A 57,671-nucleotide genomic window follows, 5' to 3' on the forward strand; every position below is an offset into this window, starting at 1 on the left:
TATGTAGGGAACCTTAACACGTGTGCAAAGATACATAATCTGCGGGCTAGTAACTATTCACAAACCGGTAGAGGTTGAATGCACCGGCAGTCATTTGCTGAAGTATCTGTTGCTGCAGTGCACGGCGGTTAACATCTTTCATACGCCGGTGTTGTAATAACTGATAGGCCTTTTCAGCCAGCAATAAGGCATGATGCTGATGGTTGCCCTGCACCTGTTGCTGATGACTGGTAATTGCCTTTACCAGTGCAGCCAATCCTTCTTCTTTTGTAGCGATGGTTTTCAGTACAGGGATCTCCCAGTTTGCCTTATGCCGGCTATGTGCCAGCAATCTGAGATTCTTCACAAATTCATCTGCATTAGCCCGGTCTGCTTTATTGACCACGAAGATGTCGGCAATTTCCATAAGTCCGGCCTTCATGGTTTGTATCTCATCTCCTGCTTCAGGTACTACAACTACAACTGTTGTGTCGGCAATACCGGCAATTTCCACTTCACTCTGTCCCACACCTACTGTCTCGATAAACAGATAATCGAAACCGGCTGCCTTTATCAGGTCACTTACTTCTATGATCTTGGGGCTAAGACCTCCCAATGCTCCCCTGCTGGCCATAGAGCGGATAAATACCTGCTGGTTGTTAAAGTGTTGCCCCATGCGGATACGATCGCCCAGTAAGGCGCCATAGTTGAATGGCGAAGAGGGATCAATGGCAATGATCGCAATCCGTTTGTCCTGACCCAGGAGGAACGTAATCAGGGCATTCACGAGTGTGCTTTTCCCCGCTCCCGGAGGGCCGGTAATACCTATTACCCTGGTATTACTGTTTGCCGGAAGTGCTTCAAGTAATTGCTGGTAGCCGGTAGCCTCGTTTTCAACAAGTGAAATACTTCTTGCAAGGGCCTTGACTTCCTGGTTCAGTAATGAAGATAAGAGGGGCTGATGCATGCATCTAAATTACGTAATTCATTATTGATTATATATCTTCGCAAACATTATATCTCTCATATGAAAGTATCGGGGTTCACTTTTGTTCGAAATGCGGTAAAGTATGATTATCCGGTGATTGCAGCTATCAGCTCTATCCTGCCTTTGTGCGATGAAGTGATTGTCAGCGTGGGTAATTGTGACGATGGTACCCTGGAACTGATTCAATCTATCGGCTCTCCTAAAATAAAGATTACACATTCCGTATGGGATGATTCCCTGAAAGAAGGGGGGCGTATTCTTGCAGTAGAGACAGATAAAGCATTTGCACACGTAAGCCCTGATGCTGATTGGGCGTTCTATATACAGGCAGATGAAGTGGTGCATGAACAGGATTATCCCGCTATTCGCGCAGCCATGCAGGAATATCTGGATGACAAACGGGTAGAAGGATTGTTGTTTAAGTACAAACACTTCTTTGGCAGCTATGATTATATCGGCGATTCACGTACCTGGTATCAGCATGAGATCAGAGTGATCCGTAACGATAAGCGTATCTCCTCCTACCGCGATGCACAGGGGTTTAGAAAGGAAGGAGAAAAACTACATGTAAAGCGTGTGAATGCAAGCATGTATCATTACGGATGGGTAAAAGATCCGGAGACGCAGGCCCAAAAACTGAACAACTCTTTTCAGCTATACCACGGCGCTAATGAAGAACAGGTTAGTAATCGCGTACCTATCGCTGAATTTGATTACGGGGAGGTTGATTCACTGGCGCCTTTTAAAGGCACACATCCGGAAGTGATGAAAGAGCGGATCAAAAGGAAAAACTGGCAGTTCTCACATGATATCAGCCGGAAGAAATTCTCTTTTAAAGACAGTATCCTGTATTGGATAGAGAAGAGGACAGGTAAACGTTTATTCGACTACAGGAATTATAAAGTTATTTAAACCAGGAATCAGTAATTGGCAGATGATATGATGCCATTTCCTGATTCCCGGCAGCATATTATTCATACAGGCTTCTGTATAATTTCATATACGCTCTCGCGTTAGTATCCCAACTGAATTTTTTGGCATGTTGCTGTATGGCGCTGGCTGGATTGTTTGCTGCATAATGTGTCAATCCCTGCTCTAACACCTGTTGCATATATTCTTTATCGAACTGTTTAAAATAATAGGCAGCATCTCCTCCTATTTCAGGTAAACTGGTTTTGTCTGAGAGGAAAACAGGTTTGCCAAAATGCATCGCTTCCACAACAGGCGCTCCGAAACCTTCTGCTACAGAGGGAAACATAAAGGCTGTACTATTTTTATAGTACCAGTATTTTTCTTCATCAGTAATACTGCCGAGTAATTTAACCCGTGAGCTTACCCCATATTTTGCAGCCTCCTCTTCTATCTTCTTAAAATAATCTCCCTGTGTTTTTCCCGCTATCAGCAATTCATAATCATTATGCTCCAGCAGCCTTGGTAATACATGGAAATTCTTTTTCGGCAGGATCATACCGATGGCGAACAGGAATGGAACAGCGGGTCTGTATTGTGGTGCATCAAAGCCTGGAAATTCTTTTATTTCAGAGCCCTGGTAAATAATACTGCATTTGCTTTTAGGCACCTTGATATATTCCTGTATGGTATTCAGCGTAAACTGAGAGATCGCTACGATACGGTCTGTTTCATCTGTCTGTCGTTGGATTGCTTCCAGTGACCTGCTTTTTTCTGCCTTGCTTTTATTGGGTTCAAAAAGAAAGTTAAGGTCATGAATAGTGAGAATGGTCTTCCTGGCTTTTTTTCTTGGCCATACATTACCTGTCTGATGCACAGCGTGCCATATATCCATTTCAGATGGATTAAAGGCATAGCGGTGATACCATTTGTAAGGGATCTTTTTGAAATCGCCTTTAAAGTTATTGAAGCCTGCGGGCAGATAATAGCTCAGTTGTTCGTCGTCTGCCTTCAATTCCAGCAGGCGTTGCCCCAGCTGTATACAGAAGGTGTACAGACCGTTATGAGGATATTTTAACTTCTCGAAGTCTAAACCGATACGATGCATAATGAAATATGTTAGTATAGACCACGGTAGATCTGTAAATAATGTTTTGCTGTATGATCGATAGTCAGCGAAGCGGCCCGTTCCTTCATTGCACTGATCGGCCGTGTGTTATTGAAATGCTGCATGCCTTCATTAAAGACCTGCTGCATATGATCGGCAGAGAAGTCGCGGAAATAGTAACAAAGTGTTCCGCCTACTTCCGGCAAACTTGTCTTATCAGAAAGAAAACACGGTTTGCCTTCACTCAGGGCTTCTACCACCGGCAGACCGAATCCTTCTGCGAGTGAGGGAAAACCAAATGCCATGCAGCGATGATAATACCAATATCTTTCCTGGTTAGAAATGATCCCTAACACTTTCACACGGTCTTCTACGTGGTATTGTCTGGCGGTGGCCAGTATTTTCTCTTTATATGCTTCGTCAAAAACGGGACCGGCAATGACCAGTTCATAGTCGTTATGCTGCAGCAGCGGCGGCAGCACGGCAAAATTCTTTTTGGTATCTACACTGCCGATGGCGAATATGAAAGGACGTTGAGGCCGGTATACGGGATTATCGAAGTCCGGAAAGGTTTCCAGCGTACCGCCGTTATATATTACATTGGCAGGTTTGTTGCGCAGATCAAGGTGTTGTTTTACATCTTCGAGAACGAACCGGGAGATGGTGACGATATGATCTGCACGGTCTATATTCCGTTGTATCTTTTTCAATACGGAGTCTCTCTTCGCAGGAGAGATAGACTGCTGGTGAATAACGTTGAGATCGTGTATAGTCAGCACATGCCTGGTGTTCTTATTGGACGGGCGGAAATGGGATGACTGGAAGGAGGTATGCCATATATTCAACTGCGGAAAAGAGGGCATTAGCCAGCGATGCAGTTTCCTGTTGATAATATACTGTTCCTGCGGACCAAAAAATCCTTTTCGGTTGGCTGGCACATAAAACACTACTTTCTCATCTTCTGCTTTGTTGCGAAGCAGCGCATTACCGAACTGTTTACAGTACTCAAAGAGTCCGGTATTGGCATGTTTCATTTTCTCGCAATCAAACAATATTTGCCGCATGGATAACATTTAGATTTGAAGCTGAGGGCTTGTATCGCCCTGCCAGGTTCTTTTCAGCGTATCGGCAAATATAGAGAACATCCTTATATATTTCATTGGTAACGACTAATTCTATAATTTAGGCTATATGACGAATTTTATTCCAATATTTCCCCTTGGCGTTGTAGTATACCCGGACGAGCAATTGAACCTGCATATTTTTGAGCCGAGATATAAACAGCTTATCAGAGACTGTATTGCTGAAAATAAACCGTTTGGTATTCCTGCAGTGATCGATAAAAAAGTAGTGGAGTACGGTACATTGGTGGAGATCGTAAGGATAGAAAAAACATATGATAATGGAGAAATGGATGTCGTAACCCGTGGCATCAAGGTATTCAGGATACTGGAAATAATCAGGAGTATTCCGGACAAAATGTTCACCGGGGCGATCGTTTCTTACCCTGAAAATCATTTTAACAGTAATAACCGGCTGCATACCCAGGTATTGCAGGCCTTGAGAGAGCTGCATCACATTCTGCAGATAAGCAAGACATTTAAAAAAGCTGACGAAGAGCTGCTCGCTTATGATATTGCCCATCATGCCGGGCTGTCCCTGCATGAGGAGTATGAGATGCTTCACCTCTTCCAGGAACTGCAACGCCTCGAATACCTGAAACGTCACCTCCTGAAAGTCATCCCTCTAATGGCGGAGATGGAACGGCTAAAGGACCGGGTGAAGCTGAACGGACATTTCCGAAATCTGACTGCCGGCGATATCTAAAGGGTCCCAGCCTTTCCGGGTTCCTGGTTTGCCGGGGATTGTCTACATTTGGGGCCGAAATGCCCATTAGGGCCTCTATCAATCACTAATATGAACAGAATTATAGCGCGTGTAGCGTTTGTTTTTTCTCTTCTGGCGATGGTATCCTGCGAAAACGATATAAATGCCATTATGAACCTCGATAAGAGTCAAACAGCCGTTGAAGAGGGAAAAGATATAGAATCCATGTACAGCCAGACGGGACGTGTAAAAGCGAAACTAACGGCGCCACTGATGCTCAGGCACCTGAAACCTCCCGTATATGTTGAGTTTAGTAAGGGACTCAAAGTGCTGTTCTATAATGACAGCCTTAATGTGGAAAGCACCCTCACCGCCAGATATGGAAAGTATTTTGAGAATGATGCCAACATCTTCCTGAGGGACCATGTGGTGGTGATCAACAAAAAGGGGGAAAGACTGGATTGTGAGGAGTTGAACTGGGATTCTAAACTACAGAAGTTCCTGTCCAACAAGCCGGTACGTATCAGCACGGTTACTGACACGCTTTATGGTACCGGATTGGAGTCTAACCAGGATTTCAGTGATTATACCGTTCTGCATCCGAGCGGTCCGTTCACTATACAGGACAGCACTATGATGAACTAACGATATTACCGGTTAATCCGGCTGCAACGAGAACGGCCCGACATCGCATCTGCAATGTCGGGCCGTTTCGCTTTAACCTATTTTTAACCTAAAATTTTGTCTCTATAAAAACGCAAGAACCATGCCATTAAGTATGTGCAGATAGCAGCTTTTTTCTTGATATAAGCGTTAAAGATTATCTGATAAGGCACCGTTTATTGCGGGTGTATCCGCCCTTAAAACCAGGAGAATTTATTAAGCCCTGGTTTAATGATAGTTATCAAGGGAATGTATTATAAAGGTTATAGGAGGAATACGGGTTAAAAAATTATTGTATTAGTTTGATTACTACTATTTTTTTATTATTTTCCGCTTATAGATTGCTGATATGGAGACAATTAACTGGGCAGATTTTGAGAAAATAGAGATCAGGGTTGGTACAATCATGGAGGCAGCTGATTTCCCCAGGGCAAAGAATCCTGCTTATCAGCTGACCATTGATTTCGGGCCGGAGTTAGGCGTTAAGCGATCTTCTGCCCAGATCACGAAGTTATATCAGCGGGAGGAGTTAATCGGTAAACAGGTGGTGGCGGTCGTGAATTTCCCGGTAAAACAGATAGCCAATTTTTTCTCGGAGTGTCTGGTATTGGGAGTCGTTGGAAGTGACAAGGAGATCGTTCTGCTCCAGCCGGATAAAACTGTTGCAAATGGGCTTAAAATAGGCTAAAATGCTAACGTGTTGATAGTATATTCACTATTGAATAAGGAAATTAAACAATTGATTTTTAATTTAATATGATAATATTTAGTATATGATAGCTGACCTATCCAAACATGCTGTTTTACGAACTATTTTATAACGTTCACGGAAATAGGGCGTCAACACATGGAAGCCTGCTATATCTTTGGCTCAGGTTTTTCATAGGATATGGTTAAAATTATTACAAGGGCGGTATTCTTACCGCCCTTCTATTTTAGAGCAAGTTACTAGTTTATAGCCCCTTTTTACCTCAAGTGATTGATCTTCAATTATACTTATCAAGAAAGCCCCGGGGAATGGGTATATTTTCCCCTACTTATCCTTATACGTTCACCTTCTGTTTCGATACGTTCCCCAACTAAAATATAGCATTCACTAGAATAGCCTTTGAGCGTATACAAAATACGCGCACCTTTGGTACAGGTTTTTCAATAAAGATATGGTTAAAATTTTTCGGGGCTGTAGTCTTGCAGCCCCGTTTCTTTTTCCTGAAATTCCCATCTCTTCCCTACAATCCTTCCCCAGCTGCGGTTTCCCTCTTTGTAAATACTGAATTAGCACTTTACGTATGAACTATTGACGAGGCTCATAGTATACCTTTCCTTTTCTCGTTTACCAGGGAAATTGATACGTTCACTGGAAATAAAGGGTTATTTCGCTGGTATCGTCTAATACGTTAACCCGGGAAATCTATACGTTCACGGATGTAACGGTCTCTTTAGCTTTCTTTCCCGCCTTTTTTAGCTGTTTTTGGCTTTTCAGCTTGTCTGGAATGGCAGCGCTTTCCTACCTGAAGCCGATTAGTTATTGTTTGTCCTTTAACAGGGAGGTTACCAGCCTCATTTATCCTGCTGGTTTAAGGCGCCGGGGCAAGATGTTAATTGTCCTGCCTGGATTGCCTGGCGTCCATATCAAAAGCGTATTGGTTGGGTTGGTGGTTGTGCTTACCGGAAAGGCTCGCAGGTGGGATCCCTGGCTGAGTTTTTTGAAGCAGTCTTAATATTGAGCTATTGAAGGTCGTATTGGGCATTGGGATCCCTATTTAACCCCTATTGGGGCGTATCAGCATGCTTCAAATAACTTAGGCCAGGGGTTCCCACCTGCACCCTTTCCTGGCTGCTGATTGGGTTATTGTGTGTCCGTTTTACCAGGGCTGTTGCCAGTATCATTTGTTCCGTTTGTATAGTGACCATGCAGAAGAGAAGTATAGCGGGATGTCATCATTAAACAGAAACAAAAAGCCGGTCAGCAGAAAGCTAACCGGCCCCGAAATATCAAAAAATAGAGATTACTGTTCAAACTCCTTTGGAAAAGGACGCTCCAGCAGATAGCTATAAATGAAGCGGTACATTTCATTATCGCTGTGTCTGTTCTTGACACTGGCACGCCAGCCATGCCTTTCTCCGGGATATACCATGAACTCAAAATGCTTTCCGAGATTCTCCAGCTTATCTACCAGCTGAATGCTGTTCTGCATATGCACATTGTCATCCATAGTACCATGCACGATACGGATAAGGCCTTTATAGCGCTCTGCATACGTGATCGGAGAAGTGATATGGTACCCTTCAGGATTCTCCTGGGGAGTATCCATATAACGCTCGGTATAATGGCTGTCATATAGCTGCCAGTCAGTTACGGCGTAGTTAGCCATACCATGCGTGAAGACATCCGCGCCATAGGTTAACGCCATACAGGTCATGTAACCTCCGAAACTGCCTCCTGTGATGCAGACCTTGGTGGTATCCGTCCATGGCTGCGCCCTTAACCATTTGGCGGCATCCATATAGTCCTCGATTTCATGCTTACCCAGCTGACGGTGAATGTAGTTCATCCCCATTTTACCCAGCTGGCCCGAACTGCGGTTGTCGATCGCTATCTGGATAACACCCTGTTCAGCCCACCATTGAGTGCTAAGCGGCATTTTCCAGTTGTCATATACCGTACCGGCATTAGGACCGCCATAAATGCTGATCAGGACGGGATATTTCTTGCCTGGCTGCAGGTGTAAAGGCATGGTAATGGTCATTGGGAGTTCCAGACCATCACGGGTCTTGTAGTATTGCAGTTTGGTTTCGGCGAGGTTATACTGGCTGAATTGTTCGCCTTTGGCATCGCCCAGTTCGCGTACTACTTTGCCTTTATTGTTCAGCAGCGCCATTTTGGGCGGAGTGGACAGATTGGAATAAGTGGTAACGAAATAACTGCCGTTAGGACTTACATCCACAGCGTGGAAGTAGTCTCCGAAAGTGAGGCGGGTGATAGCGCCTGTTTTCAGGTTCACCTGGTAGAGGTCCGTGCGGGGAGAAGCCTCCTTACGGGCGGTGAAGTAGATGATGCCTTGTTTATTATCGATGGCAGAGATTTCTTTTACTGTCCAGTTGCCGGAAGTTAGCTGCTTGTTCAGGGAACCGTCCATGTTGTGCCAGTAAAGATGCGCCCAGCCGGTTTTATCGCTTCTCAGGATGAAACCTTTGCCTCCTGGGAGGAAAGGAATATTGTCATACCAGTCAATCCAGGTGGATTGCTTTTCGCTATAGATCTCTTTCTTTTGACCGTTATCGGGATTGATCTCGTAGATCTTCAGGTTATCCTGTCCGCGGTTCATCCATTGTACCCACAGGCGTCCTTCGGGAGTGAAGAACGGTGCGCCGAAGTACTGGTCGTCTTTTTCATTGAAGTCGGCCCATAAGGTCTTACCACCTGTTACAGGTACGGTACCTATTTTCACGGCTGGATTGGTGTCACCTGCTTTGGGGTAGTGGGTGTTTTCCAGGTAGCCGTGCTGTCCTTTTTCGCTATAGATAGGGAATACAGGCACTTTGGAGTCATTGAAATGCATGTATGCCAGGTAACGGCTGTCCGGGCTCCACCAGAAAGCGCGGTATTTGGAGGCACGTCCCAGGATCTCCTCGTAATATACCCAGGAGGCCCAACCATTATAGACTACGTCTGAACCGTCTGTGGTGTAGCGGATTTCCTTTTTGGTAGCGATCTCAATGCTATAGAGGTCATTGGCGCGGGTAAAGGCGACATATTTTCCGTCGGGGGAAAGGGTTGGATTCCTTTCCTGGGCGGTATCGCTGGTGAGCTGTATTTCGGCACCCCCGGGCGAAGTGTAGATGATGTCATGATCACGTACCTGGACAGTGGCTCCTTCCGGAGGCGTAGCATAAGGTGCTGCCTTGCCGGTGGCTGCATCTACTCTCCAGGCTTTGGATGCGCCGCCCGTAGTGCGGTATTCGATGTAGTGTGAGTCGTCAGCCCATCCTCTGATGGCTGGTAGTGGTTGATAAAGGCCGGTGGCTTCTCCTCTGAAGATCTGGCGGAATGACAGGTCTTTTTTGTCCTGGGCCTGCAGGCTGAGACTGAGAACACTCAGCGCTATAAAACAGGCTGACCCGTAACGTGTTGTATGCATGTTTTAGCTCTTGTTGTAAAATTTCCTTGTAAAAAGAGCTAAAATAATTAAATAAAGAAATGATCAGCCTGAAATTACGGATGGGCGGAGCAAAGACCCTATTTTCCGGTATTGGCTATCATAATGGCCGCAGCCATCAGGGCCACATCTTTCAGGAGCATGGTGAGCGATGGGAGGTCTTCAGTGGCGTGGGGAATGTGCACCAATACTATGACTATAAGCAGGAAAAGCGCCAGCAGGTATCCCGCCAGTTTTACCGCTTTGTTAATAATGAAGGCAATCGCTGCCAGTATCAGCCCAATGCCGGTAATGTACACCCAGATAATGCCGCCGGGAATGGGAACAACAGCTGCCATAATTTTTGCGTGTACGAGGTGGGTGAGTCCAAAAATGCCTATGACAATGGCGTAAATGATGATGGCGACCCTGGTAGGAACGATAGTTTTCATGCGGTTTTGGTTTTTTAACAAACGTATGAGGAAATGGTTGGGGGATTGTCACCGAATTCGTGGACAAATGATTATTTATTAGGTGCTTATATAACGGAATGATTCGCGACGATCGGCTCCGTCAGGTGCCGTGTGTTTGTAGCCCGGGGTGCAACCCCGGGAAACGAAATGGTGCAACCCCGAAATGATACAACCCCGGAAATGCAAAACGGGCGTATCACAATTATGATACACCCGTTTAAATATTATTGCGAACCTGGATAATCCGGCTCAGATCTTCCCCGAAGGGAAAAAAGACTATGCCATCTTCTCCGGCTTCATCTGCGGGAAGAACAGCACATCCTGGATGGAAGGCTGATTAGTCATAATCATGGTAAGACGGTCAATTCCGATACCGATACCGGAGGTAGGCGGCATACCATATTCCAGGGCGCGGAGGAAGTCGTAGTCAATGTACATGGCTTCGTCATCACCACGTTCCATCAGTTGTACCTGCTCTTCAAAGCGTGCACGCTGGTCGATCGGGTCATTCAGCTCACTATAGGCGTTGGCCAGTTCCTTGCCGTTCACCATGAGTTCAAAACGTTCTACCAGTCCTGGTTTGCTGCGGTGTTTTTTGGTAAGCGGGCTCATTTCCACCGGATAATCGATGATAAAGGTCGGCTGCACGTAGTGGCCTTCACATTTCTCACCGAAGATCTCATCTATCAGTTTACCCTTACCCATGCTTGGTTTTACATGGATGCCCAGCTGGTTGCAGATAGTGCGCAGCTGTTCTTCGTCCATGTTAGACACGTCGACGCCGGTATGTTCGAGGATAGCATCGTACATGCTGATCCTGCGGAAAGGCGCTTTGAAGTTGATGATTTTCTCTCCCACCTGTACTTCGGTAGTACCGTGGAGGGCGATAGCGATCTTTTCCAGCAGGGTTTCTGTGGTGCGCATCATCCACTCATAGTCTTTATAGGCGGCGTACATTTCCATTACGGTGAATTCCGGGTTGTGGGTACGGTCCATACCCTCATTACGGAAGTCTTTCGCAAATTCGTATACACCTTCAAAACCACCTACGATGAGGCGTTTGAGATACAGTTCATTGGCAATACGCAGGTACAGCGGAATGTCCAGCGCATTGTGGTGGGTAGTGAACGGACGGGCCGCTGCACCACCGGGAATAGGCTGCAGAATAGGCGTTTCCACCTCCAGGTAGCCCATTTCATTGTAGAAGTCGCGGATCGTCTTCAGGATGAGGGTGCGTTTGATAAACACATCCTTTACCTGCGGGTTTACGATCAGATCTACATAACGCTGACGGTATTTGAATTCAGGATCAGTGACAGCATCAAAGGTCTCTCCTTCTTTTTCACGTACCACCGGCAATGGACGGATGGATTTTGCCAGGACGTCCAGTTTATTCACATGTATAGATAATTCCCCGGTTTTTGTAATAAAGGCGAAACCTTTCACACCTATGATATCACCCAGGTCGAGGAGTTTCTTGAAAACGGTATCGAACATGGTTTTGTCTTCACCGTTGCTGATATCGTCACGACGGACATATAACTGGATACGTGTAGTATGGTCCTGGATCACCACGAAGGCGGCCTTTCCCATATCGCGTACACTCATGATACGGCCAGCCAGACATACGTCCTGGAACTGGTCCTTGGTTTCTTCCGTATACAGGGCCTTAATGTTGGCAGCCGTATTATTTACCGGATATTCTTCCGCCGGATAAGGGTTGATGCCCAGTTTCTCCAGTTCCTGCAGTTTCTCCCTGCGTATGATCTCTTGCTCAGATAATGGTGTCATGTAGTACTGATTACAATAATGGAGTGCAAAAATAATCGATTTAAGGGGGAAATGAACGAAACGTGGAATTGGCACCAAATTTTCATTACACATAAGCCCCCTGTCGGGATTCATCAGCTTCTAAAACAACAAAGGATGAAAACCATTATTGTACCTACAGATTTCTCCGCCACTGCTTACAATGCCGCCCGTTATGCACTGGGCCTGGCGCAGCAGATGGGCACTACCCGCATCGTGCTCTATCATGCATATGAGCTGATAGTGCCTATTCCGGACGTTCCTACTTCCCTTCCCATGGTAGATCCCAATGAGCTAAAGGCTGCCAGCCTGGAAGGCCTGGAACATATGAAACAGGACCTCCTGGCCGAACTGCCGGAAGGGACAGTGCTGGACTACCGGGCGGACAATGCCCTCCTGGCGGCTAACATCGATAGCCTCAGCAAGGAGGAAAATGCAGACCTGATCGTCATGGGAACCACCGGCGGCAGCCAGCTGGAAGAGATCCTGATCGGTTCCAATACAATAGATGTAGTGAAACATACTACCTGTCCCGTGCTGGTAGTGCCTTCCATGGCCACCTTTAAGCCTGTCAGGAAGATCGTTTTTGCCTGCGACTTCAGGAAAGTGGGCACCCATACGCCTGTTTATCCGCTGAAACACCTGCTGGACGTCTTCGGGGCAGAGCTGCATGTGCTGAATATCGACAAGGAAGGTAAGGGGCTCGGTAAGGATACGCCGCAAGCCAGTCTGCTGCTGGATAGTTTGCTGGAAGGGTACCATCCAAAGTACCATTTTGTAGACGACAGCAATGTGGTACATGGTATTATGGAGTTTGCAGACAGGGAAAATGCGGATCTGATCCTGACCATTCCCCGTAAGCACGGATTGTTCGAAGGGATCTTTAAACGGAGCCGTACCGCTCAGCTGGCATTCCATACACATATTCCTTTGCTGGCTATCCACGAATAACCGGTCATATTGCCACTTGTCCCTACATTAAACTTCCGGGGTTCTTTTTGTTCTAACTTTATATCTACGGATCTTAAATATTGTTACTATTTTGCATATTAAACCACAACATCAGTCTATGTACAAGAAACTATGTCTATTGTTATTATCCAGTGTAGCCTTGTTGCCGGCATCCCAGGCCCAGTTACTGAAGAAATTGGGAGATGCTGCCAGTTCTGCTGTATCTAAAACATCCGGTTCCAATGTTACCCAATCAGAAGCAGGTAGTGCTATTAAAGAAGCCCTGTCAAAAGGTGTGGCTAACGGTATTGCTTCCCTGAACAAAAAAGATGGCTTTTTCGGAAGTGAAATATATAAACTCTTATTACCCCCTGATGCGGTGAAGATCGGTAATACCCTCCGCTCTGTGGGTTTGGGCAGCCAGGTGGATAAAGCGATCCTGTCTATCAACCGTGCTGCTGAATCAGCAGTTGGATCTGCTGCTCCTATCTTCGTAGATGCGATCAAGGAAATGAGCATTACTGATGCGCTGAAACTGATTTCCGGCGGTAACAACGCTGCAACCGAATACTTTAAAGGTAAAACCACTGACAAGCTGAAAGCTGCATTCTCTCCTGTTGTAAAAGGTTCCCTGGACAGCACCAGCGCTACCAAATATTACGGAGACATTGTGACTACATACAACAAGCTGCCTACTACCTTCAATAAGGTAAATCCTGATCTGCAGGACTATGTAACCGGTATGGCAGTGAATGCGCTGTTTGACCAGATTGCCAAGGAAGAAGCAAATATCCGTGCTAATCCTACTGCAAGAACTACTGACCTCTTAAAGAAAGTGTTCAGTAAATAATTACGCAATCATTCAGAGATAGATAGTAAAACGCCTCGTGTCTTGCGATACGAGGCGTTTTTTATTGTTACATCTTTATATAGTCCCTGCCAGTAATACCTGCCAGGCGTCCTGTACACGCCCCTGCTCCAGCAGGTGTTGTGCATGACGGTGCAGTTCTTTCTCCATCTCATCGGGTGTGATGCTGTAGTACTGGATGATATTCTTCAGATGATCATCGTCAAAAGCGGGATCTACAGTAGGCTGTTGCTGTACATTGGCTAACTGCCCGAGGTTATTACCCGTCAGGATGCTGCTTTGCCGGATGGCCGGCGGCAATGCATCTATTCCTATGCCCAGTTCAGTAAGTGGTTTGGCCACTTCGAATACGGCTGCGCCGGATGCTCTGCAGTAGTAATCCCCTCCCATCCTGGCTACCAGGTCTATCTTGTGGGGATCGATGGCGCCATTTTCATTTAAGATGGCATCGTTGATGTGGATCAGCACCGGTTCGCAGATCACCAGGTTGCCGGCGCCCCCTTCCTGCCCCTGCGGCAGTATTTCTCTTACAATACACTCAAACTGTACCGGGCTTTCCTTTACGCGGAAAGGTTTCACTTTTTCGGAAGGCTGCGGTGTGAAGCCCGCCTTCTCAAATTCGTTAACCCCTTTGGGATATTCGCAGCTGGCAAGGGAGGCTTGCTGTACCATTGCATAGGTGACCACGTTGATCACCACTTCCCTGGTTTCAAGGACATTCTCCAGGGTATGCTTGGTGGTATTGTCGCGTACCCTGCGGGAGGGTGAAAATATGAGCGTAGCAGGGTTGCTGCCGAACAGGTTAAAAAAGCTGAAGGGAGACAGGTTCGGGCGTCCATCCTTGTCGAGGGTACTGGCAAAACAAATAGGCCTGGGAGCGATAGCGCCCTGTAAATAGTTATGCAGTTGTGGTGTCTTGATCTGCCCTGGAATGATCTGCATGTAATGTGTTTATTTTTTCAATTGCAGAATGGAGAAAGTAGAATCTTCTTCCACAATCGTGTTTGTCAGTGTACCCAATCCGTCTATTGTCATTTCCACCACGTCGCCGGGTTTCAGCCATTGTTCCTGGTAGTTCGGATCATTGAGTTTGCCGGTGCCATTCAGTTCCAGGAAGCAGCCGGTCCCTACGGTGCCGCTGCCTATGACATCTCCCGGAAGGACATTGGCGCCGTATGCACAACGTTCGATGATCTCGGCGAAGGTCCAGTCCATGTCTCCCATGTTGCCGTCACTTACCTGCACTCCATTGACGCGGCAGGTCATTCTCAGGTTGTAGTTCTTACCGGTATGGCCTGGCCTGGGAGGAATGAGCAGGTGTTCCAGTTCATCCGGCGTAACCAGCATGGGACCTATTACGGTACTGAAATCCTTTCCTTTGGCAGGACCAAGGTTGAGTTTCATTTCTTCCATCTGGAGCGTACGTGCGCTCATGTCATTCATGATCATGAAACCAGCAATGTAGTCATCTGCTTCGGCAGCCGGTATATTACGGCCGGGTTTACAGATCACGATGGCGGCTTCCAGTTCAAAGTCCAGTTTATCGAAATGGTCCGGCATGCAGTAGATCTCGCCGGGGCCCTGTATGGCATTGTGATTAGTAAAATAGAAGATGGGGTACTGATCAAATTCAGGGATCATTTCTATTCGGCGGTTACGGCGTGCAGCCGCTACATGTTGACGGAAAGCGTAACCATCGCGGCAGGAAGTAGGGAATGGCACGGGAGCAAGTATATCTACTGACTGGTAGGGCACCGGGGTGGCGCCACCAACAGTTTTACCTGCTTTTAGCTGTGCTTCCGCTTCACGGGCAATGCCTATGACTTCTTCCCACATGAGCAGGAAATGCTGCATGTTGCCGGGCAATTGAGGATCCAGGTCCTGGGTGTTATACAGTTGATCGCCTATGAGTATGGCCAGCTGGTCAACCTCATCCCGGAGATAAGTAACAAGTTTCATAATGTTGTTGGTTCTGGTTGTATGATCTGTAAATATAGGTAAAATGAGATCGCTGTAAGTAAATGCATCATGATACAGCCCTGCTGCAAAAAAGTCTGTTGAAATATAAAAGGGTGCAGATAATTTCTTAAATTCAATAAATAAGATATCATTACACAGCAAACGGTTTTTACAGCAAATATTTTTACTACGCTAAAGCTGAAGTACTATTTCATAGATTATATCGTAATCTCAATTATTGCTTCGGCATATATAAGAAGGAAGTGTAATAACACTTGATGGAGAATTTTTCAACTGTGTCGTTGATCACCTTTTGGAATTCAATAAGTTCCTGATGTGGCGACAATAACCCGGCCCCATGCAGTACATAAAATTTATATTAACATACCCTCGTAGCGTATAAGATCGGCATAATATTCGCGGATAGCTTTTTCGGCTAAGACTATGGATTAAGGAACGACGTATCATTCGTTTAAGCACTTATTTGCATTAAATAAAGGAGTTATGAAGTTTGATAAGATTAAGAACAAGGGACAGGCGCGATTATTTGAAAGCAGGTATTTAGAGATGCTCACCAAAACACACCCCCTTGTAATATGGGCCATGTATGTGCCTATTATCAGTTACATGTTATATTACAGCAATACCACATTGGATTTTAGTATTGGCCGCGTAGTAACAGTTTTCCTGGGAGCTATGTTTTTCTGGACATTGTTTGAATACATCATGCACCGCTACCTGTTTCATTTCAGCAGCGAAAATCCCAGAATAAAAAGGATCATCTATGTTATGCATGGTAATCACCATGAATACCCCCGTGACAAACAAAGACTATTCATGCCCCCTTTGCCCAGCCTGATCCTTGCTTCCACTATTTTTGGCGCACAATACTTTTTCCTGAGAGAGTACACTTTTATGTTTTTCCCTGGTTTTATATTGGGTTACCTGATCTATGGAAGTATGCACTATGCCATTCATGCCTGGAACCCTCCTGCCAGATTCCTGAAACCATTGTGGCGTAACCACCATCTGCACCATTACAAAGGAGAAGAGAAAGGATTCGGAGTGAGCTCCAGCATATGGGACCACATTTTCGGGACAGGCTTTGACCTGGAAAAGGAGAAGGAAGACAAGGAGAAAGTAAGGGACCTGATGTTCAACAAGTAATAATCCTGTTTACCACTTTTCTTCACCATCATCAGGTGGAGGCTGACTATAAGTTTTACGGGCAATAATCTTTTCCTGTTGCCTTTCTATCAGCAATGCGGCTATCTTTCTATATACCCCTGGAGTAAGGTCTGATTCCAGTATCATGCGGATCTTCAACTCTGAGACATCCACTTTATATAGCAGCAGTACAAATTGCTGAAAGTCTGTACTGATCAGGAATTCCAGTTTTTCCGCCAGTAGTGCTTCCAGTTGATCATAAGTAACGCCAGGGGCAGTCTGCAAGGCGGCATCTGCTGATAGCTGCAAGCTAGTTTCCGGAAGTAATTGTATCATATACAAAAATAGAAAGGTCCCGTTTCTGGCGGGACCTTTTGTATGTTATTTCATTTGTTTGATCTTGTAAGAGGCGTTGGTTACTACTTTCACCGGCACCTTGATATCTTTCTTGATCCGTTTGGCTTTATTTGCCTTATAGGTGTAAGTACCGTTCATTTCTGTATTCTGTGCACAGATGCTGGGTAAGCCGGTATTACGGTCTATCAGATAGTTGGTCATGATGTCTCCGCTGATCTCTGCGGTAGCTTGTATACCATCATCAATGGTAAAGGTTTCTACTTTATTGGTAGAGATCTTGCCGGTACCATTGATCTTGGCTGTCTGGGCATCCCAGGTCTGCAGGTTCCAGTAAAGGTCAATACTACCTACCAGGCCTGTGCGGATGGGTACATTTTCTTCCCAGCGGGTGCCTGTTTTAATGCTACGTACCGGGTATATTACCAGGAGCTGTTCCAGCCAGGAGCGGAAGGCATTGGTCCCGAACTGGTCTTTCATGAGCTTCTTATAGGCTTCCTGTTCATCATCCTTCAGATTGGAGAAGGTAGCGGATGCTTTATCAAGTAACTCATCCAGCCCGGTGATCTTGTTAATAAAACCGGTAGAGGTAATGTCTACGGTGAAAGGATGGTCCAGTATGCTTTTCAGGGCAGCCTGGAAAGGTTCTTTATCATTCGGTACATTGGCGTCAACGAGAATGTTCTGGTTACGCGCGTTGAAATTGAATTTGAGTTCTTTGTACCGGAAGGTCAGGTAGGCATGGCCTGGATTGACGTCGTCAACATCAATGCTGATAGTATTGTTAAAGTCGCGGGTTACGCGTTGCATTATATCCTCAACGGTAGTATATGTTTCACTGCGGCTCTCCTGTTTCAATTCAAACTGTTGTCCTTTCAGAAAGCTGTAGCCAAGATCTACATAATCTCTTTTTTCATCTGACTGGGCTTTTGCAGGCAGAGCCAGTACTGCTCCCATCGCCATTGACACCAAAAATCGCTTCATCATTACGCTATATTTATTATACATACTTTTCTATTACGCCCAGGCCGAAAAGGGCAAAATCATATTTGGCAGGATCCAGGGGGTCCAGTTGCCTGAGTTGCCTGGTAAGTTCAAGCGCTGTTTTCCAATCTGATTTTGCGGCAGGGATCAATCCCAGTCTGGTGGCCACTCTTCCCACATGTACGTCCATCGGGCATACCAGCTGAGATGGCTGAATGTGTTGCCATACTCCAAAATCCACGCCATTTTCATCTTTCCTGACCATCCAGCGAAGGTACATATTCAATCTTTTACAGGCGGAATTTCTCGCGGGCGTTGAAATATGTTTCCGGGTCCGTTCCGGGTGCTCGGGCAGGAAGAACATGTGATGAAAGCCACGGAGGGCGTTTTCGATGGTTTCATCTTCCGGGGTGATATGCCCGCTGAAGGCAAATTCAAGGGAAGTAATATCTGTATAATATCCCTGCAGGAATTCCACAAAATACATCAGGTCTACCCCGTTAAATGTCCGGTGGCAGAACTGGAGTAAGTTCATCCGCTCTCTTGGTTTGTGATTGAGGATGAAGTCGTAGGGCGCGTCATCCATCAGTTTCATCAGCTCCGTGCACTTATTGATGATGGTAGTACGGTTTCCCCAGGCAAGGATGGCGGCGAACAAACCGGAAATTTCAATGTCCTGAAGTTTCCTAAACCTGTGCGGGATACATATAGGATCGCCGGGGATAAATTCCGGGGTATCATAGTGTACCGCTTTCGCGTCTAAAAAAGTCTTCAGTTGCTGGAATTTCATAATGGTATGCTCGGTTTAGTGCTGATGACTCCGGAGTGCAATACGCCGGCAGTCCGAAAAATAAGGAAAGATGTTCACACTACAGGAATTTATATAGATAACCGTTTATCTCCTATAGACAACTGATAATGAGTATTGTGAGTATTCCCAAGCTGAATGCACCGGATCTGCAACCCAGGTTATACAGGTTTGAGGATGTTATAGTTTACATCCTCAAACCTTCCGGATTTTCCGGAGTGTGTAATATGGTTACCCGATAGCTTTCTGGAGGTCGGCAATGAGGTCTTCTGCATCCTCGATACCTACGCTGAGGCGGATGAGGGAATCTACCAGGCCATTGGCGATACGATCTTCTCTTGGGATGGAGGCATGGGTCATACTGGCAGGGTGCCCTATCAGCGATTCCACACCGCCCAGTGATTCGGCCAGTGAGAACAAATGGGTACCGCTCAGTACTTTAAAAGCTGCCTCCTGGCTATCGTCTTTAAGGGTGAAGGAGATCATGCCACCGAAACCTCTCATCTGCTGTTTGGCAATGTTGTGGTTAGGATGATCTTCAAAGCCACACCAATACACTTTACCTACTTTAGGATGCTGACGGAGGAAGTTGGCAATCGCAGCGCCGTTCTCACAATGCCGCTGCATACGCACGTGCAGGGTTTTCAGTCCGCGTAATACCAGGAAGCAGTCCTGCGGGCCAGGTACTGCGCCGCAGCTGTTCTGTATGAAGTAGAGCTGTTTGGCAAGGGCTTCATCTTTTACGATGATGGCTCCATGCACCACATCACTGTGACCGCCCAGGTATTTGGTTGCGCTGTGTACAACAATATGTGCGCCCAGGTCCAGGGGATTCTGCAAATAAGGGGATGCAAAGGTATTATCCACGCAAAGCAGGATATTATGTTCCTGTGCAATCCTGGCACTGGCGGCAACATCAATGATGTTCAGCAGGGGGTTGGTAGGAGTTTCTATCCAGATCAGCTTTGTATTGGCGTTGATATACCTGCGGATATTTTCAGCTTCCTGCATACCGATAAAATGGAACTTAATACCATACCGTTCGAATACTTTGGTGAAAATGCGGTAGGTGCCACCATAAAGGTCGTTGGAGGCAATGACTTCATCGCCCGGGTTAAGCAGCTTTAGCACGGCATCGGTTGCGGCCAGACCGCTACTGAAGGAGATACCATATTTACCGTTCTCGATAGCAGCCAGGGCATCCTGCAATGCATCGCGGGTGGGGTTTTGTGTACGGGCGTACTCATAGCCTTTATGCTGGCCGGGGGCGCTTTGTACATAAGTGGATGTCTGAAAGATAGGGGTCATTATGGCCCCGGTTGACGGATCGGGGCTTACGCCTGCGTGTATGAGTTTAGTTCCCAGCTTCATGCCTGAAATATTTTGTTATTAGATGATCTGTTAGTCTGAAAGTTCCAAAGGTACTAATTCCGGCATTGCGGAGAATGGAGGGTAAAAGGGGCGTATAGCTTGTGCTGTGAGTGCTATCTTTAAGACATCCAATAAGATAGCTCATCAGATAATAAAAAAGCCCAATAAGTAGTTCTACGCAACACCAGCCTGAAGTATAAATACGCCCTACAGGCTTGGTTTTTGTCCGAATTGGCTTTCAAAAGTCCCTTTACGGAAGAAAATGCAACATTCACGAACAAAATTTGTTCACTCAGCCGAAACCGTAGTTTCCGCGCAGTAATTCGAATTACATTTGAAAAGGTTTTTCATAGGATATGGTTAAAATTCGTGGGCGGTAATCTTACCGCCTTTTTCTTACTTAATTAAAAAGCGAAAAGGGAATAGCTTGCTATTCCCTTTTCGCTTTTTATCTTTTACGCTATTGTTGTGTAAACTTCTTCTGTTGCAGTTGGGTTAAGACGATCTCTTATTCACATGTAGATCTTCACTACTGATGATCAGAACAGGTTGTTATTTCTTCTTATCAGTCTTTGCGACAGCTACAGGTGCTTTTTCCGAAAATTTAATAGGCAGGCTTACGCTGGTGGTATCCCAGGCTACTACAAGGTTAGCGCCATAGTCTGCTTTCTCAAAAACGATTGTAAATGGTTCTACAGGTGTGGTCAGTTTACTAACCGGCACATCTGTCCTTACCACATCTTTATGCTGATCGTATTTAAATGCGCCCCAGATGTCTGTTTCGCGGTTAACGATCATTGTCCATTTTTGTTCGGAAAGAAGAGCATAGAGGGTGTAACGACCTCTGGGAATGGTTTTGCCACCGATTACAACGGGACGGAAAAACTCTATCTCTGTGGCTTCATTGGCGCCAAGGCGATAGATCTCACCATAAGATTCCAGTTCACCAAAGATCTTTCTGCCTTTCTTCTGTGGACGGCTGTAAATAACACGTGCTACCAGTGATCCGGGTTCACCTTTTACTTTCACTACGTAGGGATACATTACAGGATAATACGCCATGTCCATCGGGCTGGCATCTAGTGGGGGCATCTTTTTGTCCTGCGCATAGCTGGAAGGGCTGGTGAGGCCTGCTATGGCAATAAGCAGCATTACTCGTACTAAATTTTTCATTGTTGGCTATCAATTCAGATGTTAAGAATAATAGTGCAAACGTACGATTTAATGCGGGTAAGTTTTAACGAAGGCGGTCAATTCGGGAAAGAATGTACGGTAATGTGCAGCGAGTGTATCGTAATGTTCCTGCAGCACTGCAAAAGGAGCATCTGCCGTTACTTCAAGGAATTTAGCCCTGTGTGCAATACCGCTGAAGCTCTTATAAATACCGTCCATAAACCTGTATCCATATAGCCAGTTATGTTGCCGCATATGATGAAATACCTGTTGGAATACAGGCGGTAGTACATCATGATGACTGGCTAAAACAGTATATATCTCTTTTGAAAAAGCAGACAAGGTAGCATCTGTAAAAATGGTGGTATCTGTGGCAAGGAAATGATCATATACGATGTCAATGAATACGGCGCTATACCTGCCGCATGAGGGCTGAAAGTATTCCCTGGCGGCCAATGTAACAGGATGCGTATCTGTAAAGTTATCAATGGCCCTGTGTAACTGTATACCCTGCTGTATGCCCGGATCATACTCCTGCCATTGTTTACCTTTTACATAGTCAGCAATCATATTGCCCACTATAAGGGACTGATCTTGAAATGAGAGATATGCGTGGGCCAGGTAGTTCATACACTGAAGATAAAACAACTTTTGCAGCTACTGTCTTTTGCATACGGAGACGCTTCATACAGCTTCAATGTTACCTGCGTGTTAAGGTTGTCTATCAATTTGTTAAATCACCGTTTTCGGTTAGTTTTTATACCATTTATGGTGATTGCCGGAGAAGAAAAATGTGCTGACATTTGTGTCGTCATGTTGATTAACAACCCGAAGTTAAACAGTGAACAAAGATCGTTAGCCATTGGTAAAGGGACATAGAGAACTGCATAATTCCATTCGTCAATGATCCTGGAATTTCCGTCCAGTTTAACAAAAGCTTAACGGAGACCGTTGCAACATTCGGGCTTTCAGTGCAACATGTGCATAGTAAAGGAAGTATATGGAGAGATGGAGTAAGTTCAGCATGCCGGCGATATAAGTGACTTTAGCCAAGTAATCTAGCGTATCCACTTATAACAAAGCATTTGACCCGCACCTTCTATTACATGTACATTTACATCACAAAAACAAACCAAAAAAGTTTCCGCCATGAAACCTAGCATCAATTCAATTAACAACACCAATGCATCTGCGGATGCAAGCCGGTTGCAAGGTAACCGGTTCAGGAGAATGCTGCTCTTATTTGCTGCAGTACTTTTCTTCTCTACACAATTTGCCTTTGCTGGCACCAAGGAAATGGAGGCCACTACCAAACTGAAACAGGCGCTTAACAAGGAGTTTGCCGGTGCTTCAGATATTAAATGGTACAGTGAAGACAACAAGACGTTTATGGCTAAGTTCAGTCTGAACGCGCGCAGTGTAACTGCTTATTTCGACGGAGAAGGTAACCTGCTGGCTACCCGCCGTTACATTGACGAGCAGTATCTGCCACTGGCCGTGTCCAACAAACTGGCAAAACGTTATCCTAAGGACAAGATCCGTTGGGTAGTGGAATTTGACAGTGAAGGAACTACCGTTTATTATGTAACACTGGAAGGTGAGAAGACATGGAAAGTGATCAAATCAGGCGCTAACGGAGACCTGAGTGTTTACCAGAACATGAAGAAAGTTTAGACATCAGTTCATCAGTTGAAAGTCCATAGTCAGTATAGTCCATAGTAGCAGCAGCTATTATGGGCTATTTTTTTTAATTCCTTACCTTTGCCGTTCTCTATTGGATTTTAAACTTATAAACGGACATGAATAAAGGGCCTATTTCTCAATTTATCCAGCACCACTACCGCCACTTCAATGCGGCTGCACTGGTGGATGCTGCAAAGGGATATGAAACACATTTGCTGGAGGGCGGTAAAATGCTGGTATCCCTTGCTGGTGCTATGAGTACCGCCGAGCTGGGTATTTCTTTCGCGGAAATGATCCGCCAGGGAAAAGTAGACATTATCTCCTGTACCGGGGCTAACCTGGAAGAGGATATAATGAACCTCGTTGCACACACACATTATAAAAGGGTGCCTCATTACCGTGACCTGAGCCCCCAGGAAGAATGGGATCTGCTGCAGGATGGCTTTAACAGGGTAACAGATACCTGTATACCAGAAGAGGAAGCTTTCCGTCGTATACAGGAACATATTCATAAGATCTGGAAAGATGCGGACGATAAAGGCGAACGCTATTTCCCACACGAATACATGTACAAGCTGCTGCTGAGCGGCGTGATGAAAGAGCATTACGAGATCGATCCGAAAAACAGCTGGATGATCGCTGCTGCTGAACGTAACATTCCGATCGTTGTACCAGGATGGGAAGACAGCACCATGGGTAACATCTTCGCATCCTACATCATCAAAGGTGAACTGAAGGCGTCTACCATGAAGAGCGGTATCGAGTACATGGTATGGCTGGCTGACTGGTACCGCAACAATTCCGCTGGTAAGGGCGTAGGCTTCTTCCAGATCGGTGGCGGTATAGCGGGCGACTTCCCTATCTGCGTGGTGCCAATGATGTACCAGGACCTGGAATGGCACGATGTTCCTTTCTGGAGCTATTTCTGCCAGATTTCTGACTCTACCACTTCTTACGGTTCTTATTCCGGGGCAGTGCCTAATGAGAAGATCACCTGGGGTAAACTGGATATTACCACTCCGAAATTTATCGTCGAATCTGATGCTACCATTGTAGCTCCATTGATATTTGCTTACCTGCTGGGCTGGTAAGAATATCTGTCAACAGATAAAATGCTATAATAGAACGCTGATCACTACTTTTTTTTGTGGTGATCAGCGTTTTACATTGGTGGAATGCTATCAGTTTTAATATAAAAAGGGTATATTGTACCCTTATAACTTCCAAATATGAAAAACATTATTCCACTTCTAACAGTGGCGGCCGCGGTAAGCATAAGCGCCTGCCAGTCTGGTCCAAAAACCAATAATAATTCATTAGATAGTATGAGTACGAATCAAGACGCTGTTTCCGCAGGACAGATATCAGATGCTGCATTTGACAAAATGGTTGACGGCAAACAGGTGAAACTGTATCACCTGAAAAAAGGCAACCTCGAGGCAGCCATCACAAACTATGGTGCCAAAATCGTTAGCCTGATGGCTCCTGACAAACAAGGACAACTGGCTGATGTGGAACTGGGCTATGACAACATTGACCAGTATGTGAACACCAAGGAAAGGTATTATGGCGGTATCGTTGGACGTTACGGTAACCGTATTGCCAAAGGAAAGTTCAAAGTGGATGGCAAAGAATACTCCCTGGCACAAAACAACGGCGTAAACCACCTGCATGGCGGTAAAAAGGGCTTTAATGACGTGGTATGGGATGCTGAGCAACCTAATGATCACACCCTGAAGCTGCATTACCTGTCAAAAGACGGTGAAGAAGGATATCCCGGTAACCTGGACATCACACTTACCTACGAGCTGACAGACAGCAATGAGGTAAAGATCGACTATACTGCTACTACCGATAAGGCGACTGTAGTAAACCTGACCAATCACTCTTTCTTTAACCTGCATGGCGCCGGTAACGGGGATATCAATGATCACATTATGTACATCAATGCTGATAAATATACCCCGGTTGACAGTACCCTGATCCCTAAGGGTAAACTGGAGCCGGTAAAAGGCACTCCAATGGACTTTACCACTCCTGCCAAAATCGGAGAGAGAGTGGATGCTGATTTCGAGCAGCTGAAATTCGGTAAAGGCTATGACCACAACTATGTACTGAACAAAAAAAGCAAGGAGCTGTCACTGGCAGCTACCGTACAGGAACCACAAAGCGGCCGTTTCCTGGAAGTGTGGACAACCGAACCTGGTGTACAGTTCTATGGCGGTAACTTCCTGGATGGTACCGATAAGGGCAAGGAAGGTAAAACCTACGCTCACCGTGGTGCTTTCTGCCTGGAAACACAGCATTACCCTGATTCTCCTAACCAGCCATCTTTCCCTTCAGTAGTGCTGAAGCCAGGTGAGACTTATACGTCTACCTGTGTGTACAAGTTTGGTGTGAAGTAAGGAGGAGTTCGTTAAGATAATTCGGAGCCATAGTACCTGCGGGTGCTATGGCTTTTTTTGTGTCTTTTGGGGCAGGATATAACCAGCATCAGACTAGCATATGACCAGGATCTTCTTACGTTCTTCTTCCGTTAAAAACGGAGGAAGAACGGAGGAAGAACGGAGGAAGATCCTGGTCATATGCTAGTCATATGCTAGCTTAAGATCCGGTTCGGCTTCGCTTGAAATGGCCTTCGACGCCCTAGCTAAAGGCGCTGTAGTCCTGCATTAGCATAGCTATTCTATAGCGTTGGCTATAGAACAGAGCCTATAAAGCTATAGTATAGCGCCTATAGGCTATAGTCTCTACCGAATATCAAGCGAATCTCGACGATATCTCAGGCATATCATCAGGAAAACAGGTCAGAAGCAATCCCATCCGCAAATAATCTTCCTTCCGGCGTCAATACCAGCGCCTCCCCTTTAAGCACCATCCAGCCTTTGTCTATAAAAGGCCGGGCCATTTTCAGCAGCGTGTCGCGTTTTTCTGTACCGAAGCGATCAGCTACCACGGGCAGCAGGCAGCCCTGGGAGGTGCGGAGGGTGGTCATGATATATTCGTTCAGCATCATAGATGGGGTCAGTTCTTCCTGTTCAAAGGGAACGGTGTCCTGCTCCATACTTTTGATGTAAAGGGCATTATTGGCGATGTTCCACTGGCGGGAATAGCCATTGAATGAGTGAGCAGAGGGGCCTAAGCCCAGATAAGGCTGGGACTGCCAGTAGCTGCTGTTATGCCTGGAATGCCATCCAGGCAGGGCGAAGTTGGAGATCTCGTAATGTTCATAGCCTGCTTTGTCCATCCACTGCATGAGCATTTCAAAATGCCTGGCGGCCTTGTCGGTATCCACAGCGGCTACTTTCTTTTTACGGATGAACTGGTCCAGGGCAGTGCCAGGTTCTACCGTAAGGGCGTAACAGGAAAGATGCTGTACGCCGAGGTCAATAGCCTGTTGTACGTTGGCGGCCCAGCCTTCGTCAGTGAGTGTAGGTCCGCCGTAGATCAGGTCTATGGTCAGGTTATTAAATCCTGCCGCCTGTGCATCACGGATACATTGTAAAGCCTGCCGGCTGTCGTGCGCCCGGTTCATCCAGCGGAGGTCTTCCTCGTGGAAAGACTGCACCCCGATACTCAGCCGGTTAATCCCGGCGGTGCGGAGGTCCCTGAGTTTTTCTGGCGAGAGGTCATCAGGATTGGCTTCCAGGGTGATCTCTGCGTCAGGGGATATTTGGAAGGTATTGTACAGTTTGTCCAGCAGTTGCTGCAGGTCTTCCCTGCTCAGGAGGCTGGGAGTTCCGCCTCCGAAGTAGATGCTGGTAACGGTTTGACCGGCGAGGTAATCCTTTTGCAGCGTGATTTCCCGCAGCATTTGCTTTATCAGGGCCGGTTGTTGTGCAAGAGAGGTGGAAAAATGAAAATTGCAGTAGTAACAAGCCTGTTTGCAAAAAGGAATATGTAGATAGATACCTGCCATGTTGTTGTTGTTCGATGAATTGGAATTGTTCCCGCTTGCCGATGTTTCTGACTGACAGCCAGGGGGTGATCCCAATGAAAGCAGCGGCAAAGGTACGCTAATACTGAGGTATTATTCTTCCGGGGAGTGCCGGAAAAGGATACGATAGATACTGTGAAGGTTAGTATATCAAAATTGTGACATATTGCGTTAATAGAATGGATGCGGCTTTTGAAAGGGCTTTCGCATTTGCTATCCTCTGATAGCTCCGGGCTTTCAGGATCTGAAGCCGGGGTGGATGAAAGGGATGAGCGCAGATAGCTGCCTAAGTCCGGATGCATGTATCGGGAATTGCTGAATATGCTTAAATAAGTATGTGGTTATTATAGCGTATGAACCTACTGAGGATAGACAATTTTTATATCTTTGCCCAACTTTAAACGGCATTCATTAAAATATTTCCTGGTGCGAAACTGGTTGTTATTCCTGTTCATTATACCCTGTTTACGTTTGGCGGCTCAGACGGATAGTACTGTACGGCAGGAGCCGGCAGTACAGAGTGCACCTGCAAAAGTGCAGAATGCCCCCCGTGATACGGCTGTCAGGCCAGCGAAAAAGAAAGTGCCGGTAATCAAAAAAGATAGTGCTGGTGTAACAATACCCGCGAGCGCTTTAAAGCCTGCAGCTCCGGCAGCGGCTGTTGCTGTTCCGGCCGCTGTAACGCCTGCTGTTCCAGTAACTTCCGCTGATAGTGCGCAGCAGCAGGCTGTCGTACCTTCGAGGCAGGAAACGGCCTTTGATCTGTTCCTGAAAGATCTGACGGCAAAGAATGTGTTTTTAAGGAGCAATAAGCCCTCCCGGCTGGATGTGAATAAACTAAGGACGTATGAAGATCTTGACTGGCTGGTATATGTGATGACGGGTGTGGTGTTGTTGCTGGGCATCATCCGGTTGAGCTATCTGAAATACTTCTCTGACCTGTTCCGGGCATTTTTGAACCCAACGCTGAGCCAACGTCAGCTAAAGGACCAGTTATCGCAGTCGCCTTTCCCCAATTTCCTGCTGAACAGCTTTTTTGTGATCAGCCTGGCATTGTACCTCTATCTGCTGATGTATCGTCAGCAGTATATCACCAGTAACACTGCCTGGATGGCCATCCCCGGACTGATTGTACTGGTGACCGTTGTATATGGGGTAAAATACCTGATGCTGCGTTTCTGTGGCTGGTTATTCGGCAGCAGCGAGCTGGCGGATGCCTATATCTTCATATTGTACCTGATCAATAAGGTTTTGGGCATTTTGCTGGTGCCGTTCCTGGTGATTTTAGCGTTTTGTACGCCGGAATTGGCAAAAGCCTTTATGTATATCTCTATATTCTTTATTGTTTTATTGGTGGCATACCGGTATATCCGGTCGTATTCAGTGGTAAAACAATACTTATCTTTCAGCAGATTGCATTTTTTTCTTTACCTTTGCGCATTCGAAGTAGCGCCGGTTTTAATAATAACTAAGGTGTTGCTGGTCGCGTTAACTGGCGGTCTCTGATTTTAAAACTGCCTATTGTTAACACAAGAGCAAAAAAACGTATGATTAAAGGCGGGCCAAAAAAAGATTTGCAAGCAAAACACATTCAGTCAATTCTAATTTCCCAACCTAAGCCTGAAACAGAAAAATCACCATACTTTGAACTAGCGAAAAAATTCAATGTAAAATTGGATTTTTATCCGTTTATAAGGGTGGAGGGGCTGTCCGCAAAAGACTTCAGGAAACAAAAGATTGACATACAGAACTTTACGGCTGTTATTTTTACCAGCCGGAACGCTGTAGACCATTTTTTCAGGATCTGTGAGGAAATGAAGATTAAGGTGTCGCAGGACTGTAAGTACTTCTGTATTACAGAAGCCATTGCCCTGTATTTGCAGAAATTCATCCTATACCGGAAACGTAAAGTATTCTACGGTGCAGACGGGTCTACCAAAAGCCTGCTGGAAGTGATGAACAAGCACCGTGACAATGAAAAGTTCCTCTTCCCCAGCTCTGACAGTCAACGTAAAGATATTGAAGAGTGGCTGAAAGCCAATAAGTGTGAATACGCTACTGCTACGCTGTACAAAACAGTGTCCAACGATGTGAAGGAATTGCTGGAAGGTACTGAATATGATATGATCGTCTTCTTCAGCCCTTATGGTGTAAAATCCCTGTTTGAGAACGTTCCGAAGTTCGAACAGAATGGCACCCGTATCGGCTCTTTCGGTCCTACTACTTCCGCGGCAGTTGAGGAAGCCGGCCTGAGACTGGATGTAAAAGCGCCTACTCCACAGGCGCCTTCCATGGTAGCGGCTCTTGAGCAGTACCTGGCGACGATAAACAAAAAATAACACGAAAATTACCGTAAAATAATTGAGTAAAGGGACAGCAAACGCTGTCCCTTTGTTATATTTGAAGTAACAAAAGGGGATCAGGGAGAACACTGGCAAACCAGAATACTGTAGAAAAACAAGAGAATAACCATAACTGTGAACAGACTAGCGAAAGAAACCAGTCCTTACCTGCTGCAGCATGCGCACAACCCGGTAGATTGGTATCCATGGGGAGATGAAGCGCTGCAAAGGGCCAAAGCAGAAAATAAGCCTATTTTAGTCAGTATCGGATATGCCGCCTGCCACTGGTGTCATGTTATGGAGCGGGAGAGTTTCGAAGATGCAGAAACTGCCCGTATCATGAACGAACTTTTCATCAATATCAAAATAGACAGGGAAGAACGTCCGGATCTGGACCACATCTACATGGATGCGGTACAGGCAATGACAGGTTCCGGCGGCTGGCCGCTGAATGTGTTCCTGACGCCCGATAAGCTGCCTTTTTACGGAGGGACTTATTTCCCACCGGTGAAAGCATTTAACCGTCCTTCCTGGAAGGAAGTGTTGCTGGCATTGTCCCAGGCTTTCAGGGAGCGCAGGGGAGACCTGGAAACACAGGCGGAGAATATGCGGGAACACCTGGCGCAGGCTTCCCGGTTTGGCGAGAAGCCCATTGATCTGCAACTGGTGCCGAAGGAAGAGTTGTTTACGAAAGAACAGTGTAATACGATCTTCAGCAACATGATGCAGCAGGGAGATAAGGAATGGGGAGGTTTTGGAAGTGCCCCCAAGTTTCCCGGAACGTTTATTATTCAGTACCTGTTGAGGTATCATCATAGTTTTAATGAGCCACAGGCGCTGCAACAGGCCCTGTTATCCCTGGACAAAATGATCCGGGGAGGGATCTATGATCAGCTGGGCGGTGGATTTGCCCGTTATAGCACGGACGCCAGATGGCTGGCGCCCCATTTTGAAAAGATGCTATATGACAATGCCTTACTGGTGGACGTGATGAGTGATGCATACCAGCTGACACGGAATGAGTTGTATGCAAAGACGATAGCAGATACCCTGGGGTTTGTGGAAAGGGAGATGACGGATGCCGGTGGTGGTTTTTACAGTGCGCTGGACGCAGATTCGGAGGGTGTGGAAGGGAAATTCTACACCTGGAGCAGGGAAGAGATAGAAGTGGTACTTGGTGCGGACGCGGCTTTATTCTGCGCATTTTATGATGTGACGGAACACGGCAACTGGGAGGAAACCAATATTTTATGGATCACGAAGCCGGCAGCGGTTTTTGCGGCAGAGAACGGACTCACGGAAGAAGCGCTGGAAAGAAGCCTGGCAGTCAGCAGGGAAAAACTGATGGCGGTAAGGGCGAAGCGGATCAGACCAGGGCTGGATGACAAGATTATATTGGGGTGGAATGCGCTGATGATACACGCCTGTTGTAGGGCTTATGCCGCACTAGGCGTGGAGCAATACCGGGAGATGGGCATAAAAGCGATGAATTTTTGCCTGAATAATCTGCAACAGGTTGATAAACAATCTTTTTTTCATACATTTAAAGCCGGCGTAGCGAAATATCCGGCATTCCTGGATGATTATGCGTGGCTGGTACGTGCTTTGATCGCTTTGCAGGAAGTAACGGGAGACGCCGGGTGGCTTGAAAAAGCCCGGGAACTAACGGAGTATGTCATTACGAATTTTTCAGATGAAGGGGACCTCTATTTCTATTATACGGAAGCCGGCCAAACCGATGTTATCGTACGTAAGAAGGAAGTTTATGATGGAGCCACTCCCAGTGGCAATGCTGTAATGGCGTCTAATCTGCTCTATCTATCAATCGTTTATGACAAAAAGCACTGGTCAGAGCGGGGCATAGCTATGCTGGCAGGGCAATCGCAGATGGCGGTAAGGTATTCTACTTCATTTGGCGTATGGGCAGGGTTGTTATTACAGCTTGTGAACGGGGTAAAAGAGATAGCGGTGGTAGGAAATGATTATAAATCCCGGATGCAGGATACTAACAGGCATTATATTCCGTTTAAAGTAATACTGGGAGCTACAACTGACAAACCGGGAATTCCGCTATTAGAACAGCGGGAACGGCCAGGAGAGACGCTTATATATGTCTGCGAGCATTATCATTGTATTAAGCCAGTTAATTATATAGAGGAAATAATTAATTTAAAATAATATTTATGTATCTTGCATGACCATATCTGTGTAAAATGCGCACGGAAAAATGATTTTAGAAGATATAATAAAATGTTAAAAAGTACGTTTAATTTAAACGTCACGCTTCCCTCAGGGGGCATGAAAAAGTTGGATGAAAACTAACTACGGATTAAAATTAATCGTTACATTTGTTATCTTGCTTAAGAGTGGAGATAGATTGAGCAGAGGGGTAGAGTGCTGACTTTGAAGAAAAATACCTTCCAAAAAGGGAATGAATTTAAAAGTGAAACCAACAAGTAGAACAACCGCTAAATTTCTGAAGTTGCCCTTAACAACTTTAGGGTCATTGTGTGTGAATGGCTGGTTGGTTAACGGTCAGACCGGACAGACCGGCAAGACCTTCGGCCATGTTTCAGAACATAGCGACACCCTCAGTAGCATTGTGGCCAATGTAAACTGCGTCGCCTACGAAATAAATGATTTTCAATGAAAGCTACCCTTATGAAGCTTAATTTTTCAAGTGGTCTGTTAGCAGTATTGCTGGTAAGCCTGCTCGCCAGCTGCGGTGGTAGTAAAACCCCCAAAAATGCGCAAGGACAGCTGATCGGCGTAAGTCCCAGACCTAAGTATTTCCCGCCAGTGCCCTATGGAATGGTTTACGTTCCTTCCGGAACATTTCACATGGGTCCCAGCGATGAGGATTTGAACTACGCGTACACCGCCCGTAACAAGTCTATTTCTATCTCCGGTTTCTATATGGATGCTACGGAGATCACAAATAACGAGTACAGGCAGTTCGTACAGTGGGTGACAGATTCTATTGCCCACATTATGCTGGGTGACGTAAAGAACGATGGTGGTGAGGATTATATCGATTGGAAGAAGAAAATCAATTACAGGGATAAATCCACCATGGAGAAACTGGAGGGTATGACCTATGCACCTGAAGACCGTCTGTATGGACGTAAGGAATTCGATGTGCGTAAACTGGTTTACCATGCAGAAACCTTCAACTGGGAGCAAGCCAAGTTGCGTGAGAACGCAAACAAGTCCCGTTCGAAGTTCATTGTTAAGAAGGATGTTGCTATCTATCCTGACACATTGTGCTGGATCCGCGACTTCTCTTACGCTTACAATGAGCCAATGACGAGGATGTACTTCTGGCACCCTGCGTTCGATAACTATCCGGTAGTAGGGATAACCTGGCACCAGGCTAACGCTTTCGCTGAATGGCGTAGTAAGTTCTGGGAGGACTACCGTATCTCTAAGAAATTATTCACTGAAGATAAATTCCAGCTTCCTTCAGAAGCGCAGTGGGAATATGCAGCACGTGGTGGCAGAGAGCAATCTCCTTACCCATGGGGTGGTTATTACCTGCGTAACAAGAAAGGTTGCTTGCTGGCTAACTTTAAACCAGGTCGTGGTAACTATCCTGAAGACGGTGGTTTCTACACTGTAAGAGCGGATGCTTACTGGCCAAACGACTACGGTTTATATAATATGTCAGGTAACGTAGCTGAGTGGACACAGGACATTTATTATGAGAACGCGTACTCTTTCACATCTGATATGAACCCATACCTCCGTATGGACATACCGGATAGCGCGGTTCCGAAAATGAAACGTAAAGCTGTAAGAGGTGGTTCCTGGAAAGATATCGGGTATTTCCTACAGACAGGTACACGTTCCTACGAATATCAGGATAGTGCTAAATCCTACATTGGATTCAGATGTACGATCGCATTCCTGAGCCGTTCTAAAAACGATTTTGGTCACAGGTAAGAACTATAGTAACAGCCATTACGGATAGATGAGCGAGAAAACAGGCAGTATCGAAGAGACAGGACCAATATTCCTGTATGCCTTTGGGACGGGCATGTGTGAGATAATCAAATTTAAATATGTTGATATGAGACACCGTATGATGTACATTGGGAAACTGCAAATCATCGTTGAGCAACAACTATTCCATAACAATTTAACCTTTAACACTTTAACCAGTAAATTTTGACCTATGGCTATGAATCCTACTACATCGAAATGGCTTAATTTCTTTGTTTGTGTCGCAGCATCAGTAGTAATTATCGGAGCGTTGTTCAAACTGCAACACTGGCCAGGCGCGGATATCGCCCTGATCGTTGGTTTGAGCACTGAAGCGCTTATCTTCTTCGTTTATGCATTCGTACCAGATAGTGGTGGTCACGAGGGTGCTGCTCATGTAGCAGTTGTATCCGGTGGTAGCCCTGCGCTGGCTGGTCTGGATAAAATGCTTGAAGAAGCTGACATCACTCCGGTTAGTTTACAGCGTCTGAGCGAGAACTTCCAGAAATTAGGTTCCACAGTAGATAAGATGCGGGATATCAGTGACGTAGTTGCCGCTACAGGTGATTACACACAAAAAACAAGAGAAGCTGCGAGCGCAATCGGTAACGTAGCTCATGCTTACACTACTGCTGCTTCAGCTGTATCTTCTTTCAACAGTGCTTCTGAATCTACAAGAAGCTTCCACGAGCAGATGCAGGGTATGACCAAAAACCTGGCTTCCCTGAATGCTATCTACGAACTGGAACTGCAGGATACTAACAATCACCTGAAAGCTATGAACAACTTCTATAGCAATCTGCTGAATGTATCCCAGGCAATGACCAGCAGCGTAGACGATGCGCGCAAAACACAGGATCAGATCTCTAAACTGGCTCATAACCTGACTAGCCTGAACACCGTTTACGGTAACATGCTCAGCGCTATGCACAGTGCGAGATAAGGTAACGCTTATAGTTTATTTGAATTAACAACAGACAATCATTCAAACCTGAGAACAAACTATGGCACTACCTAAAGATCCCAGGCAAAAGATGATCAATATCATGTACCTGGTCTTGACGGCCATGCTGGCATTGAACGTCTCTGCTGAGATATTGAACGCATTTAATATAGTAAACAATTCAATCAATACTTCGAATAAATCGATCACAGACAAGAACAACGATACCTATCTCGCTTTCGAGCAGAAAATGTCGGAAGATGCTGCAAAAGCAGGTCCCTTCAAACAGAAAGCAGAACAGGTAAAAGTTGCTTCCGCTGAGATGTATACTTTCCTGGATTCACTGAAAGAGAGAATCGTTAGAGAAAGTGGTGGACGTGATGAATTTGGTGAACTGAAAAGTAAAGATAACCTGGACGCTCCTACCCGTGTGATGGAGAATCAGAAACAGGGTCCTTTACTGGAACAGAAACTGAAAGATTTACGTGCAAGATTACTGACTTACGTAGAGGCAAAAGATAAAGACAAGTTCGACAAATCTCTGCCGCTGCACGTCGAAATTGGTAAAGCACATGGCGGTGGACATGGTCCTGCAAAAGACTGGACTTCCTACCACTTCAACATGGTGCCAGCTATCGCAGCTGTTACCATCCTGAGTAAATTCCAGAACGACATCAAGAACTCAGAAGCCCTGATCATTGATGACCTGTATGCTCAGATCGGTAAGAGAGATTTCCACTTCGATAAGATCAAGCCTTTCGTTTCCCTGAACTCAAAGAACCTGATGGAAGGACAAACGTTAACAGCACAGGTAGCAGTAGGTGCTTACAGCAGCACTGTAAATCCTGAAATCGTTGTAAACGGTTCCGCAGTAACTGCGAGCGAAGGTCTGGGTCAATACACTATGGTGGTTTCCGGTATCGGTGAAAAAACCATCTCTGGTAGTGTTAAAATGACCGACCCAAGTGGCCAGGTAATTAACATGCCTTTCAGCGAAACTTATAGTGTAGGTGCTTCTACTACTTCCATCTCTGCCGACAAAATGAACGTACTGTACATTGGTCTGCAGAACCCGATCTCCATCTCTGCCGGTGGTGTTCCTGCTGAAAAAGTATCTGCAGGTATCAATAACGGTAGCATGACGAAGACCGGTGCTGGTAAGTACTCTGTAGTGGTAACCAAACCAGGTACTGCGATGATCACTGTAAACGGTGATATCGATGGTAAGGTGAAAACACTGGGTTCTAAAGAATTCCGTATCAAATACATTCCTGACCCGGTGCTGAAAGTGGGTATGAGCAGAGGTCCTTTCATGAAGGCTTCCGAGTTCAAAGTACAGGGTGGTTTACGTGCTGACCTGGAAGACTTCCTTTTCGAAGGTGTTAGATACGAAGTTGTTAGCTATCGTATCGGTATCGACGCAAAAGGTAAGGACTATGCAGAAGCTGATGCAAACTCCGCTTACTTCCCAAGCAGCGTAATGCCGGTGATCCGTTCCATGAGAGCAGGTGATATCGTATACTTCGATAACATCCGCGTTAAAGGTCCGGATGGAAGGGTAAGAGATATGCCTAACGTCAATTTCAAGATTAACTAATATTATTTTCTATGCGAGCAGTCATCCTTAACAGAATTGGTTGGTGTTCCCTCCTGCTGGTATTAGTACTGGCATCAGAGGCCAACGCACAACGCCGTCGCGGCGGAGGAACAACACGTCGTACCCCGGCTGTAGATAATGCAACTACACCAACTCAGGATGCTTCAGTTGTAAATCCCGCTACCGGTAACAGCGTTACTACACCACCGCCAGCTCCTACCGGAGCAGATGGGGCTTCCCTTCGCCCGGATGGCATTGGTATTCCAGTAGATACCCCACGCAAATCCCTGCGTACGGATGGCATCTCTGAAAAGAACTTCATCAAGGACCGTGTGCCTATCGCTTACGACCATATCCGCTCAGATGACGAATTCTGGGAAAAGAAGGTATGGCAGGTGATCGACACCCGTGAAAAGATGAACCTTCCTTTCCAGTACAATGTTGAGGATGAATCAGGTACAAACCAGCTGTTCATTAACATCCTGCTAAACGCGATTAAGAACAAGGAAGTTGAAGCGTTCAGCGCTATCGACGACAGGTTCACTACCGTATTGCCTTATGCTGACATTCAGACTAAACTGAGCGGCGAAGAAAAAACAGTACGTAGTATCGACCCTGTAACCGGTGAAGAGAAAATGGTAACTACCCGTGATGAGTTTGACCCACGTACTGTAGTTCAGTACAAGATCAAGGAAATCTGGGTGTTCGATAAAGAAGCATCTGCACTGAAAGTACGTATCCTCGGTATCGCACCAATGGTATCACGTATGAATGAAGATGGTTCCTTCCGTGCAGCTATCCCACTGTTCTGGGTATATTATCCTGATCTGCGTCCTGTATTGGCCAGATACGATGTATACAACCAGAATAACGATGCGGCTACCATGAGTTGGGAAGACCTTTTCGAAATGCGTTTCTTCTCCAGCTTTGTGATCAAGGAAAACAACACTTACAACCGCGAGATCAAGGATTACATTAAAGATGGTACCATGCGCCTCCTGGAAGGTCAGGCGGTTAAGGATAAAATCTTTAACAAAGAACAGGATATGTGGCAGTATTAATCTGCTCGCTGTATAAAGAAACTGAAAGGGAGTCTGTTTAACAGGCTCCCTTTTTGTTTTTCCCTTTTCGCTGTTACTTTTGTGGGCAATCAATCACCTGTATATGTCCGCGAAATTTGAGACCCCTGTTCTACTGAAAGAACTTCACCTGCAGATTGATGATCTGCTGAAAACTGCCAACGAACAATTTGCATCTGCTCCCAAAGAAGTTCTCCTGCGGCAGCCGGCTCCGGAAAAATGGAGTGTGGCCCAATGCCTGGATCATTTGAATGCCTATTCCCGTTTTTATGTGCCTGCCATGGAAAGGGCGATGCAGTCCGCCTTAACGGGCAGTCTTCCTCCTTCACCTGCTAATACTTTTAAAAGCGGCTGGCTGGGGAACTATTTCACAAAAATGATGGAGCCTAAAACAGATGGTCAGCCGGGTATGAAGATGCAGGCTCCGAAGGCCTATCGTCCCATGTCTGACCTGGATGCGGGTAAAGTGGTGTCTGAGTTCATGGAATGGCAGCAGAAGACAAAGGCGCTGCTCGACCAGGCACAATATGTTAACCTGCAAAAGCTGAAGATCCCTACTACCCTGGGTAACTGGCTGAAGTTTTCACTGGGAGATACCTTCCGCTTTGTTATAGCGCACGAACGCCGCCATGTAGCCCAGGCGCTCAGGGCGAAGGCACAATAGGCTGCTGATAATACAGACAGGAAATTATGTTGTTATGATGCCGGCGGAGTGTCTGTTTGTCCGGTAGCCGGATGGAAATGGGCATAAACCAGCCTTGCTTTGGCGGTGCCTATTTCTTTTACCAGATCGTCCTCCGTAAGGAGTTTTATTTTAGCAACGGAACGGAAGGTTTTCAGGAGCTGGGTGGCTGTATTCTCCCCTATGCCTTTGATGCCTTCCAGTTCGTTCTTAAAAGTGCCTTTACTACGCTTCTGGCGGTGGAAGGTGATACCAAAACGGTGTACCTCGTCACGCACCCGGCGGATGAGTTTCAGACTTTCACTATCGTAGGGCAGCTTGATACTGTCCTTGTCACCAGGGAAAAAGATCTCTTCTTCATTCTTAGCCAGGCCTACTACCGTCATGCTTCCAATGAGGTCCAGCTCGCGTATACTTTCCATAGCCGATCCAAGCTGGCCCTTACCACCATCTATGATAACCAGCTGGGGTAAAGGCTGCTGTTCTGCCAGTAAACGGCTGTAACGGCGGTATACCACCTCCTTCATGGAAGCGAAGTCGTTGATGCCCTGTACCGTCTTGATATTGAAATGGCGATAGTCTTTCTTAGAGGCTACTCCGTCTTTGAACACCACGCAGGCAGATACCGGGTAGCTTCCCTGGAAGTTGGAGTTATCGAAACATTCAATATGCAAAGGAAGTTCCTGTAGCTCGAGGTCGGCCTGCAACTGATACAGCACCTTCTTTCTTTCCATATCACTTTTACCTTCCAGGTGCAGGATCTTTTTGCGGTAGAGTTCTTCCCTGAAATAGTCTACGTTCTTTTCAGAGAGCTCCAGCAGTTTCTTCTTATCCCCTCCTTTCGGCACTGACACGGTGATATGTTCTTCCGGATATTCTATTTCGATAGGTACGATGATCTCCCGGCTCAGGCTCTGGAAAGCGTCGCGCAGGTAGCTGACAGCATAGGTAAGCACCTCTGTATCGTCTTCTTCCAGTTTCTTTTCCAGGGTTACTGTTTTAGTATCTGCAATAGTCCCGTTCAGTACACGGAGGTAATTCACATAAGCGTAGTTGCCTTCACTGATGATAGAGAATACATCCACATTGCCTATCCGGGTATTTACGATCGTTGATTTGGCCTGGTATGCCTGCAGGCTTTCTATTTTCTTCCGTACAATCTCTGCTTTCTCAAATTCCATGTTCATTGCATGCTCCTGCATCTGGGTACGGAACAGCTGTAAAACAGGGCTCAGATTTCCCTTAAGGATATTCTTTACCTGCTGCAGTCCCTCCCGATAGTCTTCTTCTGTCTGTAATCCTTCGCAGGGCCCTTTACAGTTGCCAAGATGATACTCAAGGCATACCTTGTATTTCCCTTTGTTGATATTTTGCGGCGAGAGATTCAGGTTGCAGGTACGCAGGGGAATGTTGTAACGGATCACTTCCAGTAGTTCGCGCACGCGGCCTACAGAGGTGAAAGGCCCCAGGTATTCTGAACCGTCTTTGATAACATTACGGGTCAGGAACACACGGGGATATGATTCATGTTTTATAACGATGTAAGGATAGGTTTTATCATCCTTCAGGTTAATATTGAACTTGGGCTGGAACTGTTTGATCAGTGAATTTTCCAGCAGGAATGCATCCTGTTCAGAGCCGACGATGGTGAATTCAATGTGATGGATTGTTTCTACCAGCCGGCGTGTTTTATAGTTATCATGATACTTTACAAAATATGAGCTAACCCTTTTGCGCAGGCTTTTGGCTTTTCCTACGTAAAGTAATTCACCGGCTTCGCTGTAATACTTATAAATGCCAGGTTGAAGGGGTATGGTATGTGATATCTGTTGAAACTCCGCTGCTGTCATGTTCTAATGAAGATCTGTTAGGGGTGTCTGAGCAGAACTTTCACATCCAGTTCCCTGGCGGGCAGAAATGCGATCTTCTGCCAGGTCACAATACGGATATGTTTGTTATGCTGGTACACCAGGTTTTGCTGGTATTCGTATACCAGGTTCTGGACGTGCTTATTCATCTGCACATTCGTAATATGTTGCTGGTTGTCAATATCCATGATCACTTCCTGAGGTACGGTGGCCATATTCCTGGCCTTGTACATGAGGGAATGTGTACCGGTGAACTGATCTGCCAGCAGAATGGTATCGTATGCACCCTGCAGGGACGGTTTATTCAGGTCCACTTCCAGGAAAGGCGCCAGCAGGTGTTGTAACTGTGCTGAATCAGGGGCGGTAATGGTCAGACTGTCGCGCTGGCCGTTCATGACGATGGTTTTCTCTAAGGCTGGTTTATGTGTATTGATGCTATTCAGTTCTTCCTGAAAATAACCTTTGAGATCCCTGTACGTATGCTCTTTACTCTGACTGGCCCTGTCTCCGGTACGGCAGGAAACAGTTAAAGCAACAACAGCCACCAATGTCCATGAAAAACGATGATCCATCCTGCAAATTTAGTGAAGAACGTTTAAAGCTACGAGTATATGATGTGGGGAAGGCAAATACTATAAAAAAGTTAATGCGCCGTGAAAACGGCGCATCTGATGCATGAGCAAATCTGTCGAGAGCACTAAAAAACGTAAAACGTATTATCTCCGTGAATAGTTACAGGACAGAAATAATATAAAATAAGAAAGCTGTCCACCACAGGCGGACAGCTTTCAAAAGCGGTTGTATGATACTTTAGATCAGTATGTTACCGGTCATTTCCTTCGGAATAGGAAGGCCCATCAGCGTAAGGATGGTAGGCGCCACATCTCCCAGTTTACCCGGTTTTAGTGCTCCTTTAAAGTCATTGCCGATAATAAAGTAAGGCACCAGGTTGGTAGTATGTGCAGTATTTGGAGTGCCGTCATTGTTGATCATAAAGTCGGCATTACCGTGGTCAGCAGTAAGGAACACAGTGTAATCATTTGCCAGGGCAGCAGTTACCACTTTGTTTACGCAGGTATCCACTGTTTCTACCGCTTTAATGGCGGCTTCCCAGATACCCGTGTGGCCCACCATGTCTGCATTCGCAAAGTTGAGGCAGATAAAGTCGGCAGATTTGCCTTCTATTTCCGTAACGATGGTGCTGGTCACCTCGTAAGCGCTCATTTCAGGTTGCAGGTCGTAGGTAGCTACTTTTGGGGAGGCTACGATAAGACGGCGTTCTCCGTTAAATTCTTTCTCACGTCCGCCGGAGAAGAAGAAGGATACGTGCGGATATTTCTCTGTTTCAGCGATACGGATCTGGGTACGGTTATTCGCTTCCAGTACTTCGCCGATTGTGTTCTCCAGGTTATCATTTTCGAATATAACATGAACGCCTTTGTAGGTCTTGTCATATTCGGTCATGGTAGTATAGTGCAGTGCAAGCGGTGCCATACCGAAGTCAGGGAAAGCCTGCTGGGTAAGTACCTGCGTGATCTCACGGCAACGGTCAGTACGGAAGTTGAAGCAAAGTACTGCATCGCCCGGCTGAACAGTGGTAATTGGTTTCTGCTGGGCATCGGTTACTACGATAGGCTTGATGAATTCATCGGTAACGCCTTCAGCGTAGGAAGCTTTGATAGCGGTAATTGCATCCTGGGTGGGTGTGCCGGTACCGTGTACAAGTGCATCGTAGGCCAGCTTCACGCGTTCCCAGCGTTTATCGCGGTCCATGGCGTAATAGCGGCCGGTAATGCTGGCCACCTGGCCGGTAGTTTGTTTCAGGTGGGCTACCAGGTCTTCCATGTAACCCAGACCGCCTTTAGGATCGGTATCACGGCCATCAGTGAAGACGTGAATGAATACTTTGGTCAGTCCTTTATCTTTTGCTATCTGTGTCAGTGCTTTCAGATGATTGATGTGTGAGTGTACACCACCATCGCTGACAAGCCCGATAAGATGCAGGGCCTTGTCATTGTCTTTCGCATAATTGAACGTCTCCTGCAATACGCTGTTGCCAGCCAGTTCGCCAGTGCGGACGGCTACATTGATACGTTGCAGTTCCTGGTATACAATACGTCCTGCGCCGAGGTTCAGGTGGCCTACTTCGGAGTTACCCATCTGGCCTTCCGGCAAGCCTACCTCTTCGCCACAGGTAACGAGAGTGCTGTGTGGGTATTTTGAATACAGACTGCTTACAAAAGGAGTCTTAGCATGTGCTATAGCGTCAGCGGCAGGAACCTGTCCTTGCCCCCATCCATCCATGATAACGAGAATGGCTCTTTTCTTTTCCATATTTCCGGTTGTAATTTTCTTGTTCTGTAAATGCTGTAAAGGAGGCCAAAGTTATGAAGCATCCGTGAATCGGTATCAAACTTATTGAAATGGCACCAAAAATCATATAGCAGTGAAAGAACTTTATTACAGTTAGGTTTTATTCTAAAAATATATATTAATATATTCGCATTAATTAATCACTGTACAATACAACGATAATTGTATTTTAAAAGCTCTCCTGCAAATTGGCATAGTTTTAGCCCATTTCACTATAATGATGAAAACTTTACTACTTAATAAAATACTGACGATGAAAAAGTTAATGTATGTGCTTGGAGTTGTGTTGTTTGGCGTCATTATCACTGCACTTACACTGTCAGCCGCTACCTTAAAATCTACTGCAGCAGGCCCTTTCGAAGATGTAGTGAGTGCAATTAAACAAGGCGATGCGAGCGCACTATCCCGTTACCTTGATAATACTGTAGAAATCAGCATGGCAGGTAAATCCAATTCTTACAGCAAAGCACAGGCAGAAATTATCCTGAAAGATTTCTTCTCAAAAAATCAGGTGAAATCATTTGAACTGATCCACCAGGTGGAAAGCGCAGGTGGTTCACGAGTGGGTATCGCGAACGTGGGCACCACCGGAGGTGCTTACCGTACATCTTTCTTCCTGCAGAAGAAGGGTGGCTCGATGGTGCTGAATGAATTACGCTTCGAGAACAAATAAATAAAGAATTGTTAAGATTGATAATCGAAAGTCCGGCCTGGCCCGGACTTTTTTATATTACAGAAAGTCTGTTCCGGCGTGCTTTCTGAAATTCACTTACTTTCGTTCTCTCAAATCGATAGTATGTTACAGGAACCAGCATTTACAGATCTTATTCGCAGCGCATTGGCCGAAGACATAGGAAATGGCGATCATTCCACCTTAGCATGCATTCCCGCAGATGCAAGAGGCGGCGCCAGACTAAAGATCAAAGAAGACGGGATTCTGGCGGGAATGGAAGTAGCAGCAGCTATTTTCCACCGGCTGGATGCATCATCCGTTTTTAAGCCGTTCAAAAAGGATGGAGATAGTATGAAGGCGGGAGAAGTGGCATTTGAAGTAGAAGCTTCTGTGCACACCCTACTGATGGGAGAACGCCTTGTTTTGAACTGTATGCAGAGAATGAGCGGTATCGCCACGCTGACGCGTCAGTACGTGGATATACTGGAAGGATATCACACCCGCCTGCTCGATACACGCAAAACCACGCCTAACTTCCGCTTGCTGGAAAAAGAAGCGGTGCGCATCGGAGGAGGTGTAAATCATCGTATGGGACTTTATGACATGGTGATGTTGAAAGATAATCATATTGATTTCGCTGGAGGTATTACGGAAGCTGTCACCAAAACAGTGGCTTACCTGCATCGTCAACAATTGCCTTTACAGATAGAAGTAGAAACCCGTAACCTGGAAGATGTGAAAGAGGTACTGGCTGTCGGGCAGGTGCATCGGATCATGCTGGATAATTTCTCTCCGGCACAGATCACAGAGGCATTAACACTGATAGATGGCAGGTATGAAACAGAAGCGTCCGGTGGTATCAATCTGAGCACATTGGAGGAATATGCCAGAACCGGAGTTGACTATGTCTCTGTAGGAGCTGTGATTCATCATGCAGTAAGTCTTGATCTAAGTTTAAAAGCAATCTAATATCAAATATCCCTAACGTTGAGAAAGATTCTATTCATCATAAACCGGAAGGCAGGTACAGATAGAGAGAAACGCCTGGAGGGTATTATCCGGAGATATTTAACTCCGAAAGCTTTTTCTGTGGAAATAACACATCTGGAATACCTGGGGCATGGCACTGACCTGGCAAAAGCCGCAGTAGCAAATGGAACGGACACAGTAGTGGCTGTTGGCGGCGATGGCTCTATTAATGAAATTGCCCAGGGCCTGGTAGGAAGCAATACCGCCCTGGCGATCATTCCGCTGGGAAGTGGTAATGGTCTGGCAAGAGCGCTGAAGATACCATTGAAGGTATCCCGTGCATTGGAAGTGATTGCCGATGGCAGGCGCCAGGCAATAGATGTGGGATATGCCAATGAATACCTGTTCCTGAGTAATGCAGGCGTGGGCTTCGATGCACTCGTAGCAGATCAGTTCCGCCATAAGACCAAACGTGGTCTCTGGGGCTATGCAAAACTGGTTATAAAGAGTTTCAATAGTTATAAAGGGCCCTCCTACGAAATAAATGTTGACGGCAAAAGTCTGCAGGAAAGGGCTTTTCTGCTAACAGTCGCTAACGGGAACCAGTTCGGCTACGAATTTAAACTGGCTCCTACGGCAAATGTATTTGACGGTAAACTGGACCTTTGTGTAGTACCACCGATCAAATTCCTCGGACTCATTCCAATCGGACTATATTCATTGCTGGGCAATATTGACAAGACCCGTTATATGCAACACTATACAGGGGAAACAATTGTTGTAAAAAGCAAAGAACTGCAGCATCTGCAGGTGGATGGAGATGCGGTGCCACTTAAGGAAGAGGGCAAAGTAGCTTTCCGGATCCATCCTGCCGCATTGCAGGTTATCGTTAACCGAACCTAAAATTATTGCTATGTCAAAGAAGAAAACTAACACTGGCGGTATCATCTACTCCACCGATCCCGGTTTCAGGCCGGAAAGCAATGAACCGGAAGAAACAGATACCCTGCCTCCTGCTCAACAGCAGCTGCGCGTAAAACTGGACACCAAGCAACGCGCAGGTAAGGTGGTAACCCTGGTAGATGGTTTCATCGGTAAGACTGAAGACCTGGAAAAACTGGGAAAGGAACTGAAAACGAAGTGTGGTACCGGCGGTAGTGCAAAAGACGGCCAGATCCTGATACAGGGTGATTACAAGGAGAAAGTCGTGAAATGGCTGCAGGATTGGGGTTATAAAGCGAAATAAAGAAGGATAAGGATTCCTGACACAATATTTAATCAAAGCAGCTCCGTCAGGAGCTGTTTTTGTATAGACCAATGTTGTTAACTACATATCGGGTTGGAGATAGCGCCTGATTCCCCGTTTTATAGAGTTCTGAATGTATGCGGCGTATGCCCTGTCTGGCTTTTAAAGAAGTGAGAAAAACTGGCGGGTTCCTCAAACCCCAGGCAATGCGCGATAATGGCAATAGGCCACTCGGTATGCAGCAGCAGTAATCTTGCTTCCAGTAGTATCCGCTGGCGGATATGCTCGCTGGTGGTACGGCCTGTGACTCTTTTTACAGTTGCATTCAGATGATTAGGGTGCACGTTCAGGGTCAGTGCAAAATCGCCAGCTGTTTTCAGCTGTAGTTGCTCCTGTTCTGAAGTGATTGGGAACTGCTTTTCCAGGGTATCTGTGAAACGTTCTGCGAGTAACTGTGCTGTAGTGAGTGTGCGCTGAGGCACAAATTCATTCACGCCGATTCTTTTAGACTCCAGCAATAATAGCTGGAGATAGATGGTGATGGCTTCCAGGCGGTAAGCATCACCTTCCATATTCTCTTTACGTAGTCGCTCAAAAAGTTGCAGCATATATTCTCCCTGCTGTTCAGTCAAACTGAGCACAGGGTTAGTGCCGGTCTGGAACAGCGGATGATGTAACAGTTCATCGCGGTAGCGGCGCTCTGTTTCAAAGAGGTGTTCAGTAAACATGCAATAATAGCCATCCTGTTCTCCTTCCGGCTGCCAGGTCTTTACCTCCAGCGGATTGACAAACACCATGGCAGGCGCCTTGATAACATAGGTACGTTCTCCCAGGGTCAGTATACCCCCGCCTTTCGTGATAAGGGAAATTTTATAGTAATCCCTTCTGCTGGCAGAGATATATTCCCTGCAAGGATTGGTAGAACGGGAATGAATGGAAAAAGTACTCTTTGCCGGTACCTTTGGCAGGTTCTCCTGCCCAACACTTACCTGTGAAAGATCATCGCTGATTTTGAGCTCTTTACGATGAACAGATCTGTTATTTTTACTGTTTACGGAGGACATGTAGTAAAATTACAAAAAGAGGAATGCTAACGATATGCTAATGTAACCGCATGTGGAAGATGGCATGATGTGCGGAAATATGGCGGGTTAGATGGTTGAAGCAAGGGTTAAGGGTAGGCTCTTTGTAGCAAAGTTGCAATTTTTGATTTGATAAATTAACAAATATTTCACAACTTGGACTTAACCTTTATCAACCAAAATCTTGTTCTCATCAACTGGTCTTTTTGATGAACTGCCTATTTAACCAACTATCTGTGTGCAGTACAAGATTATATTATAACGGATTACATGTTATCATACCCTTACCTATGAGCTGTAGCGATGATAACATGTAATCCTTCTTTTTTTAATCTGATATCTCAGCCTCCTGATGCCCAGACGTTCTTATCTGTTACTGATACTATTCCTGTTATTCAAGCTGGTATTCCATTTTCTGATCGTTCACCCCGCATATGACCTTCATAGGGATGAATTCCTGCATCTTGATCAGGCCAATCACCTGGCGGCAGGCTACCTGTCAGTTCCACCTTTTACGGCTTTCCTCTCCCTGCTTATTAAGTGGCTGGGAGGTGGGGTATTCTGGGTGAGATTCTTTCCGGCCTTATTTGGTGCTTTGACAATGTTGGTGATATGGAAGCTGATTGAATTGCTGAAGGGAGGATGGTATGCGCAGATATTTGCAGCCGTTGTATTTATCTGTTCTGCCATGTCAAGAATTAACATGCTATATCAGCCTAACAGTTTTGATGTGTTTAGCTGGACACTGGTGTTTTACTTGCTGATACTTTATATAAAAAATGAAGCATCATACCTGCTGTTGTGGCTTGGAGCTGTAATAGGGCTTGCCTTCCTGAACAAATACAATATTCTCTTCCTGGCTGTGGGTTTGTTGCCTGCCTTGCTGATCTCTTCCCAGCGGAAAATTTTCCTGAATAAATACCTGTATGGCGGTTTGTTGATAGCATTACTGCTGGCGACGCCCAATGTGATCTGGCAAATCAGGAATGGCATGCCTGTTATTCACCACATGAAAGAGCTGGCAAGCACCCAGCTGGTGAATGTGGCACGTTCGGGTTTTATGATAGAGCAGCTGTTATTCTTCCTTTTTGGAACGCTGGTATGGGGAGCAGCTTTGGCTGGGTTTGCGAGGTATGAGTCCTTTAAGCCTTACCGTTTTATAGGATGGGCATTCCTGTTCGTGATGGCGTTGTTTGTCTACCTAAGGGCCAAGCCTTATTATGCATTGGGGCTTTATCCAGTGCTGATCGCTTTTGGAAGTGTTTATTGGGAGCATATCTTTTCCAAACGAAGGTCATTGAATGCCTGGCTCCGGTGGCTATGCCTACCATTGATCATGGCACCAACGCTGCTACTTTTCAGGATGATTTTCCCGGTAATGGAACCTCATAACCTGGAACGGTCTATGAACGAGCGGAGGCGGGAAATTTTTGCAAAATGGGAGGATGGAAAAGTCCATTCCATGCCGCAGGATTTTGCCGATATGCTTGGCTGGCGGGAACTGGCTGGCTTGGTAGTACAGGCCTATGAAAAAGTGCCGATGAATGAGCGAAGAAACACACTGATCCTTTGTGACAATTATGGTCAGGCGGGGGCTATAAATTACTATGCCGGCAGAGAAGTCAGCCCTGCCATTACCTTCAATGCCGATTATGTGTTCTGGTTTCCACCTAACGATACCCTGCATTATCTGATCATAGTAGGAGATGGCCTGGGAGAACATGTTCGGAAATATGCGTCCGCCTATACCAAAACCGGACAGATCAGTCATCCGCTGGCACGGGAATATGGTACCGGGGTTTATTTTGTGCAGGGAATTTCTCCCCTTTTTCCGGGAAAGTTAAAGCAGTGGCAGCTGGAAGAGCAAGCCTCCTTCAGAGCCTGGAAATAGGTCATTTTACGATAATGAACTCCACCTCGCCAAATCCCAGCTGTAGTACTTCTCCGTCTTTTTCGAGGCATAATTTACCGTCAGAGAGCACATCGCGGATGATGCCTTCAAAATACTCCCCGTTCATGCGGTAGGTGCCAGATTGTCCAAAGCGGAAGAGTTTACTTTTATACGCTTCCAGCAGGCTGTCATAATGAGCAGGATGGAGTAGTTTCAATCTCTCATTGAGGCAGGCACAGAGGTCGCGGGTCAGCTCAATGGCGTCCCAGGTTTTACCGGTGATCTGTTTAAGGGATACAGGGTTGGGAAGGTGTCCGGGGAAGACTGTCTGATTGATGTTTATACCCATGCCTGTAATGGCATATTGCCATGTATTGCCACGCAATACATTTTCGATCAGGATGCCTCCTGCCTTTCTGTCACGCCAGTAAATATCATTGCTCCATTTGATAGCGGTTTCATCACCGGCGTATTTGCTGAACCAGTCGTAGACACCGAGAGCTACTGCTGCACTTAGCATGAATTGTCTGGAAAGTGGCAGCATACCGGGTTGCAGGGCGATAGTCAGTATGATGTTTTCTCCTGGCGGGGATAACCACTGCTTGCCGCGTTGTCCTTTTCCTGCTGTTTGCTCCATGGCAAACCAGGCCGTACCGGGTGTCACCTGCCCTGTATTTACCTGCTCCATGGCATAGTTATTGGTGCTGTCTACTGTGTCTAAAATGTATAATGGCTGTCCGATCACGGGAAAATTCTTTTCTGATTTACTTTGACGCAGCAAAGTAAATCATTTTATCTTTTTCTTAACATTCGGGCAGGCGCCAGCAGGAGAGCAAGGTATTAGACAAGTGTATGATTTATAGGCGTTAAAGTCCCGCATATCATGGATTATTACATATTGTAACAATATCACCTTCCGGCGTTTATTTGCTCCTTCTTTAGTAATTTTGACAATTAAAGATTATTTTTAACCAAAAGAGATTTTATTGGCACCCTTAACCGTTCTGAGTACGAGAAAGAAAGCGTTAACACGCTTGAGTAGAGAAAGCGAGATTTTTTCCACCATCATCAAGGCCATCCAGGAGAAAAAGGGAGAGAATATTGTTTCCCTGGATCTGCGCCAGATTCCTGAAGCTGTGGCTGATTTCTTTGTAATATGTGAGGCTAACTCCAATACACAGGTGAGGGCTATAGCCGACTTCGTGGAAGACCAGGTGTCGCAGCACATCGGCGAGCAGCCTTACAAGCACGAGGGTTTTACCGCACAACAATGGATACTGGTAGATTATGTGAATGTTGTGGTGCATGTATTCCAACCTGAAACCAGACAGTTCTATAGTCTGGAGGACATGTGGAGTGATGCAGAACGAATGGAGCATAATGATACAAACTAATAACTTTTAACTATTACCGACATCCTTAAAAAAGGATCGTAAGATTATGGAAAGAGGCAACAACTTCAACAAGGGAGACAAATCGCCAAAGAAAGGACCAAAGTTCAATATATACTGGGTTTATGCCTTTATCGGGGTAGCCTTGCTGGCAATGAACTTTTTTAACTTCGGTGCCCAGCCCAAAGAGCTAAGTTTCCAGGAATTCCTGGTGAATTACCTGAAACCAGGTGATGTGGATAAGCTGGTGGTGGTGAATAAAAAATCGGTAGAGGTTTACATAAAGAAGGAAAGACTGAATGAGTCTAAATTCGATAAAGTATCCAAAGGCCGTTTCGGCGCTGCTAATCAGGGTCCTCACTTCCGCTTCAGCATAGGTAGCGAAGAAAGCTTCAAGGCTGATATGGACAAGGCCCAGGCAAACACACCACTCGAAGACCAGGTGAAAGTGATCTATGAGGACAGACAGGGATGGTTCGAACCATTTATCCAGTTACTGTTACCATTAGTGTTGCTGATTGGACTGTGGGTACTGCTGATGCGTAAAATGGGTGGTCCTGCCGGTGGCAGTGGCGGCCCAGGTGGCATCTTCAACATTGGTAAATCCAAAGCCACCCTTTTCGATAAAGGTACCCGTGTAAATATCACTTTCAGTGATGTGGCTGGTCTGGATGAGGCGAAAGTGGAAGTGATGGAAATCGTTGATTTCCTGAAAAATCCAAAGAAATATACCGCGCTGGGTGGTAAGATCCCTAAGGGCGCCCTGCTGGTAGGCCCTCCGGGTACCGGTAAGACCTTGCTGGCGAAAGCAATGGCAGGTGAAGCCCAGGTACCATTCTTCTCAATGTCCGGTTCTGATTTCGTTGAATTGTTTGTGGGTGTAGGTGCAAGCCGTGTGCGTGACCTGTTCAAGCAGGCCCGTGAAAAAGCGCCTTGTATCATCTTCATCGACGAAATTGACGCAATTGGCCGTGCAAGGGGTAAGAACGTAATGATGAGCAATGATGAGCGTGAGAACACCCTGAACCAGTTGCTGGTAGAAATGGATGGTTTCGGTACCGATAGCGGTATCATCATTCTGGCTGCCACCAACCGTCCGGATGTACTGGATACAGCGTTGCTGCGTCCCGGCCGTTTCGACCGTCAGATCTCCATCGATAAACCAGACCTGGTAGGTCGTGAGTCTATCTTTGACGTGCACCTGAAACCGATCAAGACTTCTCCAAACCTGGATATCAAGAAACTGGCTTCCATGACACCCGGTTTTGCCGGCGCCGATATTGCTAACGTATGTAACGAAGCTGCCCTGATCGCTGCCCGTAAAGGCAAAACGGAAGTAGAAATGGAAGACTTCAATGACGCGGTTGACAGGGTAATTGGCGGTCTGGAAAAGAAAAACAAGATCATTTCCCCTGAAGAGAAAGAAGTGATCGCATACCATGAAGCTGGTCACGCTATCTGTGGCTGGTACCTGGAGCATGCTAATCCGCTGGTGAAAGTGACGATCGTTCCCCGTGGTGTAGCGGCATTAGGTTACGCGCAATATCTGCCGAAAGAACAATACCTCTACAATACCGAACAGCTGCTGGATGATATCTGTATGACCCTTGGCGGCCGTGCAGTGGAAGACATCGTTTTTGGTAAAGTATCCACCGGTGCCCAGAATGACCTGCAGGTGATCACCCGTATGGCCTATGCAATGGTAACTGTGTATGGTATGAACGATAAAGTTGGTAATGTGTCCTTCTACGATCCGAACAGCGATCAGGCATTTACCAAACCTTATTCCGAAGAGACAGCTAAAATGATCGATGAGGAAGTTCGCCTGTTGATCGAGAAAGCATATATCCGTACCAAGAACCTGCTGACCGATAAGCTGGAAAATGTGAAAGCGCTGGCGCAGGAACTGCTGAAAAAAGAAGTATTGTACCAGGCAGACCTGGAAAGACTGATCGGTAAACGTCCATGGGATGTACACCGTGAGCATATCGCCAATAAGGAAGGTATGACCACAGATGGCGTACACCCGGCTGATATCATCAATCCTTCTCCTACTCCTGCTAATGCGTAAGCTGATATGAAAATATCTCCTGCCAAGGAAAATATTCTCAAAAGAGTGAGAAATGCATTGAGCCAATCGGTGCAGTTGCCCTTCCCCAATTCGGAGGGCAACAGTTCCGTTTTTGTGAAAGAGCATGATGGCCTGGAGATGAAGTTTGCAGAGGAGTTTGCCCGTTTACAGGGGAAGTTCATTTTCTGCACCAGCAGGAATGAGCTGTTGGACAATCTGCTCGCTTTGGTTGCTTCCCGGGAATGGGAAGACGTACATTGTCAGACGCCTTCCATAATGAAGGATTTCCAGTTGCAGCAATTTCCCTTTATCAACAAAGGAGATATGCATACCGCAGCAGCTGCGATCACAGATTGCGAGCTGCTGGTAGCGCGTACAGGCACCATGGTGCTGAGCGCTGCGCAACCATCCGGCAGAGCATTGCCGGTATATACACCGGTACATATTGTGATAGCTTACACGCACCAGCTGGTATTCGATCTGAAAGATGCAATAGCCCGTCTAAAAGACAAGTACCAGGGAGAGCTGCCATCGTCGATACACTTTGCTTCCGGTCCCAGTCGTACCGCAGATATTGAAAAAACACTGGTGGTAGGTATACATGGACCCCGCGAAGTATATGTGTTCCTGGTAGATGAATGAATTATTAATTGTTAAGCATATTTAAGCAGCGCGTGATCCTCATCATGCGCTGTTCTTTTAAATGATTATGTTATACCGGCTCGCTATGACCAGGTTATTTCTCTTGCTGTTTTCCGCTGTTTTACTGGCGTCTTGTGGACAAGCCTCTGAGCAGTCTCGTAATACCATTGATACTACTAATACGCTGATCGTAAAAGGACCAACTGCGGTAATTTTCAGGCCGGCAGGAGATAAATTACGATCTCTGAAGGCTGCTTTCGGTGAAAAGAGCTTCCTTTCTTTGCAGACTGCCAACAACACGACCCTTTTGGAAGATAGTACTTACCTGGCGGGTAAAGGTGTGAAGATTGTCAGCACCAGCGCCACCCAGCTGCAATTCATAAGAGGGAATGGTGAGGTGTTGTATATCAATCTCATTCATCCCAAATATGCCTGGGAGATCTTCCTGTACAATGGCTACAGTGATCCAGTCAAAGCTGATCTGACAGATATTGAGGCTGCTTACCTTGAGTCGGGGATAAGGAAACCCTGAGTTGCGGCGCCCGCAATTCCTATCTGAAACCGCTGATACTAATGGTCCTCCGATGATATCCGGCCTGTTCGTATGACCGGGTTTTCCCATTTAGTTGTTTTGTTAAATAGTTATTTATTACTTCGCAGTGCAAATCGCTTAATCATCTACGGGCTGTATTTCGTTTTTTACAGACCGGAAAAATGTAATCATCTATGGAGCATGGACTGTCCGCTGTGGACTATTCCATTCCTCTTCCGGAGGGCAAACGTGTTTATTTCGCATCGGACTTTCACCTGGGTGTGCCCAATCCTACTGCCAGCAGAGATAGGGAAAGGCATATTGTGAGGTGGCTGGATGCCGCTTCGCAGGATGCAGCACACATCTTCCTGGTAGGTGATATTTTTGACTTCTGGTTTGAATATAAAGAAGTGATCCCTAAGGGATATACCCGCCTGTTAGGGAAACTGGCTGAGCTGAGAGATAAGGGCATTGGCATCTCCGTTTTCATCGGGAATCATGATATGTGGATGGATGGCTATTTTAAAGAAGAGCTGGATATTCCCGTTCACTATGAACCCAAAACTTACGATATAGGCGGCAAACGTTTTTACATCGGTCATGGTGATGGTCTGGGACCGGGCGACCATGGTTATAAAATGTTGAAGAAAGTATTCCGCAACCCCATATGCCGCGCATTATTCTCATTGATCCACCCTTCCTGGGGCATTGGCCTGGCCAATTATTTCAGCCGTAAAAGCCGTGCTGCCACAGGTATGGAGCTGGAGAAATTCCTCGGAGAAGAGAATGAATGGCTGGCGATCTACAGCAAAGAGATCTTACAGCAATCCCATTTTGACTACTTTATTTTTGGACATCGTCACCTGCCATTGGATTTGCAGGTTGGGCCCGACAGCCGCTATATCAACCTGGGAGACTGGTTGTACTATTGCAGCTATGCTGTATTTGATGGTAAAGCAACTACCTTGTTATACGATAAATAGCTGGTCTATTCCAGTATTTCGTGCAGGATGGGAGGTGAATTCAGTTCCTGGAAGTCTGGTAAGTGCAGCCTGAAAAAGTCCAGGTAAGCATACAAAAGTTTTCTGCGTTTATCCTTATTCATATTGATCTCTCCAAGACTTTCCCAATTAGTACATTGAAAAAGACGGTCCGTTATCTCGCTGTTGGCAGCATCCAGGTAATTGCTGTGGTGAGGTGGCAGATCTGTGAATGAACCTTCCTGCAGGTCAAGATAGTGTGCATACTCCGAATACCGGCCATTTAACCGGAAACCCAGGTGCTCAGCAAGTTTGAGGGTGAAATACAGGGGAACATTCGCAGCAATGGATAGTGGTGCTACATCGAGTGCCTGTAGTGCCTGTTCTGAAAAATAATACAGTTCCAGTTGTTGTTCCGGTTCCCGCAGGCTTTTCTGCAAGAGCTCTATCATGTAGAGTGCAACCGTATTCTTGACGATATTGAAGTGCAGGGAGGTGTAGATATAACCCAGTTTAAACTCAGAAATACGCTGGATACTCTTTTGCTCATGATGATATACTACCAGTTCCAGGATGTTGCCGGGCTGCAAGAGATTGCCCTTCGCCTGGGGTTTGGAAGAACGAACTCCGTTCACCATATACGACTGCACCCCGAAGAGTTCCGTGAATATATTGACAATGGCGCTGGTATCGCCATATTTGACCGTTCTTAATACTATCCCGCGAGTTTTGTGTAACATACCTGACAGCAGCTGCTGGATTCAAATGTACGATTAGCGGGCGTTAATTGATAAATACAATCTTTGTGACCATGTGCTCCCCTCCTGTTTCGCTGGCTGCAAATACCAGGTATACGCCGGACTGTGGCCGGTGCCCGGTATAATCCAATCCATTCCAGATGGCTTGTCCGCCGAAAGCCCTGGTCTGGAACACCATTTTTCCGCTGATGTCGGTGATCTTCACCCTTGTATTCTGCACCAGCCCCCGGATGGCGATAGTGCCACTGTAATTGTGTGGAACAGGGTTAGGGAATACCAATACGGAATCCCGTGTCATGCTGGAGACGGGCGCTGTGGCTGTGCCATGCCATGACATCAGGCCTTTTCCTGTAGCGAAGTATATTTCTCCTGTTTGAGGATCTATGGCGATGGTGTAAATATGATTGTCAGGAAGCGGACTGTTGCTTGTATTGAATTGTTGCAGGATCTGATCTCCTTCCTCACTTACCAGCCAGGCGCCATTGAGGGTGCCTACCCATTTGCGGTTGGCGCCGTCTATGGCAATGGAGGTTACTTGTTCATCCTGGAATAGGTAGCCGGCAAAATTGTCCTGCTGGATGATTGGCAGGATAGCATTACATCCCTCAGCAGCGGCCTGTCCCGGACAGTTGATAATAGCAATACCCCTGGCTGTGCCGACCCAGATGCTGCCATTTTTATCTTTTGCCAGGCAGTAGACGTCGTTGGAAGGCAGGTTGCCCTGATTGCTGCCCAGGCGATATTGCCGCCATTGATCGTCGTTTTTATTGTCAAGAGTATTGTTGTGATTCAGTACAAACAGGCCATTGCTTTGTGGGGAAACCATATATACCAGGCCATAGTCGTCCGTCAGTAACTGGCTGATGGCATTCCCTGTCATGACATAGGGGCTGCGAAAGGATACCCAGGTGTTGTCAGGCTTTTTCAGCAGGAGATTGCCGGAGGCGCCATAGGCTGCCAGCCATAGGTTGCCTGTGGCGTCTGTGGTCAGGCCGCTGACGTTATAGGCATTGGGATTATTGGCGACGGGCGGTAGTACACCTTGTTTGAAAATAGTATAGCCGCCATTGGGAGCAGCATATATCAGCCCTCCTCCAAAGGAGCCCAGGTAACAACCCTGACTGCCGGGATCGGGAGAAAGGGTGATGAGGTCCGAAACGGACTCCAGTGCAGGCTGGGTGTTGTGATCGAACTGAGTCCAGCTGCCTTGCGAATAAGTGTAATAGCCGTTACTGTTACCGCTGGCTTTCCAGTCGCTGCTAACGCTACCGGCAGTAGCCCAGAGCGTATTATTCACAAACAGCATGTTGCCGGTAATGATACTGGCCGGTGCATCAGGATGAATAGCTGTAAAGCTGTTGTCATCAGTTTTATACCGGATCAATCCCTGAAGCGAATCCGCTATCCATGTTTCATTGCCGGTATTGGCTGTCTGTAAAGGCGCGTCTATCAGCTGATGCTGTAATGTTTTTATGAGGTTGGCGCCGGCATCGAGGACGATGATGCGGGCGGCGCCTCCGGATTGCTGTTCACTAAGGAACAGCTGACTACCATGTACGTCTATATTATTAATATGCCAACCATCTGTATACCATGATGTCCAGGTATTGTTGGAGAACCGGAATAACTGATTACCCTGGCGGCATATCAGCTGATTATTGAAAGAGATGATCTCCTGAATGGTGTCCTGTTGCAGGCCCTGATTGAGAGTGGACCAGTTTCTATAGTCGGATGGATTATTGCTGTTGAGCGCCGCTGTTCTGATACCTTCTGAAGTGGCTGCGTACAGGGAGCCATTGAGGAATGCCAGGGAATAGACAGGAGTATATTCACCGGTGCTGCCTACCACATAGGTAGCTGCTATCTCAGGAATGGAAGTGTTTACAACCACTATTCCGAGACCTGTACAGAGATAGGCGTTATTATTATAGTAGAAGATGTGGAAAATAGATTTGTCTGCAGCTACCTGTTTTCGCATCAGGTCGGGAATATTGAAGCTGTTATTGCCGCTCAGCAGATCAATGTTGCTATTACGGTATGCGATCAGTATTTCATCATCGCCGGCAGCTATAGCGCTGATCCCGATATCGTGAAGGCCATTGATCTTGCTATACCTGCTGATCTCTTCATCTGCACCGGTGGTAACGGAGAATAGTCCCTGAGAGGTAGCGCAGTATATTTTATCAGCTTTCACAGTAACTGCAACAGCAGGACGCCATGGAAGATAGTCACTCCATTGGCCAACGGGAGTCTGGGCATCAGCCTGAGGGGAAGTCAGGCAGGATAGGCTAAAAATGGCATAAAGGGAAGTCAGGAAGCGGTACATGCATCAAAAATAGTTATATGTTGTTACTTTATGACACCTACCCGCATATATCCCTGACGCCCTTTTTTTAGACAACTTTAATTACCTTTACGCCCTACTAAATTATAAAGACGCGTATGTGGCAACGCTTAGCAGGATTCGTATTGAAATTCCGTCTACCACTCCTGGTTTTATTATTGTTGAGCACTGCAGTGATGACTTATTATGCCAGTAAGGTAGAATTGTCCTATGAGGCTAACAAATCTATACCGCTTGACAACCTGAAGTACAAGGATTATCTCCAGTTTAAAGGTTTATTTGGTGAAGATGGTAATATGATTGTGATAGGTGTCCAGACTGATAGTTTCTTTCAGAAGGATTTCTTTCACGACTATGTAAAGTTGAATGAAGATGTCAGGAAGGTGGAGTTTGTGGAGAATGTGCTGAGTGTACCATTTGCCATTAATCTTGTGAAAAATGACAGTACCCGCAAACTGAGTGCTGAGCCTTTATTCAGGGGCGATCTGCAGCAGCAGGCGGTACTGGACAGTCTTGCAGGGGCTTTGAATAATCTTCCTTTTTATAAAGGCCTGCTCTATAATCCCGACACGCATGCTTACATGATGATGATCAACGTCAATAAGGGGGTAATGGGTACTGCCCGCCGTATTGAGGTAGTAAGCAACGTGATGAAACTGGGAAATGCTTTTGCCGAAAAACATCATACTGAAGTACGCATGAGCGGATTACCGCTGATCCGTACTATAGTGGCTACGAAAGTGGCGAACGAGCTGGGACTGTTCCTGAAATTATCATTCGTGCTGACAGCGCTGATCCTGTTCCTTTTCTTCAGGTCATTTGGAGCGGTGCTGATGTCCATGATCGTAGTAGCAATCGGGGTAATATGGTCTGTGGCCACGATTGTATTGTTGCAATATAAGATCACCCTGCTGACGGCATTGATCCCACCATTGATTGTGGTCATCGGTATTCCGAACTGTGTATACTTCCTCAATAAATATCATACGGAATATGCCAAGGATGGTAATAAGACCCGGGCGCTGGTACATATGATCCAGCGTATGGGGGTTGTGACCCTTTTTACTAATCTGACGG

Annotated in this window: 51 protein-coding genes (1 of these 51 running past the window's edge); 29 read left to right on the top strand and 22 right to left on the bottom strand. The window is 46.2% G+C overall.

The features are described from left to right. Window positions 1–46 precede the first annotated feature (46 nt). Window positions 47–946: a methylmalonyl Co-A mutase-associated GTPase MeaB gene (meaB, locus tag F3I09_RS06935; protein WP_149694313.1), complete on the bottom strand. Its 900-nt coding sequence runs from the start codon at window positions 944–946 to the stop codon at window positions 47–49. Window positions 947–1,006: 60 nt separating this feature from the next. Between meaB and F3I09_RS06940 the strand changes: the two genes are divergently transcribed. After that, the gene (locus F3I09_RS06940; protein ID WP_149694314.1) at window positions 1,007–1,879 is read left to right on the top strand and encodes a glycosyltransferase family 2 protein; all 873 of its coding nucleotides are present in this window, start codon (window positions 1,007–1,009) and stop codon (window positions 1,877–1,879) included. Between the two features lie 58 nt (window positions 1,880–1,937). Here F3I09_RS06940 and F3I09_RS06945 read toward each other — a convergent pair whose 3' ends face one another. After that, a complete protein-coding gene (locus tag F3I09_RS06945; protein ID WP_149694315.1) occupies window positions 1,938–2,984 on the bottom strand; it encodes a glycosyltransferase family 1 protein in 1,047 nt (348 codons plus the stop codon). Window positions 2,985–2,995: 11 nt separating this feature from the next. Next, window positions 2,996–4,048, bottom strand: a complete 1,053-nt coding sequence (locus F3I09_RS06950) for a glycosyltransferase family 1 protein (protein ID WP_188133712.1) — start codon at window positions 4,046–4,048, stop codon at window positions 2,996–2,998. 127 nt (window positions 4,049–4,175) lie between these two features. On the opposite strand from F3I09_RS06950, the gene F3I09_RS06955 reads away from it, so the two are divergent. The 3 genes from F3I09_RS06955 (at window position 4,176) to F3I09_RS06965 (ending at window position 6,162) form a co-directional block, all read left to right on the top strand. Beyond that, window positions 4,176–4,811, top strand: coding sequence for an LON peptidase substrate-binding domain-containing protein (locus F3I09_RS06955; RefSeq protein ID WP_149694317.1), 636 nt, complete (start codon window positions 4,176–4,178; stop codon window positions 4,809–4,811). A 90-nt stretch (window positions 4,812–4,901) separates the two neighbouring features. After that, on the top strand, window positions 4,902–5,456 hold the full coding sequence (lptC, locus tag F3I09_RS06960; RefSeq protein ID WP_149694318.1) for an LPS export ABC transporter periplasmic protein LptC: 555 nt from the start codon (window positions 4,902–4,904) through the stop codon (window positions 5,454–5,456). 367 nt (window positions 5,457–5,823) lie between these two features. Further along, entirely contained in the window at window positions 5,824–6,162 is a 339-nt protein-coding gene (locus F3I09_RS06965; protein ID WP_149694319.1) for a tRNA-binding protein, read from the top strand. 1,321 nt (window positions 6,163–7,483) lie between these two features. Here F3I09_RS06965 and F3I09_RS06970 read toward each other — a convergent pair. The 3 genes from F3I09_RS06970 to lysS all read right to left on the bottom strand — a co-directional run bounded on the left by F3I09_RS06970 (window position 7,484) and on the right by lysS (window position 11,877). Further along, the gene (locus F3I09_RS06970) at window positions 7,484–9,616 is read right to left on the bottom strand and encodes a S9 family peptidase (RefSeq protein ID WP_149694320.1); all 2,133 of its coding nucleotides are present in this window, start codon (window positions 9,614–9,616) and stop codon (window positions 7,484–7,486) included. Between the two features lie 98 nt (window positions 9,617–9,714). After that, a complete protein-coding gene (locus F3I09_RS06975) occupies window positions 9,715–10,065 on the bottom strand; it encodes a DoxX family protein (protein ID WP_149694321.1) in 351 nt (116 codons plus the stop codon). A gap of 297 nt (window positions 10,066–10,362) precedes the next feature. Continuing rightward, window positions 10,363–11,877 carry a lysine--tRNA ligase gene (lysS, locus tag F3I09_RS06980; protein ID WP_149694322.1) on the bottom strand — a complete coding sequence of 505 codons (1,515 nt, stop codon included), beginning with the start codon at window positions 11,875–11,877 and terminating at the stop codon, window positions 10,363–10,365. A gap of 135 nt (window positions 11,878–12,012) precedes the next feature. On the opposite strand from lysS, the gene F3I09_RS06985 reads away from it, so the two are divergent. Then, window positions 12,013–12,846, top strand: coding sequence for a universal stress protein (locus F3I09_RS06985; RefSeq protein ID WP_188133713.1), 834 nt, complete (start codon window positions 12,013–12,015; stop codon window positions 12,844–12,846). 118 nt (window positions 12,847–12,964) lie between these two features. Then, on the top strand, window positions 12,965–13,696 hold the full coding sequence (locus F3I09_RS06990; protein ID WP_149694324.1) for a DUF4197 domain-containing protein: 732 nt from the start codon (window positions 12,965–12,967) through the stop codon (window positions 13,694–13,696). Window positions 13,697–13,771: 75 nt separating this feature from the next. On the opposite strand, the gene F3I09_RS06995 is transcribed toward F3I09_RS06990, so the two are convergent. Together F3I09_RS06995 and F3I09_RS07000 are read right to left on the bottom strand one after the other, a co-directional pair. Next, the gene (locus F3I09_RS06995; RefSeq protein ID WP_149694325.1) at window positions 13,772–14,656 is read right to left on the bottom strand and encodes a flavin reductase family protein; all 885 of its coding nucleotides are present in this window, start codon (window positions 14,654–14,656) and stop codon (window positions 13,772–13,774) included. Between the two features lie 9 nt (window positions 14,657–14,665). Beyond that, window positions 14,666–15,673, bottom strand: a complete 1,008-nt coding sequence (locus F3I09_RS07000) for a fumarylacetoacetate hydrolase family protein (RefSeq protein WP_149694326.1) — start codon at window positions 15,671–15,673, stop codon at window positions 14,666–14,668. Between the two features lie 504 nt (window positions 15,674–16,177). Between F3I09_RS07000 and F3I09_RS07005 the strand changes: the two genes are divergently transcribed. Then, a complete protein-coding gene (locus F3I09_RS07005) occupies window positions 16,178–16,840 on the top strand; it encodes a sterol desaturase family protein (protein ID WP_149694327.1) in 663 nt (220 codons plus the stop codon). Between the two features lie 9 nt (window positions 16,841–16,849). On the opposite strand, the gene F3I09_RS07010 is transcribed toward F3I09_RS07005, so the two are convergent. The 6 genes from F3I09_RS07010 to F3I09_RS07035 all read right to left on the bottom strand — a co-directional run bounded on the left by F3I09_RS07010 (window position 16,850) and on the right by F3I09_RS07035 (window position 22,160). After that, window positions 16,850–17,176 carry a hypothetical protein gene (locus F3I09_RS07010; RefSeq protein WP_149694328.1) on the bottom strand — a complete coding sequence of 109 codons (327 nt, stop codon included), beginning with the start codon at window positions 17,174–17,176 and terminating at the stop codon, window positions 16,850–16,852. A 45-nt stretch (window positions 17,177–17,221) separates the two neighbouring features. Continuing rightward, entirely contained in the window at window positions 17,222–18,181 is a 960-nt protein-coding gene (locus F3I09_RS07015; RefSeq protein WP_149694329.1) for a DUF6263 family protein, read from the bottom strand. Window positions 18,182–18,194: 13 nt separating this feature from the next. Continuing rightward, a complete protein-coding gene (locus tag F3I09_RS07020; protein ID WP_149694330.1) occupies window positions 18,195–18,968 on the bottom strand; it encodes a TIGR02757 family protein in 774 nt (257 codons plus the stop codon). Between the two features lie 249 nt (window positions 18,969–19,217). Next, a complete protein-coding gene (locus tag F3I09_RS07025) occupies window positions 19,218–20,357 on the bottom strand; it encodes a cystathionine gamma-synthase (RefSeq protein ID WP_149694331.1) in 1,140 nt (379 codons plus the stop codon). Between the two features lie 552 nt (window positions 20,358–20,909). Continuing rightward, window positions 20,910–21,530 (bottom strand): DUF2911 domain-containing protein, encoded by a 621-nt coding sequence (locus F3I09_RS07030; protein ID WP_223233155.1) that lies wholly within the window; start codon window positions 21,528–21,530, stop codon window positions 20,910–20,912. Window positions 21,531–21,578: 48 nt separating this feature from the next. Further along, the gene (locus F3I09_RS07035; RefSeq protein ID WP_149694332.1) at window positions 21,579–22,160 is read right to left on the bottom strand and encodes an ACP phosphodiesterase; all 582 of its coding nucleotides are present in this window, start codon (window positions 22,158–22,160) and stop codon (window positions 21,579–21,581) included. 519 nt (window positions 22,161–22,679) lie between these two features. Between F3I09_RS07035 and F3I09_RS07040 the strand changes: the two genes are divergently transcribed. From F3I09_RS07040 to F3I09_RS07050, 3 genes are all read left to right on the top strand, one after another. Continuing rightward, the gene (locus F3I09_RS07040) at window positions 22,680–23,204 is read left to right on the top strand and encodes a hypothetical protein (protein ID WP_149694333.1); all 525 of its coding nucleotides are present in this window, start codon (window positions 22,680–22,682) and stop codon (window positions 23,202–23,204) included. Between the two features lie 125 nt (window positions 23,205–23,329). Continuing rightward, window positions 23,330–24,304 carry a deoxyhypusine synthase family protein gene (locus F3I09_RS07045; protein WP_149694334.1) on the top strand — a complete coding sequence of 325 codons (975 nt, stop codon included), beginning with the start codon at window positions 23,330–23,332 and terminating at the stop codon, window positions 24,302–24,304. 234 nt (window positions 24,305–24,538) lie between these two features. Beyond that, the gene (locus tag F3I09_RS07050) at window positions 24,539–25,618 is read left to right on the top strand and encodes an aldose epimerase family protein (protein ID WP_223233156.1); all 1,080 of its coding nucleotides are present in this window, start codon (window positions 24,539–24,541) and stop codon (window positions 25,616–25,618) included. Window positions 25,619–26,007: 389 nt separating this feature from the next. Here F3I09_RS07050 and hemW read toward each other — a convergent pair whose 3' ends face one another. Then, window positions 26,008–27,132 carry a radical SAM family heme chaperone HemW gene (gene hemW, locus F3I09_RS07055; RefSeq protein WP_149694336.1) on the bottom strand — a complete coding sequence of 375 codons (1,125 nt, stop codon included), beginning with the start codon at window positions 27,130–27,132 and terminating at the stop codon, window positions 26,008–26,010. Between the two features lie 444 nt (window positions 27,133–27,576). Here hemW and F3I09_RS07060 point away from each other — a divergent pair, with 444 nt between their 5' ends. The 8 genes from F3I09_RS07060 (at window position 27,577) to F3I09_RS07095 (ending at window position 37,756) form a co-directional block, all read left to right on the top strand. Then, the gene (locus F3I09_RS07060; RefSeq protein ID WP_149694337.1) at window positions 27,577–28,656 is read left to right on the top strand and encodes a DUF4271 domain-containing protein; all 1,080 of its coding nucleotides are present in this window, start codon (window positions 27,577–27,579) and stop codon (window positions 28,654–28,656) included. A gap of 167 nt (window positions 28,657–28,823) precedes the next feature. Continuing rightward, window positions 28,824–29,489: a uroporphyrinogen-III synthase gene (locus F3I09_RS07065; RefSeq protein ID WP_247812407.1), complete on the top strand. Its 666-nt coding sequence runs from the start codon at window positions 28,824–28,826 to the stop codon at window positions 29,487–29,489. Window positions 29,490–29,627: 138 nt separating this feature from the next. Next, on the top strand, window positions 29,628–31,670 hold the full coding sequence (locus F3I09_RS07070; RefSeq protein WP_149694339.1) for a thioredoxin domain-containing protein: 2,043 nt from the start codon (window positions 29,628–29,630) through the stop codon (window positions 31,668–31,670). Between the two features lie 468 nt (window positions 31,671–32,138). Then, window positions 32,139–33,434, top strand: coding sequence for an SUMF1/EgtB/PvdO family nonheme iron enzyme (locus tag F3I09_RS07075; protein ID WP_223233157.1), 1,296 nt, complete (start codon window positions 32,139–32,141; stop codon window positions 33,432–33,434). 232 nt (window positions 33,435–33,666) lie between these two features. Beyond that, window positions 33,667–34,416 carry a gliding motility protein GldL gene (gene gldL, locus F3I09_RS07080; RefSeq protein WP_089829059.1) on the top strand — a complete coding sequence of 250 codons (750 nt, stop codon included), beginning with the start codon at window positions 33,667–33,669 and terminating at the stop codon, window positions 34,414–34,416. 61 nt (window positions 34,417–34,477) lie between these two features. Continuing rightward, window positions 34,478–36,013, top strand: coding sequence for a gliding motility protein GldM (gldM, locus tag F3I09_RS07085; RefSeq protein ID WP_149694341.1), 1,536 nt, complete (start codon window positions 34,478–34,480; stop codon window positions 36,011–36,013). An 11-nt stretch (window positions 36,014–36,024) separates the two neighbouring features. Beyond that, window positions 36,025–37,074 carry a gliding motility protein GldN gene (gldN, locus tag F3I09_RS07090; protein WP_149694342.1) on the top strand — a complete coding sequence of 350 codons (1,050 nt, stop codon included), beginning with the start codon at window positions 36,025–36,027 and terminating at the stop codon, window positions 37,072–37,074. Window positions 37,075–37,177: 103 nt separating this feature from the next. Beyond that, a complete protein-coding gene (locus F3I09_RS07095) occupies window positions 37,178–37,756 on the top strand; it encodes a DinB family protein (RefSeq protein ID WP_149694343.1) in 579 nt (192 codons plus the stop codon). Between the two features lie 32 nt (window positions 37,757–37,788). On the opposite strand, the gene uvrC is transcribed toward F3I09_RS07095, so the two are convergent. The 3 genes from uvrC to gpmI form a co-directional block, all read right to left on the bottom strand. Then, the gene (uvrC, locus tag F3I09_RS07100; protein WP_149694344.1) at window positions 37,789–39,624 is read right to left on the bottom strand and encodes an excinuclease ABC subunit UvrC; all 1,836 of its coding nucleotides are present in this window, start codon (window positions 39,622–39,624) and stop codon (window positions 37,789–37,791) included. A gap of 17 nt (window positions 39,625–39,641) precedes the next feature. Next, complete coding sequence (locus F3I09_RS07105) at window positions 39,642–40,214, bottom strand: hypothetical protein (RefSeq protein WP_149694345.1); 573 nt, start codon at window positions 40,212–40,214, stop codon at window positions 39,642–39,644. 238 nt (window positions 40,215–40,452) lie between these two features. Then, the gene (gene gpmI / locus F3I09_RS07110) at window positions 40,453–41,976 is read right to left on the bottom strand and encodes a 2,3-bisphosphoglycerate-independent phosphoglycerate mutase (protein ID WP_149694346.1); all 1,524 of its coding nucleotides are present in this window, start codon (window positions 41,974–41,976) and stop codon (window positions 40,453–40,455) included. A gap of 292 nt (window positions 41,977–42,268) precedes the next feature. Between gpmI and F3I09_RS07115 the strand changes: the two genes are divergently transcribed. From F3I09_RS07115 to F3I09_RS07130, 4 genes are all read left to right on the top strand, one after another. After that, on the top strand, window positions 42,269–42,688 hold the full coding sequence (locus F3I09_RS07115; protein WP_188133714.1) for a DUF4783 domain-containing protein: 420 nt from the start codon (window positions 42,269–42,271) through the stop codon (window positions 42,686–42,688). 123 nt (window positions 42,689–42,811) lie between these two features. Continuing rightward, on the top strand, window positions 42,812–43,657 hold the full coding sequence (nadC, locus tag F3I09_RS07120; RefSeq protein WP_149694348.1) for a carboxylating nicotinate-nucleotide diphosphorylase: 846 nt from the start codon (window positions 42,812–42,814) through the stop codon (window positions 43,655–43,657). Between the two features lie 18 nt (window positions 43,658–43,675). Continuing rightward, a complete protein-coding gene (locus F3I09_RS07125) occupies window positions 43,676–44,560 on the top strand; it encodes a diacylglycerol kinase family protein (protein ID WP_188133715.1) in 885 nt (294 codons plus the stop codon). 10 nt (window positions 44,561–44,570) lie between these two features. Beyond that, complete coding sequence (locus F3I09_RS07130; RefSeq protein WP_149694350.1) at window positions 44,571–44,903, top strand: translation initiation factor; 333 nt, start codon at window positions 44,571–44,573, stop codon at window positions 44,901–44,903. A gap of 119 nt (window positions 44,904–45,022) precedes the next feature. Here F3I09_RS07130 and F3I09_RS07135 read toward each other — a convergent pair whose 3' ends face one another. Further along, window positions 45,023–45,967, bottom strand: coding sequence for an AraC family transcriptional regulator (locus F3I09_RS07135; RefSeq protein WP_149694351.1), 945 nt, complete (start codon window positions 45,965–45,967; stop codon window positions 45,023–45,025). Between the two features lie 370 nt (window positions 45,968–46,337). Here F3I09_RS07135 and F3I09_RS07140 point away from each other — a divergent pair, with 370 nt between their 5' ends. After that, a complete protein-coding gene (locus F3I09_RS07140; RefSeq protein WP_149694352.1) occupies window positions 46,338–47,876 on the top strand; it encodes a glycosyltransferase family 39 protein in 1,539 nt (512 codons plus the stop codon). Window position 47,877: 1 nt separating this feature from the next. Here F3I09_RS07140 and F3I09_RS07145 read toward each other — a convergent pair whose 3' ends face one another. After that, window positions 47,878–48,657: a biotin--[acetyl-CoA-carboxylase] ligase gene (locus F3I09_RS07145; protein WP_223233158.1), complete on the bottom strand. Its 780-nt coding sequence runs from the start codon at window positions 48,655–48,657 to the stop codon at window positions 47,878–47,880. Between the two features lie 253 nt (window positions 48,658–48,910). On the opposite strand from F3I09_RS07145, the gene rsfS reads away from it, so the two are divergent. From rsfS to F3I09_RS07170, 5 genes are all read left to right on the top strand, one after another. Further along, window positions 48,911–49,270 carry a ribosome silencing factor gene (rsfS, locus tag F3I09_RS07150; protein ID WP_223233159.1) on the top strand — a complete coding sequence of 120 codons (360 nt, stop codon included), beginning with the start codon at window positions 48,911–48,913 and terminating at the stop codon, window positions 49,268–49,270. Between the two features lie 46 nt (window positions 49,271–49,316). Next, entirely contained in the window at window positions 49,317–51,338 is a 2,022-nt protein-coding gene (ftsH, locus tag F3I09_RS07155) for an ATP-dependent zinc metalloprotease FtsH (protein WP_149694353.1), read from the top strand. Window positions 51,339–51,344: 6 nt separating this feature from the next. Beyond that, window positions 51,345–51,980 (top strand): lactate utilization protein, encoded by a 636-nt coding sequence (locus F3I09_RS07160; RefSeq protein ID WP_149694354.1) that lies wholly within the window; start codon window positions 51,345–51,347, stop codon window positions 51,978–51,980. A gap of 85 nt (window positions 51,981–52,065) precedes the next feature. Then, the gene (locus tag F3I09_RS07165) at window positions 52,066–52,512 is read left to right on the top strand and encodes a hypothetical protein (protein ID WP_149694355.1); all 447 of its coding nucleotides are present in this window, start codon (window positions 52,066–52,068) and stop codon (window positions 52,510–52,512) included. 194 nt (window positions 52,513–52,706) lie between these two features. Continuing rightward, window positions 52,707–53,495 carry a UDP-2,3-diacylglucosamine diphosphatase gene (locus F3I09_RS07170; RefSeq protein WP_149694356.1) on the top strand — a complete coding sequence of 263 codons (789 nt, stop codon included), beginning with the start codon at window positions 52,707–52,709 and terminating at the stop codon, window positions 53,493–53,495. A 5-nt stretch (window positions 53,496–53,500) separates the two neighbouring features. Here the strand turns inward: F3I09_RS07170 and recO are convergent, their stop codons facing one another. Continuing rightward, window positions 53,501–54,232: a DNA repair protein RecO gene (gene recO / locus F3I09_RS07175; protein ID WP_149694357.1), complete on the bottom strand. Its 732-nt coding sequence runs from the start codon at window positions 54,230–54,232 to the stop codon at window positions 53,501–53,503. A gap of 43 nt (window positions 54,233–54,275) precedes the next feature. After that, window positions 54,276–56,576, bottom strand: a complete 2,301-nt coding sequence (locus F3I09_RS07180) for a two-component regulator propeller domain-containing protein (RefSeq protein ID WP_149694358.1) — start codon at window positions 56,574–56,576, stop codon at window positions 54,276–54,278. Between the two features lie 116 nt (window positions 56,577–56,692). Here F3I09_RS07180 and F3I09_RS07185 point away from each other — a divergent pair, with 116 nt between their 5' ends. After that, window positions 56,693–57,671 carry the 5' end (the start) of an RND family transporter gene (locus F3I09_RS07185; RefSeq protein ID WP_149694359.1) on the top strand. 1,442 nt of this gene lie beyond the right edge of the window, so only the first 979 of its 2,421 coding nucleotides appear in the window; its start codon is at window positions 56,693–56,695; its stop codon lies off the right edge, out of view.

Source organism: Chitinophaga sp. CF418 (assembly GCF_900142925.1).
In the GTDB taxonomy this organism is placed as follows: Bacteria; Bacteroidota; Bacteroidia; order Chitinophagales; family Chitinophagaceae; genus Chitinophaga.

What these genes read in the sequence shown, in the direction of transcription:
- gldL (WP_089829059.1), top strand. Translation starts at nt 33,667, where the DNA reads ATGGCTATGAATCCTACTACATCGAAATGGCTTAATTTCTTTGTTTGT.
- gpmI (WP_149694346.1), bottom strand. Translation starts at nt 41,976, where the DNA reads ATGGAAAAGAAAAGAGCCATTCTCGTTATCATGGATGGATGGGGGCAA.
- F3I09_RS07000 (WP_149694326.1), bottom strand. Translation starts at nt 15,673, where the DNA reads ATGAAACTTGTTACTTATCTCCGGGATGAGGTTGACCAGCTGGCCATA.
- F3I09_RS07160 (WP_149694354.1), top strand. Translation starts at nt 51,345, where the DNA reads ATGAAAATATCTCCTGCCAAGGAAAATATTCTCAAAAGAGTGAGAAAT.
- uvrC (WP_149694344.1), bottom strand. Translation starts at nt 39,624, where the DNA reads ATGACAGCAGCGGAGTTTCAACAGATATCACATACCATACCCCTTCAA.
- F3I09_RS06965 (WP_149694319.1), top strand. Translation starts at nt 5,824, where the DNA reads ATGGAGACAATTAACTGGGCAGATTTTGAGAAAATAGAGATCAGGGTT.
- F3I09_RS07040 (WP_149694333.1), top strand. Translation starts at nt 22,680, where the DNA reads ATGAAACCTAGCATCAATTCAATTAACAACACCAATGCATCTGCGGAT.
- recO (WP_149694357.1), bottom strand. Translation starts at nt 54,232, where the DNA reads ATGTTACACAAAACTCGCGGGATAGTATTAAGAACGGTCAAATATGGC.
- F3I09_RS07010 (WP_149694328.1), bottom strand. Translation starts at nt 17,176, where the DNA reads ATGATACAATTACTTCCGGAAACTAGCTTGCAGCTATCAGCAGATGCC.
- F3I09_RS06955 (WP_149694317.1), top strand. Translation starts at nt 4,176, where the DNA reads ATGACGAATTTTATTCCAATATTTCCCCTTGGCGTTGTAGTATACCCG.
- F3I09_RS06985 (WP_188133713.1), top strand. Translation starts at nt 12,013, where the DNA reads ATGAAAACCATTATTGTACCTACAGATTTCTCCGCCACTGCTTACAAT.
- gldN (WP_149694342.1), top strand. Translation starts at nt 36,025, where the DNA reads ATGCGAGCAGTCATCCTTAACAGAATTGGTTGGTGTTCCCTCCTGCTG.
- F3I09_RS07180 (WP_149694358.1), bottom strand. Translation starts at nt 56,576, where the DNA reads ATGTACCGCTTCCTGACTTCCCTTTATGCCATTTTTAGCCTATCCTGC.
- F3I09_RS07025 (WP_149694331.1), bottom strand. Translation starts at nt 20,357, where the DNA reads ATGAAGCTGGGAACTAAACTCATACACGCAGGCGTAAGCCCCGATCCG.
- F3I09_RS07035 (WP_149694332.1), bottom strand. Translation starts at nt 22,160, where the DNA reads ATGAACTACCTGGCCCACGCATATCTCTCATTTCAAGATCAGTCCCTT.
- F3I09_RS07050 (WP_223233156.1), top strand. Translation starts at nt 24,539, where the DNA reads ATGAGTACGAATCAAGACGCTGTTTCCGCAGGACAGATATCAGATGCT.
- F3I09_RS07170 (WP_149694356.1), top strand. Translation starts at nt 52,707, where the DNA reads ATGGAGCATGGACTGTCCGCTGTGGACTATTCCATTCCTCTTCCGGAG.
- F3I09_RS07115 (WP_188133714.1), top strand. Translation starts at nt 42,269, where the DNA reads ATGAAAAAGTTAATGTATGTGCTTGGAGTTGTGTTGTTTGGCGTCATT.
- lptC (WP_149694318.1), top strand. Translation starts at nt 4,902, where the DNA reads ATGAACAGAATTATAGCGCGTGTAGCGTTTGTTTTTTCTCTTCTGGCG.
- F3I09_RS07020 (WP_149694330.1), bottom strand. Translation starts at nt 18,968, where the DNA reads ATGAAATTCCAGCAACTGAAGACTTTTTTAGACGCGAAAGCGGTACAC.
- F3I09_RS07045 (WP_149694334.1), top strand. Translation starts at nt 23,330, where the DNA reads ATGAATAAAGGGCCTATTTCTCAATTTATCCAGCACCACTACCGCCAC.
- lysS (WP_149694322.1), bottom strand. Translation starts at nt 11,877, where the DNA reads ATGACACCATTATCTGAGCAAGAGATCATACGCAGGGAGAAACTGCAG.
- F3I09_RS06940 (WP_149694314.1), top strand. Translation starts at nt 1,007, where the DNA reads ATGAAAGTATCGGGGTTCACTTTTGTTCGAAATGCGGTAAAGTATGAT.
- F3I09_RS06995 (WP_149694325.1), bottom strand. Translation starts at nt 14,656, where the DNA reads ATGCAGATCATTCCAGGGCAGATCAAGACACCACAACTGCATAACTAT.
- F3I09_RS07005 (WP_149694327.1), top strand. Translation starts at nt 16,178, where the DNA reads ATGAAGTTTGATAAGATTAAGAACAAGGGACAGGCGCGATTATTTGAA.
- F3I09_RS06945 (WP_149694315.1), bottom strand. Translation starts at nt 2,984, where the DNA reads ATGCATCGTATCGGTTTAGACTTCGAGAAGTTAAAATATCCTCATAAC.
- F3I09_RS07140 (WP_149694352.1), top strand. Translation starts at nt 46,338, where the DNA reads ATGCCCAGACGTTCTTATCTGTTACTGATACTATTCCTGTTATTCAAG.
- F3I09_RS07015 (WP_149694329.1), bottom strand. Translation starts at nt 18,181, where the DNA reads ATGATGAAGCGATTTTTGGTGTCAATGGCGATGGGAGCAGTACTGGCT.
- F3I09_RS06950 (WP_188133712.1), bottom strand. Translation starts at nt 4,048, where the DNA reads ATGCGGCAAATATTGTTTGATTGCGAGAAAATGAAACATGCCAATACC.
- F3I09_RS07135 (WP_149694351.1), bottom strand. Translation starts at nt 45,967, where the DNA reads ATGTCCTCCGTAAACAGTAAAAATAACAGATCTGTTCATCGTAAAGAG.
- meaB (WP_149694313.1), bottom strand. Translation starts at nt 946, where the DNA reads ATGCATCAGCCCCTCTTATCTTCATTACTGAACCAGGAAGTCAAGGCC.
- F3I09_RS07105 (WP_149694345.1), bottom strand. Translation starts at nt 40,214, where the DNA reads ATGGATCATCGTTTTTCATGGACATTGGTGGCTGTTGTTGCTTTAACT.
- F3I09_RS06970 (WP_149694320.1), bottom strand. Translation starts at nt 9,616, where the DNA reads ATGCATACAACACGTTACGGGTCAGCCTGTTTTATAGCGCTGAGTGTT.
- F3I09_RS07165 (WP_149694355.1), top strand. Translation starts at nt 52,066, where the DNA reads ATGACCAGGTTATTTCTCTTGCTGTTTTCCGCTGTTTTACTGGCGTCT.
- F3I09_RS07030 (WP_223233155.1), bottom strand. Translation starts at nt 21,530, where the DNA reads ATGAAAAATTTAGTACGAGTAATGCTGCTTATTGCCATAGCAGGCCTC.
- F3I09_RS06975 (WP_149694321.1), bottom strand. Translation starts at nt 10,065, where the DNA reads ATGAAAACTATCGTTCCTACCAGGGTCGCCATCATCATTTACGCCATT.
- F3I09_RS06990 (WP_149694324.1), top strand. Translation starts at nt 12,965, where the DNA reads ATGTACAAGAAACTATGTCTATTGTTATTATCCAGTGTAGCCTTGTTG.
- F3I09_RS07075 (WP_223233157.1), top strand. Translation starts at nt 32,139, where the DNA reads ATGAAAGCTACCCTTATGAAGCTTAATTTTTCAAGTGGTCTGTTAGCA.
- gldM (WP_149694341.1), top strand. Translation starts at nt 34,478, where the DNA reads ATGGCACTACCTAAAGATCCCAGGCAAAAGATGATCAATATCATGTAC.
- F3I09_RS07095 (WP_149694343.1), top strand. Translation starts at nt 37,178, where the DNA reads ATGTCCGCGAAATTTGAGACCCCTGTTCTACTGAAAGAACTTCACCTG.
- hemW (WP_149694336.1), bottom strand. Translation starts at nt 27,132, where the DNA reads ATGGCAGGTATCTATCTACATATTCCTTTTTGCAAACAGGCTTGTTAC.
- nadC (WP_149694348.1), top strand. Translation starts at nt 42,812, where the DNA reads ATGTTACAGGAACCAGCATTTACAGATCTTATTCGCAGCGCATTGGCC.
- ftsH (WP_149694353.1), top strand. Translation starts at nt 49,317, where the DNA reads ATGGAAAGAGGCAACAACTTCAACAAGGGAGACAAATCGCCAAAGAAA.
- F3I09_RS07130 (WP_149694350.1), top strand. Translation starts at nt 44,571, where the DNA reads ATGTCAAAGAAGAAAACTAACACTGGCGGTATCATCTACTCCACCGAT.